Below are 57,671 nucleotides of genomic sequence, written 5' to 3'. Positions count from 1 at the left end.
GAGATCGACCAGCGCGTGCGCTGCTTCCGTCGCATAGCCCTTCTTCCAGTGCGGCTCGCCGATCCAGTAACCGAGCTCCAGCCCGCGATCGGTGGTGTTGAGGCCGGCGCAGCCGACGAAGGTGTCGGTGCCAGCCAGCGTCAGGGCATAAGCAATGCCGGCCCGACGCGATTTGGTCATGGCCAGGAACGCGCGCGCCTCGGCCTCGCCATAGGGGTGCGGCATGCGTGCCAGCATTTCGGCGACATGGCGGTTGTCGGCAAGCTCGACCAGCTGCGCGATATCGCCCTCGTGTGGCGCCCGCATCACCAGCCGCTCGGTGACCAGCACCGGGCAGTCTATCGCGTAACTTTCGTCTTCTGAGTCTTCCGCTTCGGCAACCATTTGAAAGTCCTCCAGGCACAAGAAAAAGGGGAGATGGAAACCCATCTCCCCTGATCCTTTTCCTGGCTTTGCCAGACACCGGTTCCCGAGATGGGCGCCGGTGTTCTAGTGCGGAACCGGCTACTCCGCGGCTTTGGCAATCGGGTTGACCGATACGTAGGTTCGGCCGTTGGCTTTTTTGTTGAACGTCACGGCGCCGGTCTCGAGCGCAAAAAGCGTATGGTCCGTGCCCATGCCGACATTGACGCCGGGATGCCACGTGGTGCCGCGTTGACGAATGATGATGTTGCCCGGGATGACGGCTTCGCCGCCGAACTTCTTCACGCCCAGACGCTTGGAATGCGAGTCGCGACCGTTGCGCGACGAGCCGCCAGCTTTCTTGTGTGCCATCTAACTAACTCCGTTGCGCCGCAAGGCGCCTAAAAGGCCTTATGAACGCGTTCGCGTTCCGTTTCAAGTCCGATCCGGCGACCTGGTCGCCAGAAAATTACTTCGCCGCCAATTCCTTGGCCTGCTCGCGCCAGTCCTTGATCTGGTCGGCGCTGAAGGGCATGTGCTCGTCGATCTTGGCGACATCCTTGTCGGTCAGCTTGGCGAGCTGCGCGAAGGTGATGATGCCCTGCTCGTTGAGATCCTTGGCCGCGACCGGGCCGATGCCCTTGATCACGGTCAGATCGTCCGGCTCACCCTTGGGCGCCTTGAACAGCGGCGCTGCCGCGGTCTCGGCTGCCTTTGTCTCGGCTGCCTTGGCCTTGGGCTCCTTCTTCGGCGCGGCTTCCGCCTGCACCTCGGTGGCGGCCTCGGCCTTCACCTTCTTCGGCGCCTTGACCGCTGCCGTCTTCGTCGGCTTGGCGCCACCCAGCAGGATCTCGGAGATCCGCACGGTGGTCAAAAGCTGGCGATGGCCGATCTTGCGGCGCGAATTCTGCCGGCGGCGCTTCTTGAAGGCGATGACGGTGCGGTTCTTGCCCTGCTCGACGACTTCGGCGGTGACCACCGCGCCGTCGACGAACGGCGCGCCGAACGTGACATTCTCGCCTTCGCCATGTGCGAGGACGTGGCCGATCTCGACCATATCGCCGACAGCGGCTTCGAGTTTTTCGATCTTCAGGAGATCGTTGGCGGCAACGCGATACTGCTTGCCACCCGTTTTAATGACTGCGAACATTTTTTGCCTTTCGCTGTTCGGTCGGCCTTGATGAGCCGCCTCTGGCGGTTCAGCCGTCTTTTTGTCAGTCTGCGGGTTCAAAAAACAAGCGGCGCGGAAGAACCCTCCACGCCGATTGCGCGCTGTCCCTAACCGAAGGTTGAGTGCGAGTCAAGGCAAACAGCTGTTGTCGGGACTGTTGTTGGCGGCCGAAGGATCGAGCGTGTCAGCACGACTGCACGACGTGACCATCGTCGAGGCAAGCACGCGTGACTGGTTACCAACCTACCCAGGCCTCGCCGCCGCTGAACCGTCGCGAATCCGCTGCTTGTCCGGCAAGCCAAATAACTGACGGATTGGCCTTGTAACCTGCCCGTTCAGCCGTTATCTAGTGCGCCGCGCCGGCAACGGCCGACCATGACCGCGGAGAGGTGGCAGAGTGGTCGAATGCACCGCACTCGAAATGCGGCATGGGTGCAAGCCCATCGGGGGTTCGAATCCCTCCCTCTCCGCCATTTAGCTTCCATAATAATCGTTTCCTTTCAAAAGCTTCCTTGTTGCGCTTGACCAGCGCGAAGCGAAACTTATCTTAGACTGTGTAACAAACTGTGTAACATTAGAGAAAGATAATGCGACGTTCCGCAGCGCCAAAGCCGCATAAACGTGAAGGCATCTGGTATCTCGTCCGCAGGGTGCCGAAGGAATTCGCGGCGTTTGATCGCCGCTGCCTAGTACGCATTTCCACGGGCGTCGCCGTGGCTGACGATCCCCGCGGTGTACGGGCGCGAGATGCAGTGCAAAGCCTCGGCGCGGGGCTGGAGGCGTATTGGCGTAGACTGCGGGAAGGCCAATCCGCCGAGGCGGGGCTGCGTTTCGAAGCCGCGAGGAAGCGCGCGCGGTCATTTGGATTGGCCTATCGCTCTAACGAGGAACTAGCAGCGGGGCCGCTCGACGAACTCATGGCCCGTATCAAGCTGCTCCTCGACAAAAAATCGATCGAGGACGCGCAGGACGTCTCGGCCGTCATGGGTGGGGAGAAGCGGCCAGCGGTCCGCCTGAGCGGTCTTATCAAGGAATTCGAGACGATCGAGCAACAGAACTTGCTGACCATGTCGCCTAACCAAATCAAGAAATGGCGTAACCCCAAAAAGCGCGCAGTTGCCAATCTGGTTGGAGTCATTGGCGACAAGGAGATCGCAAGCCTCACTCGGGACGACGCAATCGCGTTCCGCGAGTGGTGGCAAAAGCGGATCGTTGAGGATGGACTTGATATCGGTACGGCCAACAAGGACATCGGCCATGTTTCGAAAATGCTGCGCGTCGTCGATCTGACTCACCAGCTCAAGCTGGAGCCGGTTTTTCGAAACCTGCGTCTTTCCGGCGCCGTCCCCGGGCAACGCGCTGCGTTCACAGCGGAGTTCATTCAGGAGAAGATACTCGCTGAAGGCGCGCTCGACGGACTCAATGACGAAGCCCGCCATCTAATCTATGTGATTGCCGATACCGGACTCAGGCTTTCTGAAGCGGCAAACCTCACCACCGAAACAATCCACCTCGATCAAGAAATCCCGCATGTGCGGGTGCGCCCCAATGGCCGTCGCTTGAAGACCGGTCATTCAGCCCGTGACATTCCCTTGGTTGGCGGCGCACTTGCAGCCATCAAGCTCCATCCGGACGGCTTTCCTCGTTATCGCGACAAGGCCGCGTCACTTTCAGCGCTCGTCAACAAGGTGCTCGCCAGCAAGGAACTTCTGCCGACTTCCGAGCATAGTCTTTATAGCCTGCGACACACTTTCGAGGACCGGCTGACGGCAGTTGAGGCGCCGGAGAAGGTAATTGCTTCTCTGATGGGCCACAAATGGATCCGGCCCAAATACGGCGCGGGACCTTCGTTAGCGCAAAAGCGCGAGTGGCTTCAAAAAATCGCTTTTACCCCGCCCGGGCGAATGTGATTGCGGCGCCATCCAGGCCTTGAGAACCAACCTCACGGCTCCAGCTGTCCGAGCCATTTAGGTTGAGCGTGGCCAGCACGCGCTGCGCTCGCTCGCGATTTCCGAGCTTCCGCCGCATTTGTTCGACCTCGTATTCCAGCCTTTCGAAGGTCGGTATATAGGCATCTCCATGCCGGATGACCAAGTAGGCGGCAACAGCTAGACAGCATTCTAGCTCCGTGGCCGATGGATCGGAAAAAGGGGCGACGCCATACCAAGACGAGCAACGCCTCTCGAGGGCTTCCGAACTAGGCAAACGGCCAGCATGTGGCATGGGATAGAAACCTATGCCTGATCGACGAACCTAAAGTGCTCACGAAGCTTGACCGGTACGCGGGCCATCGGAGGGTTCTGCCTAAAACCGCCAAAAATTTTGAAACACCCATTCATCCGGCTCGAATTCAAAGGGATCGGCGATTTTTGGGTTATGGCTTGCAAGCATAGTTCAGCCCAGACAAGAACGCCTGATATCTTGTCGTTCACTGTCACCCTGCCAAATATGGTGCCGGTGACAACGGCAGTTTGGCGAGCAGAAGAATTCCCGAGACTGAGACGTTCTACGGCTTGGCCCATGTTCGCGCTCCTCCTCGATTGGAGACAGGATGGGCCATATGGAAGCGAATAAAAGGAGGTTGGTGACGAGTCTCGGTAGTGGAGTAGAAACGGGTGGAAAAGCTTGCGCTATTCGCCGTCGGCGCCGCTAAGCGCATTTGAGAGAAGGGGCAACGATCGCCAAGAGATGACGTCCGATCGCAAGCCGGCTAGAAATGCGACAGTGACGCGCCTTTTTTGGCACGACCTTAGCACCCGATCGGGCCTCAGCTGGTCGTCGTTGCGCAGCCGATCGGGTGCGATTTTTATAAAGCTCTCTTGGCTTTAGCTTTGAGAGCCCGTCATCGAGACAAATGCAAGGGAACGGTCCCGCCCCCTGGGGACATTCGACATGCCGTGGCAGCTTCCTATGGTGAGCCAGCGCATTCCGATACACGTTTTCCGCGCTCTACCGTTGCTCCAGCACCTGTGCTGAGGCTGAGCGCTTGATCAGGACCCGACCGCTGCTGTTGCGGGATGGTGACTGGGTTGAGGTCGCGAAAACCTTGACCGCGGGTACGTTGTTCATCCGGATGAGCGCTGAGCCGAGAAGCAGCCAAGAACGCTTCCCGTAATCGAATCCTACGGGAACCGCGAAACCAGCGTCCAAGGGACGCAATTCTCCGACGTCGTTCACTCAAGCTCATCTCGCAACTTGAACGCTTGCATGAAGCCGCTGCATGTGCGCCGGTGGACCGGATTGCTGCTATCCAAACCACGTGCTCAGTTTCGCCCCCGTAATAACTCTACCGTCCGAAACGGCTTTCGCGCGTCAGGTCCACCCCACATGAAAGTTCCGCGAGCAGCACGGACGGAGAGGCCGGTCACAACTCCTTCGCGTGCTCTTTTACTACCGAATCAAGTGCCAAATGGAGAGGCACTGCCTTAGAGAACAGGAAGCCCTGCGCGGTTCTGCAGCCAAGCTTGTACAGAGTTTGCCGATCTGCCTCTGTTTCAACGCCCTCGGCCATGACCTCGATCCCGAGCGTCCTACCAAGATCAATCACCGCTTTGACAAGCAGCCGATTCTCCCGGGACTTGGCTAAGCCGCGAATGAAGCCCTGATCTATTTTCACTTTCCTGATCCGACTGTCCTTGAGCGATGCCAACGTCGAAAAACCGGTGCCGAAGTCCTCGAGCGCGATAGAAATGCCAGCATGTGAAAGCTGGCCGAGCTTTTCATCCACTCTGTCCGGATCCACTGGGGCTTCTTCGGTAATCTCGATGTCGAACATCGTTGCAGGGAGGTCTTTTGCCGCCAGACCATTAAGAATCATCTCGTCAATATCGCCAGCTTCCAACTCGCGCGGTGAAACATTCATCGCCACACGAACATCACGACGGTCAGCTTTGACCAAGCCCTCGATAAGAGCGCAACAGTCGGCGAATACCGTTTGAGTTAGCAGCTGAAGCATTCCAGTTTCGCGTGCCGCTGTCATGATCTCGGGCGGAGAAATGGGACCGTGAAGCGGGTGAGACCATCTTAGCAAGGCTTCAAAACCGACGACGGCTTCAGTTTCGAGTCTTACGATTGGCTGAAACCAAGCGACCAAGCTTCTCATCGTTATCGCCGAATGAAGATCGCGTTCGATTGACTGGCGGCGTTGCAGTTCCCGGGCTAGCTCGGCACCGAACAGACAAAATTCATTCCTGCCGCGGCGCTTAGCTGTGTAAAGGGCGATGTCGGCCCGCAACAACATTTCCGTCAGTCCGGGGTTTTCAGCCAAGTAGATTCCTATAGACGCTCCAATGCGGACGGATGCGATCCCAGGATAGGGGCGAGCAAGCTTGGCTATGAGATTGGACGCGAGATTGGTGGGAGAAGGAGAATTCTTTCGCGAAGAAAAAACCAGCACGAATTCATCCCCACCGATGCGGGCGAGCGTTGAGCCCTCCGGTGCTTCTTCCTCTATTCGGCGGGCGATCCTGGCAAGCAGCTCGTCACCCGTTCTGTGACCGTAGGTACCGTTGACAGATTTGAACCCGTCCAGATCAATCAGCATGGCCACAAAGGGTCCATCGGTGTTCTCAAACTGATCGATTGCATGTTCGAGGCCCCGCCTGTTGAGGAGCGCGGTAAGATGGTCCTCCCTGGAATTGCGCTCCATTTCCGCGGCAAGCCGCTCGGCTTGATGTCTCAGGCGGCTCGCGTCACGGAAGCGCGCTTGTCCAACGAACGAGGATCGAACCAGGCCGCCCTCGAAAAGCAGGACGGCAAAAGCCCGAATGTAGTTTTCCGGGGCTCCCTTCGTCAGCAAACATGCGGCGGCAATGAGGAGTGGCGGTGTGATGAAGCATATCGCTGCCGCAGCATATGAGCTGCCGTACGTGACCGCGCCAGCTGAAATGCCCGCCAGAATTATTAGATGCAGCGATGCTTGAGACGTCGTGTATCCAGCCGTTAGGATGGCAAGGAATGACCAGGTGAATCCCGCCAGAAGAGCAAGCCTGCCAAACCAGCGAAGCCGCAGCCAAACCCGTGTCAGATCATCCTGGACTCCGGGTTCCTTCAGCTGATGACGGGCGAGTGCAAGGCGGGCGGCATTTATCGCATTAACGACCGAAAACCAGGCCGCGCCAGCAAGACCGTTCCCGGAAAGGGCCTGCACGGTCAAAATCAGCCCGGACAGCACAATGCTTATCGGCATTGAGACGAAAAGGCCTGCCCTCAGATCAGCGAGCTGGTCCTGAAGGATTCTCGCCTCCAGCGGATCTTCTTTTCCAAGGCTGGACGGGTCAGCTTGCTTACTCCTGCTTGTCCGCAGCCTATGCAGCCCCCCTGAAGGACGGGTTAATTCTTCAATCGGAGATCAGCGTCGGGGAGCAGGATTACTCCGGTGCATCATGCACTCTCTCCCATCGCTCGCCCAGCACGCGCAAAAATGCGACTGCTGGTGCAGTATCACCGCTGGAGCTCCGCCGATATCCCATGCCGGACAAGGGGAACATGTTGGGCAAAGCGAAGCCCCAGATGCCTTGCAAGCCGTGCCGCCAGGTGGTCTCTGGAGTAGAGTCCAATCAATATGTTCGTTGCATGGTAGAGCGGCGCCGCCGACAGGCGCAGCCGCCTTTCGTATATATGCAGCATGTCGGGGTCGCCAACATTGCGGCCGTCGCGGCACGCAGTCATGATTCCACGGGCGAGTTGCTTCTGGCTGCTGAGACCGATGTTGAATCCGTGAGCGGTCACCGGGTGCATGCCGATGGCAGCGTCGCCGATGAGTGCGGCGCTCGGCGCCCGGAATTTGTGCGCCCAGGTCGTGACCAGCGGATAGGTGTGGCGCTTGCTTGCCAAGGTCATTTTTCCAAGGCGCCCTCGACACCGTTTCGTCAACTCCGACAGGAACAAATCATCATCGAAGGCAAGCAGTCTATAGGCCTCGTTTGAGCGCAATGTGAGCAGCAGCGACGACATGCCCTCCGCGAGGGGCAACATCGCTATCGTCTGATGGTGATCGAACCATTCGATGGCGATCTGGTGGTGGGCGCGCTCGTGCCTCACTCGGCAAATCAGCATCGAGTGGCCAAGCCGGTTGATATCGGCGCCGATGCCTAGCAGATCACGCGTGGCGGACAAACGCGAATCCGCGGCAACAACCAGCCGAGCAGTTAAACGCGCGCCATTAGAGAGCGTTACGACTGCTCCTTCTTGGCTGTTTGTTGCATCGACGACCGAGTGGCCGCACAACAGCCGGGCGCGATCCTGCAAGCGGACGATTTTGAACAGCGCCTCGCGGATCCGGCAATTTGGAACCAAAACCCCCAGCGGTTCTCCAGAGTTGCTGGGAGGATCGAAACGAAGAGCGAATGCGCTCGAGCCGTTGAGCACGCGCGCGCCTTGAAGTGCTGATTTGTCCGAAGCCGGGATGACATCCCAGGCGCCGAGCTCGCGAAGGGTTCTGATCGAAGCGTTGGTCAGCGCGATTTCGCGACCATCGAAAGCCGGATTCGCCAGACTATCGAATGTGTTCTGTTCAACAACTGCCACCTTGAGTTCGCTTTGGGCAAGCGACGCAGCGAACGAAAGGCCGACCGGGCCGGCTCCAACGACAACGATGTCAAAATTATCGTCAGAGCCCATCAGCGTGCCGCCATCCGGTCGCCTATCCTCGTGTAACGGTGGAACTGAGCCGAGTGACATGAGCTCCGTGGCCGCCGCATTGCCTAAAGGCGCTGGGCCGGGAGATTCGCATCGATCGGCAACGAAGCACTCAAAGCGCTCAGAGGTGGATGCGGCTAACCGATCCCGCCCTTTGGCCGCGCAGCCGCGCAGATCGCCGCCAGCAAGCGAGACACTCGCGACGCTGGTCAGCCACGGCCGCGCCGCATCGATCGCCACATTCCACCTGGAACCCTTGCGCATACTACTCACGCTCCACGACGTCGAAGCGGGCTCTCTTGCGAGGGTATCGAACGTAGCGCTCTCTCTCGTCATCCCAGCCAAGGTAGCGGAAACTTTTATCCACGACCGCGCATATCTCATCAAGAACCTGCTGCATGGCTTCGATGTCGATGTCCTTGCAATTTAGTCGCCGATAGAGCAAAGCCCACGCGGCGACATAGTCGTCGAAATAGCGCGCGTCACTCGAACCAATGATCAACTTCGGACGGTTGATCGATCTCGAAAACGCACGTCCCAACCCCGATGATGCTCCGCAGCACGTTGACATCACGAGGATCTTCGGCGCTGGATGCGAGCCCTGGAACATTTCTACGAAGTCAGCCCAAAGAAGGCCACTTCGCCCACTGGACGAAGCGATCCCGTCACCATTGCCGTGCCCGGCGATGTGAAGCACGTCGCACTCCGCCTCCATCGCTCGTACTACAGCCTCACCAAATTTCGTTCGGTTCAACGCCATGTGGAGCTCCGCGCGGATGTTGACAGCCTTTAACAAGTGCTGCACGATCGGTCCCTCTTGCCTGTCGGCGAAGTAGTCATTTGCATTGTGGCAGTCGATGATGTGTACGGTGTTCATGGTACTCCAGCCGCTTGTTCGTTCATCGTCGTGACGAGCGGACACCACGCGCGCGGAACCGCGTGACGTGCGCTGGGTTCCGGTACCGTCGCATAGCCTCAAGGCGCGGGCCGGGAATCGGGATGGATCGGCAACGACGCACACAACCCATCAAAGGCGAAAGCTGTTGATCGGCCCCCGTGTCCGCGCAGCCACGCGGATGGTCAGCCAGCAAGCGAGATACACACGACGCCGGTCAGCTAATGGCTGCGCCGTAAGCACAAGGCATGGCCGACCACACGACAGAAAACCCAGAACCGTGAAGGTGCTGATAATGACGACCAATCTTTCCGTAAGTCATGCATTTCTCCGTCGAAGACTGGTCAATAGAACACACCGATGAGTATGACCCTGATCTGGATCAGCCAGACATGACCAATCGGCACTGGCGGTTCACGGTCAGGTGATCGACCGTGACGTTCCACTTTGGAACCCGTGCGCACATGGCCAAGCTCTCGTCCGGCCACGCGAGGTACTCTCGTGGCATCAGCCGCCTCATACTGGGTGCAATGGGAGGCAGTCCTTCGCACGACAGAGGCTTTTCACAAATGTAGTGTGCAGCTTAGGTCAAGATGGTCATGGAGCATGGAGCATGGACAGCTTGTTCCCGACCGAGCCGGCTCGACTGACGAGCGCGATCCGCGCATCTTATGCACAGCGGATTGAAATCAGCGTTCCGGTTTGTCGTCCCGATCAATTAGTATCCGCTCGGCGGCTCCGTCGAGATCTTCGTATTGACCGCTTCGCAATGCCCAGACGAAGCCGGACACACCCAGTGCACCCAGAAAAAGGGCCACTGGTATGAGATAGAGCAACGTCGTCACGAGGATTATGCCGAATAGCTGACTGCGGAGCGTCCGACTTTTTGAATAACTTGCAGCGTCGCATTCGCCCCGAAGCCGTGCAAGCGCAATGCGTTTCCAATAACAAGCACCGATGAGGCAGACATGGCAATCGCCGCTAACAAAGGCGTGGCGTGCCCGAGGATGGCGATTGGTACTGCCACCGCATTGTAGACGATCGCAATCGCGATGTTCTGGCGGATCAGGTGTCCCGCCTTGCGCGAGACGTCCAGCGCGAGAGGCACTGCCAGAAGGCTTTCGCGCAGGAATACGAAGTCGGCGGCATTGCGGCCAATGTCGGCGGCGGTAGCTGGAGCGATCGAGACATGCGCCGCGCTGAGCGCCGGCGTGTCGTTGAGGCCGTCGCCAACCATCAGAACCTTGTGTCCGTCTTTCGCCAGGGTCTCGATGCGCTCGACCTTGCCGGATGGCAGCAGGCACGGAACGAAGTCCTTGACACCCAGCATTTCTGCGACTTCACCGCAGGCACCCGCAGTATCGCCCGACAGCATTTCCACTGACACCCCGGCATGGCTCAATTGCCCGATCGCCGCCTTGGCGTCTGCGCGCAGCGCGTCCTCAAAATCGAAGGTCGCGACAATGAACCCGTCTTTTGTCAGCACGGTTCCGCCATGTTTGCCTTCACCACCGGTCCGGGCTCTCCATCCAGCCCATCCGCGTCGGCCTAGCCGCCAGGTGCTTCCGGCTCCAGTGGCTTCGATTCCAAACCCTGGATGCTCGGTGACGGCATCAAATTTGTACTGCCCGCCGGGATGGGCAAAACCGGCTATGGCCTTTGAAAAAGGATGGCGGGAATGCGTAGCCATGTCTCCCGCGACTGCCAGCATGGCCGGATCGATCGACGATGCATTGACCAGCCGGGGCTGGCCGAGCGTGAGCGTTCCGGTCTTGTCGAACACCGCTGTATCAATCGTCGCCAGGCGCTCCATGGCAGAACCGTCCTTTACCATGATGCCGTTCTCAAACAGGCGCCGCGCGGCGACCACCTGAACGATCGGTACGGCGAGGCCGAGCGCGCACGGGCAGGTGATGATCAGAACGGCAATGGCGATGGTTATCGCCCGGTGCCAGTCGCCGGTCACCGCCATCCAGCCAAGGAACGTCGCGAAGGCTGTGAGATGAACCACCGGGGCATAGAGCGCTGAAACGCGATCGGCGATCCGGCGATAATGCGCGCGGCCGCCCTCTGCGGCTTCCATAAGACGAACCATTTCCGCCAGAAACGAATCCTTCGCGGCGGCTGTCGCCTCAATCGTCAGCGGGCCGGTAAGATTGAGCACGCCGGCCTGAACTGCTTCGCCCGGCGCCACGTTTTTCGGCGTGCTTTCGCCTGAGGCCAGCGAGCAGTCGAGATCCGACGTTCCCTGGATGATCTTGCCGTCGACGGGGATCCTCTCACCGGCTGCGATCAACAACCGCATGCCTGGTTCGATCTCGCCGACCGGCAAATAGTCGCGCGCGCCGTCGCTGCGCAGCACCATGGCGCCATGTGCGGCCAACTGGGACAGGCCTTTCACAGCGGTCCGGGCACGTTCGCGCATCACGTGATCCAACGTGCGGCCGATCAACAGGAAGAACAGCAGCGATACCGACGCGTCAAAATAGGCGTGATCGCCATGGTTGATCGTCTCGTAGAGGCTCATGGCGTAGGCGAGCGAAACACCGACCGCGATCGGCACGTCCATATTCATGCGGCCATGGCGCAAAGCATTCCAGGCCGAACGGAAGAAGATGCCGCCGGCGAAGGCGAGGGCAGGAATGGCGATCAGCGCCGAGACCCAGTGAAACAGGTCGCGGGTAGCACCTTCGGCGCCGGACCAGACCGAGACCGAAAGCAGCATGATGTTGCCCGCCGCAAAGCCGGCAACCGCGACCGCGCGGATCAAATCCGATAACGTCCTGTCCTTGTCGCCGACCTCGGAAGGGAAGAGATGCGCCTGGTAGCCTAGCCGCCCAAGCGCGACGACGAACGGTGGGACCTCGTCACCACGCCACCGGACAGAGACCCGTTTCGTCGACAGGTTGACGCGGGCGCTCTCGACGCGATCGAGCTTTCCCAGCGCCGTCTCGATCGTCTGGATGCAGCCTGCGCAATGAACCGTCGGTACTGAAAGATCGGTCTGGTGAAGATCATCGCCAAGCGATCGGCTCGCCAGCCTGATCTCCTGGCTGGACGGCAGGACCGATCCGGTGTTGACCAGATCAAGCGCCATTTCGGCGCCCGGTGCACAACAACTCATTGCAGCGCTCCATTGGAAATCATGATCCGGCGGACGTCGCGATACGGTTTGTCCAGACCGGCGTCGGCGTCGACTTCGACAATCCAGACGCCGTCCTTCGGCATGTGCTGGGCTGCGAATTCCTGGCCCGAGGCGGGTGCGAGGGTGACCGACTTGTCCTCCTTCTCGTACGCGGGATGGCGAAACAGCACCTTGACGCCGTGCAAGGGAACCGGCTTGCCGGCGACGTCGGCGAGGCCATAGCGAACTTCGCCCCATGCGATGGTCAGCTTGCCGGTCCAGCCAAGTGCTGCCTGCGCCCGTCCTTCCTCGGCCTTCTTGTTGAATTGCTGGCTCGCCACATAGGTGTTTTCGACGACGAGGCCAGTCCAGCTTGTGCTGGCGAGCGTTGCCATGGTCAGATTGACTGCGATGACCACGCCGAAAAAGGCCAGGATGATGACCAGCATGTGCCTGCCGGTGAATTCACGAGGCTTTTGTACATTGGCAGTCATCTGAGGGGCTCCGGCGCGTTGAAGGTGGCGGTGTACTCGTTCGACTCAAAGCTGGCTCTGTCCTCGACGCGGAACTTGAAGGTCTGTGCCGGAGCGCGGATCTGGTCCGCCGGCTGGCGAACGAAGACCCTCAGCATTTTCAGGCGGTCGGGTTCGACCGGAATGGCGAAGGAACGGCCTGCGGGGATGTCGTCGCCGACGACGACCATGTCAGCGCCTTCAAGGCCCTGCATGGTTACGACGATCGTCCTCGGCTCGGGGATCATGTTGAGCAGCTTGACGGTATAGCCATTGCGGATGGATCCGTCGGTCAGCGTGACGAACTGGGGATTGCGATCATGCAATACGTTCAGTTCGAGCCGATCGCGCGTCAGCAGCGAATAGAGCAGGCCGAGGCCGATCAGCGACCACAAGCCCATGTAGACGTAGGTGCGCGGCCGAAAGATCTTGCGGATGTGAAAATGCGCCACCTTGTCGGAGAACAGGCCATCAGCGGTCCTGATCAGCGATGGATTGACTGAGCTGGACCCGCCTGCAGTCGCCAGCATCATGTTGGCGTTGTAGTCGGAGAGCGTCGCATAGGCGATCAGCCCACGCTCCTTGCCGAGCTTGTCCATGACGCCGTCACAGGCGTCGATGCAGAGCGCGCAAGTGATGCATTCGAGCTGCTGGCCGTCGCGAATGTCTATCCCCATCGGGCAGACCGCGACACAGGCATTGCAGTCGACGCAGTCGCCCACGGGCTGGCCTGCGGCCAGCACCTTCTTGGCGTGGCGCGAACGCGGTTCGCCGCGCCAGTCATTGTAGGTGACAGTGAGGGAATTTTCATCGAGCATGGCCGCCTGGATGCGGGGCCACGGGCACATATAGGTGCAGACCTGTTCGCGCATCAGACCGCCGAACGTGTAGGTGGTAGCCGTCAGGACGGCGACAGTGATGTAGGCGACGGGCGCCGCAGTGCCGATGAAGAGCTCGCCGAGCAGCGTCGGTGCATCGGCAAAGTAGAAGATCCAGGCGCCGCCAGTCGCCGCCCCTATGACCAGCCAGATGGTGTGCTTGGACACACGCAGCATGAGCTTGCGCGCGGTCCAGGGACCTGCGTCAAGTTTCATGCGGGCGTTGCGGTCCCCCTCGATCGCACGTTCGACGACGAGGAACAGATCGACCCACACCGTCTGAGGGCATGCATAGCCGCACCAGGCACGGCCGACAGTCGAGGTGATCAGGAAAAGACCGACGCCCGCCATGACCAGGAGGCCGGCCACATAGAAGAATTCCTGGGGCCATATCTCGATGAAGAAGAAGTAGAAGCGCCGGTTCGCGAGATCGAGCAGGACTGCCTGGTCCGGGGCAAATGGACCGCGAGCCCAAGGCAGCCACGCAGCCAGGTAGTAGATGCCAAGTGTGATCGTCATCACCAGCCATTTGAAGCGACGAAAGTTGCCCGAGGCGCGCTTCGGAAAGATCTTTTGACGCGCGGCATAAAGCGGCTTGCGGGTTTTGGCGGAATTGACAGTTTCTGTTTCGAGCCGTGTCAACTGCGTCTTATCACGCATGTGCAACTCCACTTTCCCAGCCAATGTCAGGGGCACCTGTCGTAAAGCCTCGCGGTAGGATAGCCTTGCCGGGTTGTGCAGATCGCATTAGGGATGGTGTCGAGGCCCGGCTCACGCCGGGCCTCGTCCGCTTGGCAGGGGGGACCGAAGAATAGGACTTCCATTCCTATTCTCCGCCGCCAAGCGAATGGACATAAACTGCAAGTTCCTTGACCTTGATCTCGCCGAGACGGCCAACCCAGGCCGGCATGACGCCCTGTTTTGGCGCACGGACCTGTGCGGCGATGGCTGTCTCACCGGATCCATAGAGCCAGATCGCATCGGTCAGGTCGGGGGCGCCGAATTCCCTGTTGCCTTTTGCATTGTCGCCGTGACAGGCGACGCAGTTCTCGGCAAAGACCTTGGCGCCGGGTTGGATCAGACTTGCATCGCGGACCTTGCCGGAAAGGCTGGCCACGTAGGCGCTGACTTGTGCGATCTGGTCGGCGGTAATGATGTCGCCGAAGGCCGGCATTTCCGACAGGCGCGTGTCCGGATCGGATGCGAAGCGGATGCCGTGCGTAATCGTCTGCTGGATCTGCTCGGCCTTGCCGCCCCATAGCCAGTCGTCGTCGTTGAGATTGGGAAAGCCCTTGGAACCTTGGGCGCCGGAGCCGTGACATTGTACGCAATTGACCTTGAAAGCGGCGCCACCGGCGGCGATTGCGAATTCGCGCAGGCCGTCGTCCGCGGAGATCTCCGAGACGCTCTTGGACTCCACCGCCGAGATATATTTGCCCTTGGCGGCCTCAGCCGCAGTCAGCTCGTTCCTGACCTCGTTGCGGCTGGAATAGCCGAGCACACCCTTCGTCGCCGAGTGCAACAGAGGCCATGCTGGATAGGCGATGGTGTAGCCTATCGCCCAGACAATGGTGACGTAAAAGGTGATAACCCACCATCTGGGAAGCGGGTTGTTCAGCTCCCGGATGCCATCCCATTCGTGGCCGGTGGTCGAGACGCCAGAGATTTCATCGATATGCTCGTCGCTCATGATCACTCGTCCTCGAGCGGAATGCGGGCCGCTTCGTCGGCCAGCCTTCGGCTGCCGGGGCGTAGGGCAAAGGCGATGCACCCCACGAAGAACAGCGCCATCGCAACCAGGCCCCAGCTGTCGGCAAACGCCCGCATCAAATTGTAGGTCATCAGCGTTCTCCTCAGCGGTAGCCGGCGGCTTCGTCGTAATTTTTGAAGTCGACCAGTGTGCCAAGCATCTGCAGGTAGGCGAGCAGGGCATCCATTTCGGTGACCTGTTGCGGGTTGCCGTCGAAGTCGCCGATCTTGGCTTTTGGGTAACGCGCCTCAAGGCCTGATGTGTCGGCATTGGGATCGGCCTGCGCCGCCAGATCCGCATTGGCGTGGACGATCATGTCATCGGTGTAAGGGACGGCTACAAGCCTGTTGGCGACCAGATGCGTTGAGAAATCCTTCACGTCGATCGGCGTGTCTTTCAGGAACCCATAGCTCGGCATGATCGATTCCGGCACCACCGAGCGCGGGTCGGTAAGATGCGCGACATGCCATGCATTCGAGTAGCGGTCGCCAACTCTGGCGAGATCCGGCCCGGTGCGCTTCGATCCCCACTGGAAGGGGTGATCGTACATGGACTCGGCAGCTAGGCTGTAGTGGCCATAGCGCTCAACTTCGTCGCGGAACGGCCTGATCATCTGGCTATGACAGAGGTAGCAGCCCTCGCGCATATAGATGTTGCGCCCGACAAGTTCGAGCGGCGAATAGGGGCGCATGCCTTCCACCTTCTCGATCGTATTGTCGAGATAGAAGAGAGGCGCGATCTCGACGATGCCGCCGACCGTCACCACGAGCAGCGAGCCAACGAGAAGAAGCGTGGCGTTCTTCTCGATGATTGCGTGTTTGTCCATCAAGCCCATTACCTGGCTCCTGATCGCGCAGGTCGGATGGCGACGGGGCTCGGCATCGGCTCCTCCTCGCGCTGGTGGCCGAGGATGGTCCTGGTGATGTTCCAGGCCATGATCAGCGCGCCGGAGAGGTACATGGCCCCACCGATGGCGCGCATGACATAGTAGGGGTGCATGGCGGCGACGGTCTCGGCGAAGGAGTAGACCAGGAAGCCCTGCTCGTCGTATTCGCGCCACATCAGGCCCTGCATGACGCCGGATACCCACATCACCGCGGCGTAGACAACGATACCAAGTGTCGCCAGCCAGAAATGCCAGGTGACCAGCCGCAACGAGTAGAGCCGTTGCCGGTTCCAGAGCTTCGGCACCATGTAGTAGATTGCGCCGAACGAGATCATGCCAACCCAGCCGAGCGCGCCCGAATGGACGTGGCCGATGGTCCAGTCGGTATAATGCGACAGCGAATTGACCGCCCGGATCGCCATGATGGGGCCTTCGAAGGTCGACATGCCATAGAAGGCGACGGCCATCACCATCATGCGTATGATCGGATCGGTGCGCAGCTTGTCCCAGGCGCCGGAGAGCGTCATCAGGCCGTTGATCATGCCGCCCCAGGACGGCATCCACAGCATGATCGAGAACACCATGCCGAGCGTCTGCGCCCAATCGGGCAAGGCGGTGTAGTGCAGGTGATGCGGCCCGGCCCAGATGTAGAGAAAGATGATCGCCCAGAAATGGACGATCGACAGCCGGTACGAATAGACTGGCCGGTTCGCCTGCTTGGGCACGAAATAATACATCATGCCGAGGAAGCCGGCGGTGAGAAAGAAGCCGACCGCGTTGTGGCCGTACCACCATTGCGTCAAGGCGTCCTGGACCCCTGAAAAGGCGGAGTAGCTCTTGGAGCCCAGGAACGAGACTGGTATGGACAGGTTGTTGACCACATGCAGCATCGCGATGGTGACGATGAACGACAGGTAGAACCAGTTGGCCACGTAGATATGCGGTTCCTTGCGCTTCAGGATCGTGCCAAGGAACAGAATGAGGTAGGCGACCCAGACGATGGTCAGCCAGACATCCACATACCATTCGGGTTCGGCGTACTCGCGGCCCTCGGTGATGCCGAGCAGGTAGCCGGTCGCGGCCATGACGATGAACAGCTGGTAGCCCCAGAAGACGAACCAGGCCAGATCACGGCCGAAGAGGCGGGCGCGGCAGGTGCGCTGCACGACATACAGAGACGTGCAAAGCAGCGCGTTGCCGCCGAAGGCGAAGACGACACCGGATGTGTGCAACGGCCGCAAACGACCGAAATTGAACCAGGGCTGGATGTTGAGATCGGGGTAGGCGAGCTGCAGCGCGATCACCACGCCGACCAGCATGCCGACGACACCCCAGAACACGGTGGCGATCGCGCCGTAGCGGATCGGACCATCCATGTAAGCGGATGGGTCAATCGGAGCTGCTGGCTTGAACTCCGTGTTGCGCAACAGGATCGCAGTGAAACCAGCCACTGCGAAGAACAACACCCACATGTGTCGGCGGAAAGGTTCATCCACGCCGAAGCCGGCGGCCACCAGGGCCGCAAAAGCGAACACGCTTAGAAGGACGATCTCTGTGCCGAATTTCATTGCAGATCCCGATCTCGAATCTGGTGGATGCCAAATCCGCAGCGCACTAATCGCGCAGCCGCCGCCCCCTCGCCCTGATCTATGTCAGGCCGCAAGATTTTGTGTCGGCGGCGCAATCAGCAGGTGGCGAATGAACGAGGAACGCAGCGCGGGCTCACCCCCCTCATGGAAGGCGTTCCCTGGGTTGGGCGGGCGCAGACGCGATCGCTGAGGCGAAAGCTGAGGCCCTGCGCGCGTTGGATGCTATTGCCGATGCCCTGCCAAACGTTGTTCGGATCCCATTGGAAACGAACGCGATCGTTCCGCCGAGCCGTGGCAGATTAAGGACCATGCTTCGCCGGTATGTGCCGAAACACACCTGGCGATTGGTCACGTTCCTATCAAAGCCCGAAAGCTGTTTGTCTCGACCGTGACGCCGCTTCGTCGAAGGCGCGGCAACATCGCATTAAAAGGCAAACACGGCCCGCCCCGGAGTCATGCGACATGGCCTCGCCGCTTAGGGCCGCTCGCGTCCGCCGCCACAGCGCTTCTCCAGACGGCTTATGCTGTCCACCGTCACATGGCGTGCGTTCTCAATCCGAATCACCCCGTCAGCCCGCAATCGCGTCAGTTGGCGGCTCACGGTCTCGTTGGTGATTCCAAGGAAATCAGACATTTCGACACGCGTCAGCGGCAGATCGAAGGACGCCGACCCGGAAGCCGCATCGAGACTGGAATCGATATTCCGGGCCATCATGAGGAGAAAAGTCGCCACCTTTTCCGGAGCTGTCTTGCGCCCCAGCGTCACCATCCACTCGCGCGCCTCATCGAGTTCATTCAGCGTCTGTTTGAGCAGGCGATGCTCGAATTCCCGTGACGCCTTCATCATCCGTTCGACGGCCGCTCGCGGAAACGAACACAGCGTGACTGCTGTTGCCGCTTCCGCATTGATCGAGCTTTCCACCTTGAAAGGACGTCCCAGAAAATCCGGTGCAAACTGGAGACCGACGATCTGCTGGCGCCCATCCGACAGGCTCTTTGATAGCTTTACAACGCCTGAAAGCACGTTGGAGTAGCTGTCGACGTTCTGTGCCTCGCCGGTCAACTCCATTCCTGACTCGATCCGGCGACGCGAGCAAGTCTTGGCGAGCCCAACCAAATTGTCTGGATCGAGCGCACCGCAGACACCGCGACGCCGTGCCTCGCAAGGGAAGCAAAGAACAGGAATGCCGGAACTATGAATGTCTTGCCGAAAGGTCATGCGTTCGCCTTACCCGATCCTAACTGCCGGCAGGATACCCATCCAGGGTAGAGAAATCCTGCGGCGGTTTGTCCATGAGCGCGGCTGATCGAGATCAGGGTCTGCTTCAGCGATGCGTGCAGTGTTCCGGCGGGCAACACGGTGAACGCGAGATGCAATCGGAAATAGCTGTCAAACTCAGCGAGAACGTCCCACGCTACACCAGCTATCCGACGGCGCCGCATTTCCATTCGGGGATCGATGCTGCCATTTACCGTGGCTGGTTGGAGACGCTGGAAAGCGGCGACGAAATCTCGCTGTACCTGCACATTCCTTACTGCGACAAGCTCTGCTGGTTCTGCGCCTGCCACACCAAGCAGACGCACCAATATGAGCCGGTGGCCGCTTATCTGCGCTCGCTGAATGCCGAAATCGTCACGATTGCCGGTCTGCTGAGCGGCAAGGCACATGTCCGTGCAATCCACTTCGGTGGCGGTTCGCCAACTATTCTGAGGCCCGATGATATGGTTGCTCTTGGAGCGGCCTTGCGGGACAGCTTCGACTTTCTCCCGGATGCTACGGTCAGCATCGAAATCGAAACCAACGACATGGACAAGGCGCGCCTTGATGCACTTGCTCAAATCGGCGTAACCCGGGCGAGCCTCGGCGTGCAGGATTTCGATCCGCAAGTGCAAAAAGCAATTAATCGTGAGCAGAGTTTTTTGCAGACCAAGGCAGTCGTCGACGGGGTTCGTTCGCGGGGCGTCGAATCGGTCAATCTGGACCTGCTCTACGGGCTCCCGAATCAGACACGCGAGACGATCTGTTCCACGGTGGCGCAGGCACTGACCTTGGAGCCAGACCGGATGGCCCTGTTCGGCTACGCACATGTGCCCTGGTTCAAGAAGCATCAGACGATGATCGACGAGGCATGGCTGCCGAGTCCCACTGAGCGTTTCGCCCAATCTCAACTCGCGGCGCGGGCAATTGTCGCCAAGGGATATGAGGCAATAGGACTCGATCATTTCGCGAAGCCCGACGATGCGCTGGCCATAGCGGCCCGCGCAGGAGTTTTGCATCGCAATTTTCAGGGCTACACTGAGGATCGCTGCCCGACACTGATCGGACTTGGCCCTTCGTCCATCGGTCGTTTTCGCCAAGGCTACGTGCAAAACATGGCTTCGACTGCCGGGTACGGGCGCATGGTTGCGGATGGCGGGTTGGCTGCCGTCCGCGGCGTTGCCCTTTCCGACGACGATCGCGTCCGTGGCTGGATCATCGAGCGGCTGATGTGTGATTTTGCCTTCTCGGCAGTCGATCTGGTGGAGCGGTTCGGCAAAGCCGGCGAGCAGCTCCTTCATCGCTCGAGGTCCATCGCACTCCACGATCCTGCCCGAGCGCTTGAATTCGATGGTGACAGTTTCCTCGTACGGACTGAAAGTCGCCCCTTCATTCGAACCATCGCGGCCAAGTTCGATACATATTTCAAAGGGGGAACGGCGAGGCACTCGGTGGCGGTCTGAGCAAAGCACAGTGCGCTCGCCGTTTGGTCGATCGGCGAACCAGCTGCGTTCGTTTTGACCGCTCATAGGCGACTACCGCATCAAATCGAAAATGCAAACTTAGGCTGTTGCGCGGTATCTCCTTCCACATCCTCTCTTGCGCATACCTACATTCCAAGGGGTTTGATCCTATGCTTCGCGAGGAGCAGGTAGGTCGCGACAGCTAGGCAATGTTCCAGCTGCCCTAGCGGAGGAGTCACGATTTTCCGGCAAGCTCCGTCGGCAGACGTTCTTTTCTGGCCCTGGCAAAGGCTCGGTCGCCTTCCAGAAACGCCGCCAGCATGAAAGGGATGAGTTCTGCCACGGTTTCAGACTGACCATAGGTCTGACGGTAAAGTGCAGCATACTCCTTGAGTGTTTGGCTCAGCTCCGCGCTGACGGTAATGGTGATCTTCGAAGCTGTTCGGTCCGGAAGTTTTCCAAGTTTCAGGTCAGCCATGATAACTCCTGCTCAACTGGCGTATGGCCGCAGCACGATGTCCTTGTGCACGATGACGCGCAGTGGCCAACCTGGGCGGACGACGATGGTGGGCTGGATATTGAGGTTTTTTTCGGTGATGCGCTGGCCGGCTCGACTGGCGTTCTGCTGGGCTGATTCCCGGATCGCCTTGACCAGATCGCTCTCGTTTTCGCCGAGGCTGAATTCTGTGCCGACACCGAGCAATGTGGCAAGCGCCACTCCCTTGATCATCTGCCAAGTGTGGAAATCGACTTTGTCTTCCAGCCCTGCGTAGCCGGCGGTGTCGCTCGCGGGCAGATTGTCGATTTCGGCCGACGAGCCGTCGGGCAGCAGAATGCGCTGCCAGACCAGCAGCGCTCGCTTTTGCCCGAACGCGACGACGCTGTCGTAGACGCCGATAAGACGTGAGCCCTGCGGAATCAGCAATATGTTGCCCGTGACCGTGTCGTGCACATTTTCGGTGACTTGCGCGACGACAAGGCCCGGCAAATCGGAATTGATGCCGGTGATCAGGCTGGCGGCAATCACGCTGCCAGCCATCAGTTGATATGGCGAGATCGGCGTCTGAAGCGCATGCGGATTGTAGATCCCGCCAGTGCTCCGCTGGCTGAGAAAATCAAGCTTTCGCTGCTGATTGTTCTGGTCGCCTTCCGCCGCCGCCACCGAGGCTGACGCGCGTCCTGCTTCGGATTGGGGAAGCGCCTCAAATGGATGCTGAGCAGTTTGCACGCTCTCTCCGACATCTGTCTGTTGAGCTCGATTTTCGACGCGGAAAAGCACCCGCGATTCACGCGCTTCGATCGCCTGCTGCGCTAGACGCTGCTCCTCGGCCGAGATGTCTTGGCCCGGCACGATGCCGAGCTGGCGCTGCCGCTCGAGGATGGGGCGGCCGAGGTCGCCCGGCAAAGGTAGCCCAAGGACGGGAGGCTTTGGCTTCATGCCGGAATAGTCATGGGGAAGCGTATCGAGTCCCTCGGCGGTTGGTTTGCGCTCAGTGTTGTAGAGATCTTCCGCCTGATCCCTGATGCGAAGGGCCGGCCCCTGGAGGGCGATCATGGTAACGCCGAAGACAGCGCCGGATCCGAGCGCTGCGATAGCGATGATCACACCGCGCCTGAACCGCACCACGCGGCGGGGAGAGGCCCGAAGCTGCAGTTCCTCGGGATCCAGTTTCGGCGGGATGCCAGAGCGGGAATTTTCGATCATGAGCCCTCACCTCGCCGGCTGCCGCGAAAGAGCGAGATCCGCCGTTGCGGTTGCCTGCCGTCAATCCTGCTGATGCGGATCACCTGCTGCCGCTTGGTGCCGAGGCGAAGTTCGGCCGCGGCGAAGAGCCGATCGACGATGTAATAGTTGCCGCGCACGCGATAGTTGACGAGCTCGCTGCTCCCATCTGCGCCGACGATGAAGAGTGGTGGCGCCTCGCCCTGATCTATGCGACGAGGGAACTCAATATAGACCTTGCTGCCGTCGTCGAAGGCTCGCGTCGGTCTCCAGGGCGGTGTGTCGCCACTGATTGAGTAGCGAAAGCGAAGGTTTTCGAGCGCGATGTTCGACGCGACCGGTGTAACTGCCTCGGCTTGAGCATTGCGCTGGCGAAGCGCGATGATCTGGTCTTGGCTGTAGGTCCAGGAGATTGCCGCCATTGCGGTCTTCTCGGTGCTTTGAAGCTGCAAATGATAGGTCCGCCGGTCCGTCGTAATGACGACATTGGTGGCAAGACCCGGCGCGAAGGGTTTTACCAGAACATGGGTGCGCTGATTGTCACCGGTGCCGCTTGCGGTATCGCCAATGACCCAGCGCACGGTGTCGCCAGCCGACACGGCGGTTAGTTTCTCGCCCGGCTGCAGAGCGATGTCGGTCACGCGCTCCGGCGCGGCATAGAGTTGATAAAGCGCGCCATCGGTGAAGGGGTAGACTTGCACTGCATTAACATACCCGTACTTGGTGGGTTGCTGGGTCGCGGCTTTGTTGGCATCAGCGACGCGTTCTTCAGGAGGGCGCTTGTCCTCGGCCTTGCCGGGCTCGGGCTGCATTTGGCCAGGCAGCGGCAGTGGTTTTGGCACCTCGACAATTCTAATCGGCCTCTCCGGCGCTTTTTCGATCGCGGCCGGTTTGAAGTCGGCAGCGTCATAGGAAATCTCAGGCGGCGGCACCTTCTTCGATGCACAAGCGGAAACGACCGCTGCCGACACCGATAGGATCAGCACGGCACGAATCGGTGACATTTTACCTTTCATTGGTGGACTCCGTCGGAGAAAGGGGGGCTGGGACGGCGCTGTCGAGCTCGCGTGACCAGTCAATGGCATTGATGAAGACGCCGAGCGGATTCTTGCGCAGCTGATCCGTATTGCTTGGCGAGCGGATCACGATCGTGAGGATCGCAGTCCAGCGCATCGTGCTGGCAAGGCTTCCGCGCTCAAACACCTGCTCGGTCCATTTGACCTGGAATGAACTTTCGGAGGCTCTGACCACGCTGGTGACCTGTACCGAAACACTGCGCGTTCCGATCTGACCGAAGGGGTCGTTCGCCTTGGCGTATTCGTTGAGGAAGAGCGCTGCGCGATCGCTAGCAAAGTCGTACGCTGCCAACCAGTTCTGCCGAACCAAAACCGGATCGGTGGAAACGGAACGGACATTCTGGATGAAGCGGCCGAGATGCCAGGCGATCTGAGCATCCGAGGGCTCATAATTCCGGACCGCCGGCGCGACGGCGCGCGTCTCGCCGAAGCCATCGACCTCGACGACATAAGGCACGACACGGCTTTGCATCGACTGCCATACGAGTCCGCCGGAAAGCCCGGTCGCCAAGGCCAGGCAGCCAAGGGCCATGATCCGCCAGTTCCTGGCCTGCAGTCGAGATGAGCCGATGCGCTCGTCCCACAGTTGGGCGGCTTTTTGATACGGCGTGACCGGTTCGGGTGTTTTGCCGTAACGGTGCACGGGTCGCTTGAAGAGCATCTAGTCATCCTTGTCGTTGAGAGAGGGGTTGGCGCTGCCTCCCGGCCGGTCTCCGTCTCGGACAGCTTGCATGGCAGCGTGGCGATTTGCCCGGGCGGTCTGTTCAGAACGTAGGCGCCTTGCCCACGTCGGCGCCGAAACAGTGGCCGAACCGGCAGAGCGTTCGGTCATTGACGCTGTCGGCGCGCCGCCGGTCGCGGTCCACGCGGCATCGCGCCCGGCATCGGCGTTGCGCCCAACACTTGCAGTGGCGGATCGCGCTATGCGTATAGCGGCGCCGCCAGCTGCACTGGTTACACCATGCATTCCAGCAGCCACACCGGAGAGGCCAGCGTCGGGCGAGGTTGCGCGCCCGATCTGCCATGACGTGGAAGCAGCCGATCCCATTGTTGTGCCGGCTCGGATGGCGGCGAGACCGCCGCTGGTTGCCATACGCGCGCCAGCAAATGCTGTGCCTCCAGCAACGAGTGATACACCCGCTGCCGCCGCGGTCGTGCCGAGGGCGGCGCCCGCCCCAAGCTGCGGTGCGCCTGAGACGAGACCCGACGCGATCCCCGGCCCAAAAATGCCAAGGCCAAGCAGTGCCAGTGCGCCCAGTACCTGGGACATGGCACCGGCAAGATCCGGCTCCTTGCCTTGCAATGCGGAAGCGAACTCCCCGAAGAGCGTGGAGCCGATACCGACAATGACGGCGAGCACCATCACCTTGATGCCTGACGAGATAACATGGCCGAGCACGCGTTCGGCCAGGAACGCTGAACGGTTCCAAAGTGCGAATGGAACCAAAACAAAACCTGCCAGCGTGGCGAGCTTGAACTCTAGGATGGTGATGAAAAGCTGGATGGAAAGGATGAAGAAGGCGATGATAACCAGGAACCAGGCCATCAGCAGCACGAAGATGGTCAGTGCGTTGCCGAAGATTTCCGGGAAGCCCAGGAGCTGACTGGCTTGGTCAAGCATTGGCCAAGCACCTTCGAAACCGGTCGCGGCAATGCGGCCCGGGCGCAAGAGATTGTCTGCCGACAGATTGCCGGCCGACGCCTTAATCCCGAGACCGGCAAAAGAACGATAAACGATATCGGCGAGGTTCTTGAAATTGTTCAGAATGAAGGCGAAGACGCCAACATAGAGCACCTTGCGGACAAGCCGGCCGAGAACGCTGGTTTCGTCGCCGAGCGCCCACGCCAGGCCGGCAAGTGTGATGTCAATGCCGATCAGAATGGTAGTGAGGAAGGCGAGGTCGCCCGATAGCAGACCGAACCCGCTGTCGATGTAGCGGATGAAGGTCTCCATGAAGCGATCGATGACGCCAAGGTCGTTCATGCCGCTGCCTTTCTCGTCGTGATGAACTCGTGATTAATTGCCGGGATAAGCCGAGCCGGTACCCAAGAACCGCTTCGTCATCTCGCGGGCGGCTTCGTCTGACTGGGCCTTGCGGGCGGCATCCTCGGCCTCAGCTCGAAACTGCGTTGCGAGCAGCGTCTGGATCTGCATCTGCTGTTTTGTCGAAAGCGCCATCAGCTGGTTGGTGGCCTGGCTTGCCTGAAGCGCACCGGCCGCCCCTTGGCTGCGGTTGACGAGATCGGCGAGCAGATCGCCGTCGGCGCGGACGTTCTCGACGATTTGCGACTGGACACCCATGGTCTGGCGGAACGCCTGCATGGCGGTTTGCCAACGCTCCCGCGCAGCACTCGCCACATCGCTGACTTTGATCGTGGCGTCGTAGCTTTCCGGATATTGGCTGCGCCACTGGTCTTGAAGCTTGCCCAGATCAAAGCTGAGGCCACTCGCCTGGTCCATCAAGCCGTCGATGCGATGGAGTGAACCGGTGAGTTGGCCAACGGAAGAGAAATCCAGACGCTGAAGATTGCGCGCCATGTTCTGCAGCATGGTCGCCTGATTCTGCAGCGACTGGATCTGGTTGTTGATCTGCTCCAATGCGCGCGCGGCCGTCAGCACGTTCTGCGCATAATTGGACGGATCGAACACGATAAGGGCGTAGGCGGGCTGCACATAGTCGGCCATAGGCTTGGCGATCAGGGAAACGGTGATCAGGCCGGAGAGAAGGCGTCGCCGCATCATGAGAATTGCTCCTTGTCTGGTTGAGGGAATTGCTTGAGAAGTTCGCCGGCCCAATCGAGGCCGCGCGCGATCAGGAACTGCGAGGCAAAGCTGCCTTGCCCGTCTTCGGACATGATCCTGTCGATCAGAGTCTGCGTGGCCGGATCGGAAGCACCGCAAAGCGCAAGAGCGATGGGGCCAAGCTCGAGCTCGAACAGACGGTTGCCGCGGCGCGATTGCAGATAATACTGACGCTTCGGCGTGGCGCGGGCGATCAATTCGATCTGCCGCTCGCTTAAACCGAAGCGCTCGTAGGCTGTGCGCGCCTGGGGTTCCACGGCACGATCATTGGGAAGGAAAATGCGCTGCGGGCAGCTTTCGATGATTGCCGGCGCTATGCCAGAGCCCGCGATATCAGCCAGCGACTGCGTAGCGAAGACAACCGACACGTTCTTCTTTCGCAGCACCTTCAGCCATTCGCGGATGCGGGCGGCGAACAGCGGATTGTCGAGATAGACCCACGCCTCGTCGAGCATGATCAGCGTGGGCCGTCCGTCGAACCGTTCCTCAAGTCGCTGGAACAGATAGGTAAGCACCGGCAGCAAAGCGCCTTGGCTGTGCATTAACTCCTCGGTCTCGAAACACTGCACATCCGACAAGGCCAGCCCATCATGATCGGCATCGAGCAGGCGGCCGAAGGGACCGTCGAGCGTGTAGGGCATCAATGCGGTCTTCAGCGCATTGGATTGAAGCAGGACCGAAAGACCGGTCAGTGTGCGTTCCTGCGCCGGCGCGGTGGCAAGGCTGGCCAGCGCTGACCAAATAGCCTCCTTCACCTCCGGCGTGACGGTGACGTTCTCGTGGGCAACAAGGCTGGCGATCCATTCGGCCGCCCAGCTTCGGCTAGCCTGGTCGTTGATGCTGCGCAGTGGCTGAAAGGCAAGGGAACCGTCCGCTCCTAGCGCGTGGTGTTCTCCACCCATGGCAAGTGTTGCAGCACGGGCCGAATTGCCTTTGTCGAAGACATAAACCTGGGCGCCGGCATAGCGCCTGAACTGCAGAGCAATCAGAGCAAGCAGAACCGACTTGCCGGCGCCGGTCGGACCAACAACCAGCATGTGGCCGACATCTTCGACGTGGGTGGAAAGCCGAAACGGTGTCGACCCACTGGTCTCGGCAACGAAAAGCGGTGGCGCTTCGGTTTGGGTGACTTTCGCGAGATGCTCGTTTGTCGCAGGACCGGCCCAAACCGACGACAGCGGCATGAGATGGGCAAGGTTCAATGTATGAACGAGCGGTTGGCGAACGTTAGCGTAGACATGGCCAGGCAATGAGCCGAGCCAAGCCTCGACCGCATTGACGCCTTCTCGGATCGTGGTGAAGCCGAGCCCATTGATGATGCGCTCGACCGCGCGAAGCTTCTCTGCAGCGGCTTGGCGATCCTCGCCCCACACGGTCACGGTGGTGGTGAGATAGCCGAAACTCACATGATCACCGCCCAATGCCTGAAGGGCTTCGTCGGCATCGAGCGCCTTGTTGTCGGCATCGTTATCGACAAGCGGGACCGGCTCGTTGGTAATGACCTCGCGTAGGATTGCCACGATCGATTTGCGCTTGGCAAACCACTGCCGGCGCAATCGCGTCAGCGTCTTCGTGGCTTCCGTTTTCTCGAGCGGAATGAAGCGCGTCATCCAGCGATAGGCGAAATCCTGATGATTGAGGGTATCGAGGATTCCGGGCCGGGTGAGGTTCGGAAAGCCGAGGATGGTCAGTGTGCGAAGATGCTGCTCACCCAGCATCGGCTCCAGGCCACCGGTAAGCGGCGCATCGACCAGGATTGCATCCAGATATATCGGCGTTTCCGGGGCCATGATAGGATGGCGACGAGGCGAAATCGTGCCGTGGAGGTAGGTCAACGTCTGAGCATCATCGAGGACGCGTACTTCGGACATGAAACCCGAGAAGAGATCGAGCACGCGGTTGGTCTCGTCACGGAACCTCGCCAGATCCTGGCGCCAGTCTCTTTCTCCTCGGGAATAATGAGAGTCGACGAGCGCGCTTTCTGCGCGCGCCTGGGCGTCCGGCGGTGGCATAAACACCAAGGTCAGATGATAGCGGCTCTCGTAGTGCGCTACCTTCCCCTCGAAAGCAGCGCGGCGTTCTTCGTCGACCAGCCACGACGCGGCGTCAGGAAAATGCGAGTTCGGATAGCCCAGCGCTTCTGTGCGCTCGGCCTCAAAGAACAATGCCCAGCCAGAGCCAAGGCGTCTGAGAGCATTGTTCGCCCGGGCGCAAATGCCGACGAGTTCAGCCTCCGTCGCACTTTCGAGATCCGGGCCGCGGAACCGCAACGTCCGCTGAAAGCTGCCGTCCTTGTTGAGCACGATGCCGGGCGCCACCAAGGCAGCCCAGGGTAGATGGTCGGCAAGCCGGTCGGCTTTGCTTCGATATTCCGAAAGGTTCAGCATGCAAGCCACCCCTTCAGACGTAGGTGGCGCACAAGCACGCTGGCGAAGTCCGGATCGCGTCTTGCGGCAAACACCGCTAACGAGTGGCCTGCGATCCAAAGCACCAGACCAGCAATCCATTGCTGCAAGCCGAAGCCAATGGCCGCGGCCACTGTACCGTTGAGGATCGCCACCGCGCGCGGAGCCCCGCCGAGCAGGATCGGCTCGGTCAGCGCCCGGTGGACCGGTACTGCGAAGCCCTCGATATGCTGCTCCCCGGCGGCCATCAGACGAGCGCCCCACCACCGAAGGAGAAGAAGGAGAGGAAGAAGCTCGATGCCGCGAAGGCGATTGACAGACCGAAGACGATCTGAATCAGGCGCCGAAAACCACCGGCGGTGTCGCCGAAGGCAAGCGTCAGGCCGGTGGTGATAATGATGATCACCGCAACGATCTTGGCGACCGGTCCCTGCACGGACTCCAGGATCTGCTGCAGCGGCTGCTCCCACGGCATGCCGGAGCCGGCGGCATAAACCGGGGCCGTGTTAAGAAACGCGAGCGCTGTGGACGAAAGAAAGCGAAGCTTCTTGCGCATGAGGAAGGCCTTTCAAAGCTGCTGGAGTTGCGAAAGCGTGAGCGGGGCAACGGCGTAATCGCCGCTGCCGTCGAGACCGGTGACCTCGGCGATTGCGTCGATGTGGCGCGACGAGCCGCGTCCCGCTATGAAGACGATCAGATCTATCGCCTCAGCGATGAGCCGGCGGGGAACGGTGACCACCGCTTCCTGGGCGAGTTGCTCAATGCGATAGAGAGCCGAGCGCGCGGAATTGGCGTGTACGGTAGCGATGCCGCCTGGGTGCCCGGTGTTCCATGCCTTCAGCATGTCGAGCGCTTCCGCGCCCCTCACCTCGCCCACGATGATGCGGTCCGGCCTGAGCCTCAGCGTCGAGCGCACGAGATCGGCAAGGGTGACCGAGCCCCGCCTTGTTCTCAGGGCAACGCAGTCCCTGGCCGCGCACTGCAGTTCGCGTGTGTCCTCGATCAGGATCACCCGATCGTCGCATTCGGCGACTTCAGCAAGCAGAGCGTTGGCGAGTGTTGTCTTCCCCGAGGAAGTGCCGCCGGCGATCAGCATGTTGCGCCGCTCGCGGACGGCCTTTTTCAGCGCATCGGCCTGCAGCGGCAGCATGATGCGTTCGGCAACATAGTCGGCCAGGGTGTAGACTTTCGCGGCGGGCTTGCGGATGGCAAAACATGGCGCCAACACCACAGGTGGCAGCAGGCCTTCGAAGCGTTCGCCAGACGGCAATTCGGCACTGACGATCGGGTTGTCGGCGTGCGCCTCGGCGCGCACGTGCGAAGCAACCAGGCGGATGATACGTTCTGCCTCGGACGGGTGCATGTGAACGTCGGTATCGACCCGACCTTCGCCTAACCGGTCGAGTCGCAGCGCGCCGTCGGGATTGACCATCACCTCGATGACGGACGGATCGGCCAGGGCTTCGGTGATTGCCGGACCCATGGCGGTGCGCAGCATGACACGCCGCCGGTGGTCGGCCTCGGGATGAGAGCTCATCCTTCCCCTCCCCCACCATTGTCTTTGCTAAGCGACTTTTTGCCGGAAGCGATCTGGCGGCCGACCTTCTCAACGAATTTCTCGAAACGCTCTTGGGCAATAGCCTGCGTTGCCCGATCCGGGACCGGCGTGTGGGCGTGAAGGGTGATCGAAAAGCGGATGAAGAGCGCCAGGCTCTCCAGGATCACCTCGGAATCGCGCCTGACGTGGGCAAGATCGCGGGAGAGCCGGTCAAGCCTTACGCCGTAGCGCCGATCGAACTCGCTCTCGCCACGCCGCTCGATGAACGCCTCGATCGCCTTCGCCACGATCGCTGATTTGGTCGTTGACGGATCGCGACTGAGGTTGTCCAGTTTCTCGCTGAGCTCCGGCTCAAGCAGAAACTGATGGCGAATGCGGTGCGGCTTCATGCGGCTCGTTCCGACGGCCCGGCGTTGCGCCGGCGACGGGAGAAGCATCGGCCAGACGCTCAAAATTGCTTATGGCCGTTATCTACGCTGAGGTGCGCTCTGCAACTCAGCGGACTTCAGAAGCCGGGAATGACATCGTCGCCCCTGCCCTCGTTGATACCGTAGGCGCGGGCCGCAGTGGAAATCCGATCCATGACACGCTTGTCCGCGAGCGCTTCGCTGTCATCGTCTGCGGGCTTGTACAGATCGGCCTGATCGGGCTCTTGAGAGACAACAACGTCTTCTTCGGGCAGGCTTGGATGGCGTTGCTGCTGAACGCCTCCCTCGTCTTCAACTGGCGCGTCGGCGCTTTCCTCGTCCGCAGCAAGTCGGCTATCGACGCTGCACACTTGTCCAGTCCAGCCGTCCGGGCGTGATGCAGGGCAGTCCGCATAGGGTCCGTCGTGCAGCACCGGCGCAGGCAGCACCCGATCTGTGAAATTCTGATCCTGATAATAGCGCAGCTTCTTGGCGCGGATCGGCGGCAACCCAGAAACCAGGACCAATTCGTCTGACGGCGGCAATTGCATCACCTCGCCTGGCGTCAGGAGCGGGCGCGCGGTTTCCTGGCGGCTCACCATGACATGTGAAAGCCAGGGCGCAAGCCGATGGCCCGCATAGTTGCGCATCGACCTAAGTTCGGTTGCGGTGCCGAGGGCATCCGAGATGCGCTTGGCCGTGCGTTCGTCATTGGAGGAAAAGGCAATTCGCACGTGGCAATTGTCGAGAATAGCATTGTTCTCGCCATAGGCCTTTGAAACCTGGTTCAAAGATTGTGCGATCAGATAGGAGCGAATGCCATAACCTGCCATGAAGGCGAGCGCCGTTTCGAAGAAGTCGAGGCGACCGAGCGCCGGAAACTCGTCCAGCATCATGAGCAGCTGATGCTTACGGCTCTTCTTCGGGTCCCCCTCCAGACGCTCCGTCAACCGCCTGCCGATCTGGTTCAAGATCAGTCGCACCAAAGGCTTGGTGCGCGAGATATCCGAAGGCGGCACGACCAGATAGAGCGACAGCGGTCGCTCTCCATCCACTAGGTCAGCGATGCGCCAGTCGCAGGACGAAGTGGCCGCCGCGACCGTTGGATCACGATAAAGCCCAAGAAAGGACATGGCGGTCGAGAGGACGCCTGAGCGCTCGTTTTCCGACTTGTTCAGGAGTTCGCGAGCCGCCGAGGCCACTACGGGATGGACCTGAGGGTTATGCCCCGTCCCGAGATGGTTTGTCGTCATCATCCGCCGTAGCGTTGCGGCAAACGAGCGTTGCGGGTCCGACAGGAAGGTGGCGACGCGGGCTAGCGTCTTGTCCTCTTCAGCGTAGAGCACGTGCAAAATGGCGCCAACTAGGAGTGAATGGCTGGTCTTCTCCCAGTGGTTCCGTCGCTCCAGCGCGCCCTCGGGATCGACGAGGATGTCGGCGATGTTTTGAACGTCCCGGATCTCATCTGGGCCTTTGCGCACCTCCAGCAGCGGGTTGTAGCGTGCCGATCTCGGGTCGGTCGGATTGAACAGAAGGCAGTACGAGAATTTCGACCGCCAGCCGGAGGTCAACTGCCAATTTTCGCCTTTTATATCATGAATGATGGCAGACCCGGTCCAGGAAAGTAGCGTTGGAACAACCAGCCCCACGCCCTTGCCCGAACGCGTCGGCGCAAATGCCATGACGTGCTCCGGGCCGTCATGGCGCAGATAGCGATCGTTCAGCCTACCGAGGAAAACGCCCGCCGGCCGTAACAACCCTGCCGTCTCGACCTCATGAGTCGTGGCCCACCGTGAAGACCCATAGGTCGTAACCGACCCGCGCTGTCGCGCGCGCAAAAGCGAGCCTGCGATTGCGGCGGCACAGCCCAGGAATCCGCTGGCGCCTGCAAGCGTACCGGCTTTGTCGAAGACCTCCGGCGCATAAGCATCGAAGTGGAACCACCATTCAAACAGCTTCCACGGCTTGTAGATTGGCCAGCCGGCGAAGAGAAACCATGGTGCGCCGAGAGGCGTCTGGTAGGTCAGCATTTGAGCGCACCATTGGGTTGCCGTCCATACGCCGATAATGACAATTGCGCACACAACGGCGATCTGCCCGATCAGTAGCTTCGTAGGTGTCATCGGCTTGGCCCGCTGAACAACGCGACCTAGCATCGCGCGGTGCAGCCGGGACAGGAATGTTCCTCACATACGATTTGGGAGCAATGAACGACTTCCTACTATGCAGGTCGGTCAGCACGCGTGTTGCGCCTTCACGCGACACCATCCTCTCCATTCACCCTGAGGCCCGGCGCCGCCGACAGTTGCGTGACCGCTCCTCCGCAAAGTTATCTTCTGCGTTCAGGGAGCCAGGGCGCCTGGGCTGGCTGATGAACACCGTCCGCTCGCGCATGTGGGGTCGAATTGATTTGTGCCCAAGTGGAGGCAGGCTCATCATTCAACAGTTGCCGCAGTTCCCCTGGCTCGAACGCCATCATTGGTGGGGAGGCAGGCTCGTCTTCCAACAGTTGCCGCAGTTCCCCAGGCTCGAACGCCATCATCGGTGGGGAAGCGGGTTCATCCTCCAACAGTTGCCGCAGTTCCCCTGGCTCGAACGCCATCATCGATGGGGAAGCGGGTTCATCCTCCAACAGCTGCCGCAGTTCCCCTGGCTCGAACGCCATCATCGATGGGGAAGCGGGTTCATCCTCCAACAGCTGCCGCAGTTCCCCTGGCTCGAACGCCATCATTGGTGGGGAGGCAGGCTCGTCTTCCAACAGTTGCCGCAGTTCCCCTGACTCGAACGCCATCATTGGTGGGGAGTCAGGCTCGTCTTCCAACAGTTGCCGCAGTTCCCCTGGCTCGAATGCCATCATCGGTGGGGAGGCGGGTTCATCCTCCAGCAGCTGCCGCGGCTCTTCCTCGTGCGGCAAGCGCCTCCTTAGCCGGTCTTGCAGCGCCTGCCGATCGGCAACGAGGTTGTCGAGGGGCAGCGGCTCGTGGTCTGGCCGCTGCCCTTTCACCAATCGTTCAACCAGCGCCCACGTGCCCTCCAGGACAAATACGCCGCAATCATAATGGTTCGTCTGTCTGGCCATGGGGGCTGGCGCCAAGGTAGCATTCAGCAGTCCTGCGAGCTGTTTTGCAGGCACGTCGTTATATCCCTCTCGCTGGAGGGAGTCGTAGTGATAGGCGAACCGCCTTTCGGGGTCGCGGCGATCAACGAGCAGCAGCGACCAATGGGTGCCGGGGCTAGTAGCCGTGCCATTATTCACTGGCAAGAACAGGAAGTCGGCTGTGGCGTTGTTTTGATTATAGATGGACTGCAATATGCCTCGAGCGTCTTGCGGCGACGTGTGTCGCAGTAGATGGGATACGGAAGGATCCACCAGCCGAGTCCGGGCAGCGAGCGCCGGATTGATCCCCTGCAGTTGCCGCTCCAGCAAATTGTAATCTCTCTGGACATGGGCGTCGCTCAGCCATTCGGCGGCGCCGAGCACCCGCCCCGTTGCAACGTTGGACGGGGCTGTCGGATCGAGCGCCCCGATCTGAGCCCCAGAGGAACTGGTCGTCAGTGTGGTCACATCAACCAGTGGAAGGCCGCGGTAGGTGCCTGGCAGCTTAGCGGTTGCTGGCGAGGCGGGTTGGGGAGCTCTTGCCGGTGCCGCTGGCCCAGCTTCAGCAGCGGCCCCAACGCGCCTGGTGACTGCGTCTGCCGGATGAGCAGCAAGGACAGTTTCGCGCCCGAGCACAATGCGCGGCAGGATATCCCGGAGGTGAGCCAATGCAGAACCGATACTTAGTCTATTACCATAGGAGACAGCCTTGAAGCTCTCAACATCTTTATCCAGCGATTTGTCGTGAATCCGAGCGGCAATCCCAGGCTTGTTATTTTGACGCAGATACTGGCTAAAATGTCTAAGAAAATTTGTATAGCCGCCCACGGTATCTGGATTCCGTCCGGTCGCAGGCGCTGCCAGGTACTCCTTGGTCGAAGCGGCTCTGTAATCTCTAATGAGCTCGGCATCGTCAGGATAGGGGATCACGAGAGGGCGACCCATAATCGGGGCTCCGCTTGTCGACTTCTTGAGGTAACGCAGTGCGCCAGCCACGGTGGAGGAACCACCCGTACTCTCATACTCTTTGAGATCCTGATCCAGCGACGAATGGTAAAGCCGAGCAGCAAACCCTGGCTTGTTGTTTTGAAGGAGCCACCGACTAAAGCCGAAAAGAGAATTTACATTGAAAGTGACCGTGTTCGCGCTGGCCTTACCCGCGTGGAATGCTGCCCTCAGCCCTTCGATAGCGGTCGCATCGTTGGAATAGACAGGACGCTTGTCGGAACCGTTGGGGACTACAATTGGACGATCCGGCTGCACTGTCGAGGGCATCGAACCACCAGCTCCGGGATGCGGTGCTGGGGTGGATTCGTGTTCATCCCTCTGCCTGACGAGCTGCGCCTCAGATTCCGGTGTAGCCACCTTATGAGGATCCTGCATCGGTTCGATCCCCTCCATCTCCTGCTGCAACCAAGCCAAAGCTTGGCGAGCGGCGGCTTCATCAACCGCGGAGGATGTCTCCACACCTCTGGCGGACGCCGGCAGAGCCTGCTCCGCCCGCCGTCGAAAGAGCTCTGGCGAGGCGGATTTCTCCGCCCACAATCTGGGCTGCGTAGCGAGTCCCCGTCCAGATTTATGTGGCACCGCCTCGCTTGGCAGCGGGCTGCTCCTGTCCCGTGCAGCTACCAGCCCCTCCGGGGCGCCCTGGTCGCCGTGGCGCCAGTTCAAGTGAGGGACGGCCTCTCCAAAGTCGGGTGCTTGGTGTTGGTGCGCGGTTGGGGCGAGAGACAATGGTAGATCGGTGCCCTCCTTATAACCTACCGGCAGGAGCTCCTCTGGCCAATCGAATCCCTGCTGTGGTGCGGTATGCTGAGCAGCGTCGCCACGGGGACGAGCCTCCATGCTGACCGCGTTTTCCAGATGACTCCCGAGTATAACGCGCGGCGGGTGCTTGCGGATATAAACCAGTGCAGATTCGATCGGAGCTCCACGAGTAGAGGAGGCGGCCTTGTAGCTCTCAACATCTTTATCCAGCGATTCATCGTAAATCCGGCCCGCAATCCCGAGCTTGTCATTTTGACGTAGGTAATGACTGAAATGGTTAAGAGCAGTTGCGTAGCCGCTCGCGGATCTGAAATGTCTAGTGAGCGCGGCGTCGTCAGGATGGGGGTTCAGGACAGCGCGACCCACAATCGGGGCGGCTCCGCCTATCGGCTTCATCAGTTGACGCAGTGCGCCAGCCACTGTGGAGGAACCACCCCTACTCTCGTACTCCTCGAGATCCTGGCTCAGCGACGGATGGTAAAGCCGAGCAGCAAACCCTGGCTTTTTGTTTTGAAAGAGCCAACGACTAAAGCCGAAAAGAGAATTTGCGCTGCGAGTGACCGTGTCCGGCCTGGCTTTACCCGCAAGGAGTGCAGACTTCAGCCCTTCGATGGCGGTGGCATCGTTGGAATAAACAGGACGCTTGTCGGCACCGTCGGGGGCCACAATTGGACGATCCGGCTGCACTGTCGAGGGCATCGACCCATCGAGATGCGGCGCTGGGGTGTATTCGTGCTCATCCCCCTGCATCGCGAGCTGCGCCTCCCGTTCCGATGTACCCACCTGATGGGCAGGGAGTTGCATCATCGCGCGAGCGCCTGAGTCACCAACCTGACCTGGTTGCCGCTCAGTGACAGCATGCTGCAGATTGCTTTGGATCCTCTGCCTCTTCGTTGGTCTCAACTCACCTTTGCCATGCGAGCCATTGACGAGGACATCCTCGCCTGGTGCACTCATCAACTCATCCGCCGCCTGCAATTCGCCCAAGTGCTGCTCAAAACCGGCTTGGCCGGCTTGTCCGCTTGCTCGTGCGGTACGGCGTGCTGCACCTGCAGCCAAGCTGCTACGATGAATGTCCAGTTTGTACGGGTGCACGCTAGCCTCACTTCCACAGATCACATGAGCAACCTACTCAGGCAAGCTTTCGAAAGGCTGACGAGGTCCGCCGCCGCGGAAGGCGAAGGCTGGTTTTCTGCTCAGCGGTTGACGGCCTAGCGTGTTGCGGCCGCGCCGGGTATCACGCCAATCAATCTGAATAGTCGATGCGTCAAACGAACCAGGATAGGATTTTCGTAGCGGGGCTGCTCTACTCACTCTTGTCCTGAGGTAGAATTCAACCATATCGCCGAGCAACTGGATGCCGATTGGATACCCGATCCGGAAAGCTTCAGCTCATATGTGACGCGAGGATGAGAATCGTGGCAGCTCCAGACCGACGGGCTGCCACCCACAGCGGCGATGACCGACGAGGGTCTTCTATTGCCAAGGTAATCGTCCGTTCGGGGACCTATGTGTTCCTATGCTCGTCGAGCGGATCGGGTGGGCCGCACCGCCGTAGCGTTACGGCGAGCGGAAGCGGCGTTGGGTGCGGCTTTTCCCCTGAACGCTTCACACCAGGCTGATAGGGGATCTTGCAATCGCACACACGCGGTCTGCAGGCGTGCCTATCAAGCAGTTTGCTCAGACCAACGTCGCGGCGAGCCTATCCTCAATACGCAGCGCAAGTCCTAGACTCCACGATCGTCCTTCGGTGCAGATTTGCTCGCGCCTCGCCCTGATTACAGCCGATAAGGCGAGCTAACAATTGCAAGAGCCACAAGCTACTCCAGCTCGATCGGTTTGCTGTTCCAGTCGGGCGGGGTCTGACCGAGAATGTTGCGAACGAAGAAGTCTAGGAGTTTGCGCTCGGTGTAGGTGCCTAGAGTATGGTGATTGGCACCAGGAACGTAGACCATGTCAAAATCTTTTCCTGCCTTGATGAGTCGATCGGCAAGCTGGAACGAGCAAAACGGATCGACATTATCATCCATTTCGCCGACCGCGATCATCAGCTTGCCCTGCAGCCTGTGAGCATTGTCAACGGCGGAGGATTGCGAATATTCAATGCCGACCGGCCACCCCATCCACAGTTCATTCCACCAGGTCTTGTCTATCCTGTTGTCGAAGCAGCCGTTTTTGGCGACGGCGACCTTGTAGAAATCGGGGTGAAAGAGCAGCGCGCTGACTGCACTCTGGCCGCCGGCGGATGCGCCAAAAATGCCGACGTTGGATATGTCGTACCATGGATATTGCGCGGCCGCCGCCTTGTGCCACAGAATGCGATCGGGAAATCCTGCGTCCTTCAGATTCTTCCAAGCAACATCATGGAAGGCGCGGGAGCGGTTGTTGGTGCCCATGCCGTCGATCTGAGCAACGACGAAGCCCAGCTGCGTGAGCGGCTCTGTCCACCGCGAGAAGGATTTTGGGACGAAGGAGCCGTGGGGTCCAGCATAGATATTCTCCACAACCGGGTATTTCTTCGTCGGGTCGAAGTTGGCTGGCAGGTGGAGCACGCCCCAGATGTCAGTTTTGCCGTCGCGCCCCTTGGAATGGAAACTGAGCGGCGGCTGCCAGCCTGCGGCGACGAGCTCGGAAATGTCGGCCGTCTCGATCTGCTGGAGCTTGGCATTGTCGCTGGCGCGGTAGAGTGCCATGCGCGGGGGCAGATCGATGCGTGACCAGAGATCGACATAATAGCGCCTGTCAGGCGAGAACTCGATATGGTGGTTGGCCGGTTCGGGCGTCAGTGCAGTCAGTCCCTTGCCGTCAAAGCCGATGCGGTAAGCATGGACCCAATAGGGGTCCTCCTGCGAGTTCATCCCGCTCGCCTCGAACCAGATCTGACGCTTCACCGGATCGACATGGTTGACCCTCCGGACGACCCACTCACCTCGGGTGATCTGGTTTTCGAGCGCGCCTGTCCGGCCGTTGAAAAGATACAAATGCTCATACCCGTCGCGCTCTGATGCCCAGATGATCTCCTTCCCGTCATCGACATCGTAACGGAAGATTTTTCCGGCATCCTCCTGGCCATGCCCCAGCGGCAAATAATCCACGAATGTCTCGCTGGTCTCATCGATCAGGGAGCGCCCGCGGCCCGAGGCGGCGTCTACCTCGACCAAGCGATAGAGCTGATGCCCGCGCTGGTTATATTCGAAAGTGAAGCCGCGGCTGTCCGCCCACCACCGGAGAGGGGAAAGTTCGAAGACGTTCGAGAAGAGGGCACCGTCAATCACGATCTGGCGCCGGCCGGCAATGTCGAACAGGACTGGCTGGGGCAGCGGAAGGACATCGCCCGGCCTGGGATAGAATATTGTTGAATATTCCCGCTCCAACTGGTCCGTCGATGAATTGAGGTAGCGGACCTCTCGCCTATAGCCGGGGCGAACAAGGTAAGCGGCGAGGTGGCGCGAGTCCGGCGACCAGCTCAGCGTCGAAAAGACGTAGCAATTGCCTTCGGCTCCGTCCCGGCTCAGAGGAACATCCTGCAATCCGTCCTCGCTGCGCAGGAAAACGTTGCAGTTCTTGATATAGGCGATCCATTTGCCGTCGGGCGACGCGTTGCTCTTGTCGGGGTTGTTCTCCGCTGGCGGCGTGTAGCGGTGGCTGAGCTCCCTACGGTCCCCTTTCCTTGCATCGAATGTGGTGCTGGTACAGTCATAGCTTGCAAGGTCGCAGCTCCACCGGGTGTCTTCAATCTGGAAGTCGAGCCTGCGACCATCCTCACTCAGTTCGAAACGGTCGAACGGAAGATTGCCGGCTTGATAGCTCTCATGGCTCACCTTGTTTAGCGCTGCCGCCAGACGCGCCTGATCGAAAGCGGGCCGCTTGAAACCCGTGGCAGCATCGACCTGCATGAACTGCTGCTCGCCGTGGCTAGTCCGGCGGTAGACGAAGGCTTCACCCCCGGTCAGCCAGAAAGGCATTTTGGGGACATTGACAGTGAGCCCGCCATATCGATCGTTGATCGTAAGTGCGCGCTTGAAATCGGCCGGCGCTAGCGTCGGGTGTAAACTTTTCGAACCCTTGGCCAGCGTCTGAGTTGCCGATCGCCATGCCGCGCGCGTCAAAGCGCCGATCCTGGACATACCTGTTCACTTCTTTCGGTTTTCGGAATGCTAATTTTGAAGTTGGGTTCTCGTCGCCGGTCTGCAGCAGCGCCGAGCGTCGCCTTGGAGGAGAGCCAGCACGCGGGTGCAGCCAGGCACGCGCAACAGGGGCGCTCCTTGGACATCCAGGCACTGGTTCGGGTGCCGATTGAAGAGTTGGCGTCCGTCGCCGAAACAACCAGGAAAGAGCGTCCATGCAGCCCTGACGCGACTATTTCCCCGCGAGTATGGCCGCTTGCTTTTCTGCATCATCTGAAAGGTCCTGCTCTAGTCGGGCCGGATGTCACCCCGGCAGATTGTGCTATTTCGACAATCTCCGAGCGATTGCCGCCGGCCCATGACGAGGTTTACCGATAGGGCGCAATATGCGTGCCAAAGGAAAAGCGGTTTAATACACGGCAATCCGCCTATGTCGCATCCCCAACATCGTCGCACACCGGACAATGCCGGACGATATTGTCCCGGGGCGTCAAATTGGTTTGATGGTGACCCAACAACTGGCGGATGACGATCTCGAAATGCGCGACAACGGCCTCGGTGGACACTGTCGCCGCGCCCAGCACGCTGGCCGCCTGCCCGGCGATGTCCGCGCCCAGGCGGATGGCCTTGGCCACGTCGACGCCATCGCGGATCCCGCCCGACGCGATCAGCTTCACCGTTGGCAGCGCCCGACGCACCGCCTGCACGCTGGTCAGGGTGGGAATCCCCCAATTGGCGAATGACATCGCCACTGCACGGTCGGCGGCATTGCGGGCGCGCTCGCCCTCCACTGCGGCCCAACTGGTGCCGCCGGCGCCGGCGACATCGATTACCGCCACGCCCGCCTCGACGAGCGCACAGGCCACCGAGGCGGACAGGCCGCCCCCACTTCCTTGGCCACGATCGGCACGCCCACGATGCGCGCGGCGCCAGCGATCAGCGCCAGGACGCCGCGCCAGTCGCGGTCGCCCTCCCGGCTGTACCGCTTCCTGCAGCGGATTGAGATGGACGATGAGCCCATCGGCCTCCAGCGCGTCCACCGCGCGACGCGCCAGGTCCAGGCCGTCGGCCTCCCGCAGTTGCGCGGCGCCGATATTGGCCAGCAAGGGAATGTCTGGCGCCAGGCGGCGCAGCGCGCGCGTTAGCCCCTGGGAGTTACGGGATTGCAGGCTCACACGCTGCGAACCGCACATGGCGATCTGCAAGGCTTGCGCTGCCTCGCTCAAATGCCGGTTGATGGCCTCGGCCCGTGGCATGCCGCCGGCCATAGAGCTGATCAGCAGCGGCGCGCGCATAGCCTTGCCCAGCAGCGAGGCGCGCAGGTCGATCTGCGTCAGGTCCAACTCGGGCAGTGCGCAGTGTTCGAAATGGATGTACTCCCAGCCAGCGGCCACCGTGGCCGGCGCCGTTCGCCGATCCAGCACCAGCGAAGCGCGCAGCTGAGCGCAGCCCTCGAATCCGGAGAGAACGCACGGTACGCCGTGCCCCAGCGCCTGCTCCACGGCGGCGAGCTGCTCCGGCGCGATCAGGCCAACGTCGTTGCAATCGTCTAGCCAGAACAGCAGCGCCAGTTCGCGATAGAACGCCACGATCAGCGTTTTTTCGGGCGCTGGTGTCGCGCAGGCTCGGGTGAATGCGTTGCAGGATTGGGGGACGCGTGACGCAGTCAAAGCTCCCCTTGCCAAGCACGGAGCAGGCGAGTGAGAGAGCAGATGAATAGGCGTGTCGCCAATATTTTCGCATTGCTCTAATCGATTATAGTTGTGAGGAGCAATTTGAGACCATTTACTTGCGGCTCAAGTCACCCATAAAAGAAGGCAAGCACCGATTCGGTAGCTTATCCCCTGTCTTTCGCGTACTCGCGGCCGTGGCGCCGGGTGAACGATTGAAGACCGCCGGTCTCACTCGCAGGTGGGCGCCAGGGCGTGGGACGGTTGGCAAGCCACAGGAGTAGGACAATGTCGAAGGATTCGGGTAAGGGCGATAATCACGGCGGCGGGCCGGGCAAGATCGAGATCACGATGGTGGTGAACGGCCAGCCCACGCAGGTCGAAGCCAATCCCAACCAGCCGCTTCACGTCATTCGTACCAAAGCCCTTGAGAACACGCAGAATGTCGCCCAACCAGCCGAGAATTGGGAATTGAAGGATGAGGCCGGCAACTTGCTCGACGTCGACAAGAAGCTTGGCGATTTCGGTTTCCCGAATACTGTGACCCTGTTCCTCAGCCTGAAGGCGGGCGTCGCAGGTGCCTAAACCCCAAAGTGTGGATCCGGAGGTCTCCCGAGCGAAGTTTGATCGGGAGATCGGCCGGTTCCGGCCATATGCTGATGTCTATCGGGCTCAGGGCTGCTTCTTGATCGAGGCGACCTTTCCGCGCGCTTTCTTCATTTTCGCAAGCCTCAAGTTAAAACCACGGGTGATCAGCGCAGCGAGCGAGGTCGACTTCACCGACTACGACTTAAGACCACCGTCCGTGGTCTTCGTCGATCCGTTTACGCGTCATCCGATTGCCCGGAAAGATCTATACCTGAAAATGCTTAGACGTCCGCCGCTGCCCGGAACGCCGCCGGAGATGATAGGAGCTCTCATCCAGCAGAACGCCGTGCCGCTGACGGACTTCATCCAGGCCAACAGTCCCGAGGACGAACCATTCCTGTGCATGGCGGGCGTCCGGGAATACCACGACAATCCAGCCCATTCAGGTGATCCATGGCTACTTCATCGGGGTTCTGGCGAAGGCTGTTTGGCCTTCATCCTGGACAAGATCATCAAGTACGGAATCATTCCTATAGAGCAGTTGCAGATTCAACTCCCACCGGCAATCGTAGGAATGGTGGTATCCCCTCAGGCGATACAAGAATGACTGGTTTGAGAGATGTAACGATCGTGACTCTCCCGCGCGGCTGCATCTCGACCACGCATGGGCATCTGCGCTCAGTTGGTCGCGAAGGCAATGAGGGGATGGCGCTCTGGGTCGGCGTTCAGCAAGACCGGCACTTTGCCGTAACAGAGACGGTTATCCCGGCGCAGCGTCACATTCGGACAAACGATGGCGTTTGCGTGATCGTTGCGGCCGAAGAACTGCACCGGCTCAATGTCTGGCTCTACAAAAGCGGCCTGAAACTCTTGGCCCAGATTCACAGCCATCCGGGCCGCGCCTACCATTCGACGACGGACGACGCTTATGCGGTTGCTACCACGGTTGGGTGTCTGTCGCTGGTAGTGCCGAATTTCGCCCGCGAGCCTTTCGATTTTGCTCGGGTCGCCGCCTATCGGCTTGACGAAAAGGCCAAATGGAATGCGCTCCCTCCCGCGGCACTGTCGCGAATGATCATGATATCGAGTTGAACAATGGCATTCGCTAACTTCATCGATCGTGCCGCCACGGCGGCATCTCAGGTCCTGGCCGATTTTCATCTGGGAGACTTCAAAGCAGCTCTTGAAAAGCAGGTCGTGGCAGTCGCCTTCGACCATCAGGCCGCTTCCTGCGCCGAAGGCCAGGCGACACTAGATCTTGCGGTGAGATTGCTCGCTAGGCTCTACCCGGTTCTGGCGATACTCCCGCTGGACAGCGCGGCGAGCTCTCAAGCCCAAGCGCTGGAGCGCTTGGCAAAGTCGATCAATCCAAAAGTCGGCATCCGGCGTTCCGGCAAGTCTGCCACCGTCTGCGTCGTTGCAGGGGTAACGCGCCCATCACTCCGGTGCCCGATCTTTTTCGTGGGATCGGACGGTTGGGCGGCAAAGCTGTCGCGTACGGACCCGGTGGGCTCTGGCCCAAGTCTGCTGCCTTTTGGAGCTGGCGCCGCCAGTTGCTTCGGCGCCGCCAACGTCTTTCGAACTATCTTCGCCGCCCAGTTGACCGGCGCCGAGTTGGACGAAACCATCGACCTCTCGCTATGCAGCTACGACAAGACCAAAGCCGGGGAGGCTGGCCCGATCGACTTCCCAGTCGACCTTGGCGAAACCCACCTCGTTGGGCTCGGTGCGATAGGCCATGGCTCGCTTTGGGCGCTAGCGAGACAACCCGATCTCAAGGGTCGTCTGCATGTAATCGATCACGAAGCGATCGAACTCTCAAACCTGCAGCGCTACGCATTGGCCGGCCAGGCGGAGATTGGTATGTCCAAGGCGGTTCTTGCAGCCACCGCCCTTAGATCGACTGGCCTTGAGGTCGAGGCGCACCCTCTGACGTGGGCAGAATATGTTGCGCGCCGGGGCAATTGGGTCTTAGACCAAGTGGGTGTGGCGCTTGACACCGCCGCCGACCGTCTGGCTGTCCAAGGTGCACTGCCGCGATGGATCGCAAACGCTTGGACGCAGGAGCACGATCTCGGTATCTCCCGGCATGGTTTCGATGACGGCCAGGCTTGCCTTTGTTGCATGTACCTGCCATCCGGAAAATCCAAGGACGAGCACCAGCTGATTGCCGAGGAACTCGGAATACCGGAAGCACACGAGCAGGTGAAAACGCTCCTGCAGACAAATGCCGGAGTTCCCAACGACTTTGTAGTTCGCGTGGCTACAGCGATGGCTGTGCCGTTTGAACCGCTAGCCCCGTTTGTCGGCCAGCCCCTGCGCTCCTTTTATCAGCAGGCTATCTGCGGCGGTCTGGTGTTCCAGCTTAGCGAAGGAAGTCGCCGCGTTCGAACTGTGGTTCCGATGGCCTTTCAGTCGGTGCTTGCCGGGATTATGCTTGCCGCGGATTTGGTCAAGCATAGTGCGGGGTTTCCCATGAGCCCGACGACGAGCACTCGGGTGAATCTTCTGCGCCCCCTTGGCTCTCACTTGCACGATCCGAAGGCCAAGGACTCCAGCGGCCGCTGCATCTGTAGCGACGACGATTTCATTGCCGCTTACAGGCGCAAATACGGAGCGCGTTGATCAGGTAAGCGATGTCTCGGCCGCCTAAGCAGACGCGCACCTCTCCGTAGACGCAGGGGGCGCGGCTTGTGGGCGTGACCATGGGCGCCATTATGACACGCTTGGCCCGCTCCTTTGCCGGCCTATCGTCCTCCGCGCATGATCCCGTGCCGACGTGATGATCCAGCACCAGCCGCCATGGCACCAGAGGCTGGTCAAACCTCCGTTGTTGGCCGGTTTGGACAGTGCTGCATCAGGTCTCGACCGACGTCTCGACAGTCAGGGCTGCTTCGACGGGTGTGAAGATGTCAACATCGACCCCAGGCGCCCGAATCGTCACAATCAGGGCGTACCGAGCCAGAGCGTCGACGCGTTCCAGGTAAGGCTTCTCCTTCCACCAGCCCCCGACCGGGAACACGCCGATCGCGTCACGCTCGGCGAGATCGGCGGCGCTGCCCGACCAGAAATCGGCGTGCAACGAGCCGCGATCGCGGAAGGTGCCGAGCAGCCACTCTTCTCCGCCTCCAGCAGGCGCCCCTTCCTCCTCGTCCCGAGCGGCCTGATTGATGCGGGCTCGGAATTCGTCGACTGTCTCGGTCGCTGACTTTACTCTGAACCGAAGACCATGGGACGCGTAACGATGCCGGCGGGTCCATCCGCGTTCACCGGGGTTGGGTTCGATGAAATAGGACAGCGTGACGCGGAGCTCGACCTGGGCAGCGCCGAGCGCCGCGAGCTGCTCCTTCGGCCAAGGCAGGCGATGCAGCTTCATGTCACGCGTTTTGGCAGCCGCGCCGCCCTCGCGCTGGAAAGGCTGAAGCTCATCTTCAACGATAAGCGTGAGGTCGTTCACCGTTGACAGAAGCGCGCGCCCAAGATCTGGCACGCCGTAACCATAGCGCCGCACGAGCGCCTGGATCTCGCCCTTCGCTCCGTTGCACGCATCGATGCGTGCGCGCATCGCCGGAGTCCATTCGGCCGAGTGGACGATCAGGGCGCGAACCGATTCAGGCCACAGCTCGGGGCGCGCTGATAGAATTAGTCCCGCCATCCGTGCGGCATGGGCCGTTGCCGCGCTCGTATCTCCGAGGGTGGTGGAGTGGCGCAGTTCGGGTCGACAGAAAGTGGTCAATATCTGCAGATCGTCGATCGGCTCGCCGGGCAACACACCGTCATGGGCGAGATTGCCGCCTTCGAAGACGACCTCGGGCTTCACCGGCCACTGCCTGTCCCAAACGACCGAAGTGCGACTGCGCGGCGAGAGCTCGCCGACCGGCGCGATCGGAGCGTAGCCCGAAAAGTCGGTGTCAATGATATCGACCTTTTCTGTGAAAGCGCCGACCGTCAGCGCATTCCAGGCCTGAGAAGGATCATCGACTGCTTCCAGATCGTTGCGCGTCAAATGCTCGGCCGGCATGAGGTCATCGCCGATGTTGCCGGCAGAGAGAACGATCAAGCGTCGCTGTTCCTCTTCGAAACAGAGTTGGTCGATAGCGGCAGACCACGATGTGGGCCTTCCACGCGCCGGACTGGCGCTTGTCACAGCCATTGCGATCGCGCGGCGGCGCTCCGGCGCCTGCACCTCGGCGCGGGCGATCGCTTCCGCGGTGATCGCGCCATAGAGTTCTGGATCGTTTGCCTCGTCTTCTGGCGGAAGGATACGAACACTCTCCAGCCGCAAGGGCAATGGAACTGGATCGCCTCCGACCAGGAGCGGGACCAGATCACCGTACAGGCCGACACCTGCCATTCGCGTCCCGTGGCCGCTCCACGCAGGTGTGTCGTCGCTGCCCCATGCCGGTTTGACGGTGTGCCAGTCTTCAACGGCAAGTGCGGGTTCGATCAACGGGTGGGTGCGACGCACGCCGCTGTCGAGAATGCAGACCGCAATATCGGATTGAGGCGGTCTGACGCGCCCGAGAAGCTCGTCGCTCCAGTCCCTTTGCTCCGCGCCGCCAAGGCCCAGGAAGAAGGACGGCGTATCCTTCGCGCGCCGCAGCTCGGCGACGACATCGCTGTGCGCAATCATGCGGTCGAGCATTGCCGTGCTGGCGAGGGCCAGCATGACCACCCGCTCCGGAAACCTGACCGCATGCGTGCGCAAAGTGATGTTCAGGGCTTCGGCAATGTGCTCGAAGTTCTCGCGGCGACCGTCGCGCAGCCAGACTTCCCACCACACCTGCTCGTCAGCGGCCTGGGGGAAGAGGTCGTCGTGGTCGGTAAACAACGATCGTGCAGTCGCCAGCCTGACTGTCTCCATGCGGGAGACGAGCGGCTCGTTGCGCGGTCTGCCGCGGTCAGTATCAACGTCTCGATACGCCTCGACTTTCCGCAAATAATAGGCTTGCGCGCTTTGCGGCAGGAACACCGACGCTGTGATGGCGAAGGTGGATATGGGCGCGGTCGCGCGGAAAATCGTCTGCCATTATGATCTGTGCTGTCGCTACTCAAACAGCGACGCCTGCCGGCGTTCCTTCAGAGCGTCGATGAGCGCTTCCGAGGTGATCCGCTTCCCCCCCCGCAATATGATGGTTTTTGCAGCGTCGTCGGCCGCGCGCGTGATCTCGGCCTGCGACAGTCTCTCTGCCTGAGAGATCGCCTCGTTCCAGGCAAGCCCTCTGGTGTCGAAGCGGTCGAGTCGAGCCCGAAGCAGCGCCTCTATAATCGGCCGATCGGGCACGGCGTATTCGATGACATCGTCGAAACGGCGGAACAAAGCTCTGTCGAGCAGCTCGGGATGATTTGTTGCCGCAATAATCAGGCTGTGGCTGTCGTCTTGCTCGAGAAACTGCAGAAACGAATTCAGCACGCGCCGAATCTCGCCAACATCCTGGCGTTCGCCTCGACGCGCGCCGATGGCATCGAATTCGTCAAAGAAGTAGACGCCCCGCGTCGCCTGCATTGCATCAAAAACAAGCCGCAGCTTTCCGGCAGTCTCTCCCATGAACTTGGTGATCAAACCATCGAGGACGATCGTGAAAAGGGGCAGATGAAGCTCCCCGGCCAATGCCGATGCGGTCATCGTCTTGCCTGATCCTGGCGGGCCGACCAGAAGCAGTTTGCGACGGGGAACAAGCCCGTGCTCGCGCAAGCTTGCTTGTTGGCGCTGCTCTCCCAGCACGCGGTGCAGGCGCGAGCGCAGACTGTCCGGCAAAATCATGTCGGTCAGTCGCAGGTCCGGATAGCGCACATGCAGGAGCCCTGCGAGCTCGCCCTTTGGCTGAAAAAGGGGAACCGGCCGACTGCTCTTGACAATCCGGGCGTCCCTGCTCTTGGCTGCGTCGACCAGATCCTTGAGCTCCTGAGCAAGCTTACCATGGCCTTGACGTGCCTCATGCGCAGCAAGCTGCATCGCGATAGAGAGGAAACGATCCTCGTCGCCGGCAATGTGGCTTTTAAGCAGCGTCACGATATGGCGGGCCGTGGTCATGGCTCTCTTCTGGGGTATCCGTTTACTTGGCGAAGCGCATGCAACCTAAACGCTTTCAACGGCGATTTGTATCGCGCAATGGTGTTTTTTCTCTTGTCGATGTTCGCCCGTGGCAACTTCAGCGGTGAACTGTTGCGCCGCGGTCATAGGCCAGCCGGAATAACGCCGGCCAGCAGACAACAGTCCGCCATCTTCGAGCGCTCGAAGTCTGGCCACTCACGCAGCGTGTCGGGTCCGAACGCTCCAAAGCCGCCCCGCCTGGCAGGTCCATGCGACCGATTGCGGGCTGCGGCCATAAGGTCTACGCGGGGTCGCATGGCTGCCCGCGCCGCTGGCTAAAAAGCTGTACACCATCTCACGAAACACCAGGTCCGCTCCTTTGCCGGCCGACGGTCCATGAAATCCCCTCCCCACTCACGACACCGGAGACCTCCTTGCCCACATGGCGCTCAAGCACCGGCCGCCATGGCACCAGCGTGAATTCGCGCGACTTCTCAACGACGGCACATTTTCCGCTGGCAAGCTCGACGGAGCGGCGGAGCGTACCCTCTACTCGTCCTCCGGATCGCGCTTCGGCATAGGGCAGGCCAAGTTCCTCCGACAGTTGGCCAGCAACACGGTTCAGTTCTCGCTGGCGCAGGATCGAAAGCATGTTGGCTCGATAGACGATCCCATCCTGTTCTTCATGCGCGAGGCCTTGCGCGATCAGCCACTGCCGCCGGCGAGCTTGCGCCTCTCTCACGTCGCGGCCGAAGCCGGATCCGTGCAAAGGCTCGGGTCTATCGGCAACCAGCTCCCGGTCGAGCCAGGTGGCGCCGTTGAAGCTGACCTGTCGCTCCAGCGCCATTGAGGAGAGCTTGTCGGCAACGACAGGCTCGGCCCTGGCCCGCTGGCCCTCATAATTCGCGACGCGATCGAGATGGTCCGGCGCGATGAGCCAGGTGCCGTTCGGCTCTCGCTCGACGCCGCCGGTCGCGCGGCGGATCGCCTCCAGCCGCCGCACATGCGTTCGCGCAAAGCTCTCGGTGGCGGATGGGTCATGCTTCAGGTGCATATCGACGTCGTAGCGGCCGCCATGCGCGGCGGCGATTTCGGCGATGGTACGATCGACCTGCCTCGGCTCGGTGTTCCTTGGCGCGACACGCACGATGCAGCCATTAGGCATCGTTTCCATCGCCTCGCCTCTACCGATGTCGATCCAATGGCTCTTACCGTCGACGGCGTCCACGATCATGTAATGGCGGTCATTGATCTCGTCGGCCAGTCCACGCGCGACAACCCGACCGACGAGAGACTGGACGGGCTCGCCGGCTCGATCGTGGATCACCCAGTCGGCGGCACTGCGGGCAAGCCCCTTGCCGGCCAGTTCGCGGTGCATGGTCTTGATGATGTCGCCGCGTTCGCCGGTGCGGCGCAGCGTGGCTTCGAGCTCATCGTCGAGGCGCCAGGAACCAGCGCCGACCTCCGCGGCCAGACCCATCCGCTCGAGCTTGCGCAGCCGTCCCTGGTGCAGCGTCTGACGAATGGCGTCGGGACCGTCCGGCGAGACCAGGCCGTCATCATCACGCATGCTGAGCAGCCGACGGTCGATGCTGGTGAAGCGTTCCTGCTCCATTTCCCGGCGCAGGCGAAGCTCAATCTCGCGGTCGGTTCGCGGACCGAGATCGAGGCTGACCAGCTCGGCCGCCCGCTCGCGGATGCCAGATGAGATATATTCGCGCGCGATGACCAGGTTCTCGCCACGGTCGTCCCTGCCTCGGACGATGATGTGGCTATGGGGATGGCCGGTATTGAAGTGATCAACCGCGACCCAGTCGAGCTTCGTGCCGAGGTCTTCCTGCATCTGCGCCATGAGCCGCCGCGTCAGCGGCTTCAGGTCTTCATACTCGATGCCGTCTTCGGCAGCGACGATGAAGCGGAATTGGTGGCGGTCGCCGTCCGCGCGATCGATGAACGCCTTGCCGTCGACGCGGTCGCTGTCGGCGCCGTAGAGCTCGCCAGGCGCACCTTCTCGGGTGACGCCGTCGCGCTGAAGATAGCGTAGATGGGCACGCGCCCCGTCCGCGCCCTTGCCGGCGAGCTTGACGATCCGCGCCTTGACGATCACCCGGCGCTGGCGGAAGGCGGCATACCGGTCGCGCGATTTCAGCAGCTCCGCAGCCGCCCCGCCACGCCCTGTCCGGCTGCCCGTGAAGCGACCGCCGGGCTGGGGCTGGCCGCCGGCTCGGTTGACGGCTGCCCGGACTTGACCGGCATAGCGTTTGCCTGCCTTCGAGCCGCGCGACCCGATTTTGCCGAGCTTCGGCCTGAACTCGTCATCTGCCATGCGACCTCCCAGACATATCAAGCAAAATCAGACACTTACACGTCAAACCCTCTTGGCACCGGCGGCAGCCTCCTGGAAAAACGATGTGCAGACAAAGACTTAGCCGCCTCCTGGAGGCGGTGCCTTTATCTTGCCTTACGCGCCCAGCCCCCCAGCCCCGGTAAGCGTCCGGTCCCTGCACATATCTGAGGTAGTGCAATCTCGCGTCATGTCGGGTTCCTTCTTGTCGAGGAGGATGATCTGCGATGGCGCCCCGCCGCTCCTGGGACAAGGCTGACAACCCCTACTGGCGCACGCATGTCGGCAGCTGGTTTCGCAGCTCTCTGGAGGCGGAGGAATATTGCCGCCGGCACAAGCTTTCGACGGTGACCTTCGAGCGTTGGGCGCGCCACCTGCTGACGCCGAAAGACCTGCGTAAACGTGCGGAATATCTGCGGGAATTGTACGCGGAGAAGCAGAAGAAGCGCGCCAGGAATGCGCCTCGGCGGAAGCAAAACGCGCCACCTCGCCGCCGCTACGGCGCGCGCACGGACCGCGGTCCGCTTGCGCTGCATGCGTTCTGGGGAATGCATGTGGAGGCGATGAATTGGAGCGGCATGGGGCTCGCCGAGTATGCGGCGGCGCTCGATCTTTCGCCGCACGCGCTGCGCAGATGGCGCGATCGGTTCGAGGAATCCGGCACTGAAATGGACTGGCGGTCGCTTCTTCATCCGAGTACCCGGGCCCAATTAAGCAGCGCTGCTAATTGCGTACGGCGCAAATACCGCTTGACGCCTGGGGCTGCGGACGGTCGCTCGAACCGGCGCACCTTCACCAACGAGCAGAAGCGGGCGATCGTCGCGGAGACCGAGAGGCTGGCGTCGCCGTGGCGCAGGTCTGTCGCCGCCACGGCATTGCCACCAGCATGGCCTTCCGCTGGCGCGAAGAGTTCGGCCTGACTGCCCGCAAGGCGCCGCAACTGGCGATGGTCGCGCTCGCCGACGGCGCGGCGAACGAGTTGCCGGCACTCGCGGCGTTGCGCGATCTCGTGCAGCCGCCGGACGGAATGGTGGCAATGGAACTGGATATGGACGGCGCGTGTTCGCGCCGGCGGGCGCGACCACGGCCGCCGTGAAGCGGCAGCTCACTGGTAAGGAGAAGGCGTCATGATTGTCGTTCCGGCCGGCGTGAAAGTGCATCTGGCCTTGGGTCACACCGACATGCGAAAGGGCCTCGATGGCCTCGCGACGCTGATCCAGGAACACCTGAAGAAGGATCCGTTCTCGGGACATCTGTTCGTCTTCCGCGGCAAGAATGCCTCGCTTTTGAAAATCCTTTTTTGGGATGAAACGGGGCTGTGCCTGTTCACCAAGCGCATGGACCGCGGACAGTTCATGTGGCCGCGCCTGGCTGAGCCAGGCGGCTCGGTGACACTGTCGCCAGCGCAACTGGCGATGCTCATCGAGGGGATCGACTGGCGCACGCCGGAACGCTTCTGGCGACCGATGCTGGCGGGCTGAAATCGCCTCGTCGATTGTCGCGGAAAAGCCCGGAAAGCTTGGGTTTTTAGGCTGTTTATGATAGATTCGATCATGTTGATCGATCTCGAAAATCTGCCTTCCGACCCGCAGCTTTTGCAGCGTCTCGTGCGCGACATGGCGGCTGCGGTCGAGAGCCGCGACGGGGAGATTGAGCGACTTCAGTCGATCATCAAAAAGCTCCAGCGAGCGCAGTTCGGCCGCAGTTCCGAGCAGCTTGCCCCCGACCAGCTTGTGCTCGCGCTGGAAGACCTCGACGCCGATGTTGCTCGCATCCAGGAGAGCCGTCCGTTCGAAGTCAAACCGTCGGCGGAGCGGTCGTCCCATCGCAGATCGCTGCCTGATCATCTGCCGCGCGAGGACGTCCTGCTTGATGTCGGCGGCACAGTCTGCACGTGTTGCGGCGGCACCCTGCATGCCATTGGCAAAAACGTGAGTGAGATGCTGGATTGGGTGCCAGCGCAGCTTCGCGTGATCCGCACCACGCGTCCGAAATATGCTTGCCGGACCTGCGAGACGGTGGTGCAAGCGCCGGCACCGGAGCGGCTGATCGGCGGCGGCCTGGCCACGCCAGCGCTGCTCGCGCAGGTGCTGGTGAGCAAGTACTGCGATCATACGCCGCTCTATCGGCAGTCGCAGATCTTCGCCCGCAATGGTGTCGATCTTCCGCGCTCGACGCTCGCTGGATGGGTTGGCGGCGCCTGCTGGTGGCTCGAAGCCCTGCACGAACGCCTCGCCAAGAGCGTGTTCGCTTCCAACCATCTCTTTGCCGACGATACGCCGGTGCCGGTGCTCGATCCCGGTCGTGGGCGCACCAAGACGGGGCGGCTGTGGGTCTACGCCCGCGAGCAACGCGCCTGGGCTGGACCGGAGCCGCCGGCGGCGATCTATATGTTTGCGCCGGACCGCAAGGCAGAACGCCCGGCCTCGCATCTCGAGCACTTCAAGGGCGTGCTGCATGTCGATGGCTATGCCGGTTTCGAGCAACTCACCGGCAAGGGAGACATCGTTCTTGCTGCCTGTTGGGCGCATACCCGGCGCAAATTCTATGACGTGGCTCAGGCGACCAACGGACCGATCGCGGTGGAGGCCTTGCGCCGGATCGGCCAACTCTATGCCGTCGAAGCCGACGTTCGCGGTCAGTCGCCCCCGCATCGGTTGGCATCTCGGCGCATCCGTTCGAAACCAATCGTCGATGCCATGCGGGTCTGGCTCGAAGCGCAGCTTCCGCTCTTGCCAGGGCGCAGCACGCTCGCCGAAGCGATCCGTTACGCGCTGTCGCGCTGGGAGGGGCTGACGCGCTTCCTGCACGACGGTCGCACCGAGCTCGACACCAATCCGGTCGAGCGCGCGATCCGGCCGGTCAGTCTTGGCCGCAAGAACCACCTCTTCGCGGGTAGCGACGGCGGCGGTCATCGATGGGCGGTGCTGTGCTCGCTGGTCGAAACCTGCAAGCTCAATGGCGTCGAACCCTACGCCTATCTTCATGATGTGCTCTCGCGCATGGTTGACGGACCCCCATCAACCGCCTCGACGAATTGCTGCCGTGGAACTGGAAAGCGGCAAATCCTGTCAAGAGCTGAGCGACGTGCAAGAACCGGACGCTTACCAGCCCCGCCAGACGCGCCCCGTCCGCCCATGGCTAACGCACCGGCTCCCTCGGCTGCGCGCCGTCCTTGCCGAGCGGCACGAAGAGATCGCCGTTTACGCCGGCGTGAACACCGTCATGGATGAAGAACAGCGACCGTCCGAGAGGAGCGATTTGCGCCTTTGGAGCGACAGGTTTGCTTTCGAACGTCTCGATGTCGGCCGCCGAAACTCCGGCCGCCTTGAGTTGGTCGAGGTACTCAACGGTCTCTTCTGGCAGCGGTTTGCCACGCTTCAAATGCTCGTCGTAGCGCTCGGGACCGGCATTGTAGGCGCCAAACAGGCCAGGAAATCCGAAGCGGTCATACATGGCGCTGAGATAGGCCGTGCCGGCCAGGATATTGTCGCGCGGATCGTGCGGGTTAGGCCCAAGGCCGTGTTCGACCCGCATCTCCTCATAGGTGCCGGGCATCACCTGCATGAGGCCCATGGCGCCAGCGGGGGAGGTGATGGGGCGGCCGTCGCGCATCGTCTTGCCGCCGCTTTCGGCAGCCATGACGGCATAGATCCAGGCTTGGGGAATATGGAAGCGCCGGCTTGCTTCCGATACCAACGTCTGCCACTTTCGCAGCTGCGGACTTTGGGAAATGGCGACCGTCTCAGCGCCGGTCGAGGCGGAACAGGCGCATGGCGCAATGGCGATCATGCCCAACAAGAGGAGGGTCACTCGGTCCATAGTGGTACGAGCCTCCCGATGACATTTTGAGTGGGAACAGGCCCGAAATAGCGGCTGTCGAAGGAGCGGTTTTTGTCGCTGCCGAGCAGGAAAACCTCGTTGTCGCCGAGCGCTCGGCAGCCGTTCCACCATGGCAAAGGTCGGCCTTCGGCATCGATTTTGAGCCGGCGCGCGACGATGTCGCCGCCGATGATGATGGCGTCATTGAAGGCGCAGACATTATCGTCCGGCAGCGCTGCAAGACGTTTTGCCAGCGGCACATTGCGAGGCAGATAGCTGCGCTCGGCGGCGAGATACGCCGCGTATTCAGGCGGGCGCACGAGCACGAGATCGCCACGCGCCAGCGCTCCCGCAGCGATGCGGTAAAGGCCGATCGGCGCGCTGGCCGAGGCGTTCCAGACCAGCCAAGGGGTGGGTTTTGCCAGCGCCGTGAAGCCCAAAAGACCGAGACCGGCCGCGGCCAAGGCGACCGTCTTACGGGCTCGAACACGCCGCAGGCGGCTGCCGATCAGATGGATGGAAGGGCGCCGGCTCATGAACGGCCTCCCTTGCCGCCCTGGCCGGAACCGGCCTCGCCATCGCCGGCAGTGGAGTGCTGCGGGTGTCCTTTCGACCAATGGTCGAGTTCATCTATGTGATAGCGGACATATCGGCCGTGCTTGCGGAATTTCGGGCCGCCGCCCTTGAGCCGCATCTTTTCGAGCGTGCGCTGGGAGAGCCCGATATAGAAGGCGGCTTGGGCTGTGCTGAGAAACGGGCTGCCCTTTTTCGCGCGGGCCGCGCGTTCGTTTTCGTCTTCCATGATGATCCTCGTTTCGCTTCGGACAAGCGAGGGCGAGGATGGGCGAGGGAGATCGTCTCGGGGACGGGCGAAGAGTCGGGGGAGAGTTTTCGCCGCCCTTTAGGGCGGACGGGGTTTGGGTGGAACTCCTGGGAATGAGCCCCGCGCCGGGCTGCGGCGCGAGGCTCTATGTCGGCCGATCAGTCGGCCGGGTTCCAGATGATGGCGTAGGTGTCGTCATCGTCCTGGCCGGCGGCGCGGCCAAGATTGGCGTAGAGCTTGCGCGGTCCGAACTCCGGCGCTGCAATCGACAGGCTCACATAATCCTTGCCAGAAGTCTCGCCGGTGCGGATCCAGCCGGCGCCAACTTCGACCCCTTGCGTCAGCACCCGGAAGTCGGGATGGTTATCGGCGCTCTTGGCCTGGTTGGGGACGATATCGATGTCGGCGCGGACGCTGAGCGTCTTGAGCTGGCCCTTGTAGGCGCCGTTTTCCTGCTTGTTGACGTAACCGATCGCGGTCATTTCGAAGTCTCCTTTTGTGGTTTCGCCGGGGACCATCCCCTGCGATGGCGCACCGTAATGGGCGCGTCAGGGCCGCCTGAATCCGACAGGGCCGCAGCGACAGTGAATGACCCGAGCGGGCAGCTTTTTTGTGAGCGAAGCGGCGCGAGGAAGCCGCCGCAGGCGGCGGGGAAAAAAGCTGATGGCGCGAGGGTTTCGGGCGGCCGGACCCGCCCATAGGTCGACAAGCCAGCCGCAGGGATGGTCCTTGGAGAGAGCATGGAGACCGCTCGCCAAGTGCGGTCTGTCAGCCAAGCAGGACGCCGGGATGAAACGGCCTGCAAAGATGCTGCGCCCTTATGCCGGATCGAGATCGGGCCAGCGGGTCGGGCGCCAGAGCAGACATCCGGCATGGTGCGATCTATGAAAGCAGGGCTCGCCAGCGGGAATTTGATACGCGAAGGGGCCAAAGTAAGGCTGGATGAGAAGCCGGTGCTACCTGCAGGTCCAGTGTCATGTGGCGGCGCTCGGGAAACCGCTACGCAATGTGACGCGCTCTTATGAGGCGAACAGACCGGCCCCAAAACCGATCGACCGGTGGTCGGCGCGAAACGCGTCATGCCTGTCCGAAAGCTGACAGTGGCAGAAGACGCATGTCGGGTTCCGCACAATTGACCATGCTGGATTTGTGAGGTTTTCAGGGAGAGCCATGCGTTCACTTCCCAGTGAGCTTTGGCACCGCATTTGCTCTTGAGATGTGGCAACACGGATCGAAGGTTGACTGCATGCACAAGCGCGAGATGAGCAATGCTCTCCTTTCCTGGAGGCTTGGCAGCAGATTCGATTGTGACGTTGCGAGGAGCTTCAGCCACTCGCGGCGGAAGTGATCTCAAATCTGAAGGGACCGTTGGGGCCGCAGCTATCAAACCCATCTTTCTCTTTTTCGCAGCTCGTCTTCAACGCGATGCGGACTTCTTCTGGAGAAGGGCTCGACTTGCAAAAAGGAGTTGTCAATGACGTCTTACGTTCGCACCAACAGCCCGGCGCAGGTGCGCTCACTGTCCACCTTTGGCAAGCATCTGCAAAGGAGCGTGCTGACGGCGACGCTGCTTGCCGCGGCTTCGACGGGAAGTGAAGCGCAGCCCTATGTTCGTGCTGACGGCAGCACGACTGACGACTTGGAAGCGGCGCGAGCAAGTTGGCGTCATGACGCCGAATTCAATGGAAATGTGGGGCTCGCAGCCATCAACGCGGATGCCGCGTATGCGTTGGGTTCCACCGGGGAGGGGGCCAGAGCTCCTCGCCTGCCCTCGTCCGTCTTGACGAGTGCCCGCTTACAGCCTACCTCACTATCGCGTTAGCACTCGTCCATCGCGAGTGCTAACAAAAACCCCTCAACATCCGCACCAGGGAAAAATCCGAAAATGGCAAAGTCGAAGTTCCGCCCGCTGCATGACCGCGTGGTCGTTCGCCGGGTCGAATCCGAATCCAAGACCGCTGGCGGGATCATCATCCCGGATACGGCAAAGGAAAAGCCGCAGGAAGGCGAGATCATCGCCGTCGGCTCCGGCGCCCGCGACGAAGCTGGCAAGCTCGTCCCACTGGACGTCAAGGCCGGCGACCGCATCCTGTTCGGCAAGTGGTCGGGCACCGAAGTCAAGCTCAATGGCGAAGACCTTCTGATCATGAAGGAATCCGACATCATGGGCATCATCGGCTCATATCAGGCCCTTTCGTCAACTGAATTCCCGGGCTCGATTGAAGCCCCTGCCAGGAGCTAAAAATGGCTGCCAAAGACGTAAAATTCTCCCGCGATGCCCGCGAGCGCATGCTGCGCGGCGTCAACATTCTCGCCGACGCGGTGAAGGTCACGCTCGGCCCCAAGGGCCGCAACGTGGTCATCGACAAGTCGTTCGGCGCCCCGCGCATCACCAAGGACGGCGTCACCGTCGCCAAGGAAATTGAGCTTGAGGACAAGTTCGAGAACATGGGCGCGCAGATGGTCCGCGAAGTTGCTTCGAAGACCAACGACATCGCTGGCGACGGCACCACGACCGCAACCGTTCTGGCACAGTCGATCGTCCAGGAAGGCCACAAGGCGGTTGCCGCCGGCATGAACCCGATGGACCTGAAGCGCGGCATCGACCTCGCGGTAACCGACGTCGTTGCGACCCTGATCAAGAACGCCAAGAAGATCAAGACCTCCGAAGAGGTTGCCCAGGTCGGCACCATCGCCGGCAACGGCGACGAGTCGGTCGGCAAGATGATCGCCGAAGCGATGCAGAAGGTCGGCAACGAAGGCGTCATCACGGTTGAAGAAGCCAAGACCGCCGAGACCGAACTCGAAGTCGTCGAAGGCATGCAGTTCGACCGCGGCTATCTCTCGCCCTACTTCGTCA

At 60.9% G+C, this 57,671-nt stretch carries 46 protein-coding genes, 1 tRNA gene and 4 pseudogenes (1 of these 51 running past the window's edge); 13 read left to right on the top strand and 38 right to left on the bottom strand.

The features are described 5' to 3' along the window. The 3 genes from P3C39_RS21595 to P3C39_RS21585 all read right to left on the bottom strand — a co-directional run. Positions 1-384, bottom strand: the 5' portion of a protein-coding gene (locus tag P3C39_RS21595; RefSeq protein ID WP_024502874.1) for a GNAT family protein. The gene continues 204 nt to the left of window position 1, outside the view; the window shows 384 of its 588 coding nt (coding positions 1-384); it begins with the start codon at positions 382-384; its stop codon lies beyond the left edge, outside the window. A 120-nt stretch (positions 385-504) separates the two neighbouring features. After that, positions 505-774, bottom strand: coding sequence for a 50S ribosomal protein L27 (gene rpmA / locus P3C39_RS21590; protein WP_013529063.1), 270 nt, complete (start codon positions 772-774; stop codon positions 505-507). 97 nt (positions 775-871) lie between these two features. Next, positions 872-1,552: a 50S ribosomal protein L21 gene (locus tag P3C39_RS21585; protein ID WP_013529062.1), complete on the bottom strand. Its 681-nt coding sequence runs from the start codon at positions 1,550-1,552 to the stop codon at positions 872-874. Positions 1,553-1,956: 404 nt separating this feature from the next. Between P3C39_RS21585 and P3C39_RS21580 the strand changes: the two genes are divergently transcribed. Continuing rightward, positions 1,957-2,046, top strand: a tRNA-Ser gene (locus P3C39_RS21580). A 114-nt stretch (positions 2,047-2,160) separates the two neighbouring features. Next, positions 2,161-3,483: an integrase gene (locus tag P3C39_RS21575; protein WP_126057794.1), complete on the top strand. Its 1,323-nt coding sequence runs from the start codon at positions 2,161-2,163 to the stop codon at positions 3,481-3,483. A gap of 1,454 nt (positions 3,484-4,937) precedes the next feature. Here P3C39_RS21575 and P3C39_RS21570 read toward each other — a convergent pair. The 12 genes from P3C39_RS21570 to P3C39_RS21515 all read right to left on the bottom strand — a co-directional run bounded on the left by P3C39_RS21570 (position 4,938) and on the right by P3C39_RS21515 (position 19,065). Continuing rightward, the gene (locus tag P3C39_RS21570) at positions 4,938-6,761 is read right to left on the bottom strand and encodes an EAL domain-containing protein (protein ID WP_245463523.1); all 1,824 of its coding nucleotides are present in this window, start codon (positions 6,759-6,761) and stop codon (positions 4,938-4,940) included. Between the two features lie 254 nt (positions 6,762-7,015). Further along, on the bottom strand, positions 7,016-8,197 hold the full coding sequence (gene ubiM, locus P3C39_RS21565; RefSeq protein WP_185928959.1) for a 5-demethoxyubiquinol-8 5-hydroxylase UbiM: 1,182 nt from the start codon (positions 8,195-8,197) through the stop codon (positions 7,016-7,018). A 280-nt stretch (positions 8,198-8,477) separates the two neighbouring features. After that, a complete protein-coding gene (locus P3C39_RS21560) occupies positions 8,478-9,089 on the bottom strand; it encodes a hypothetical protein (protein WP_127317709.1) in 612 nt (203 codons plus the stop codon). Positions 9,090-9,796: 707 nt separating this feature from the next. Continuing rightward, positions 9,797-9,952, bottom strand: coding sequence for a cbb3-type cytochrome oxidase assembly protein CcoS (gene ccoS / locus P3C39_RS21555; RefSeq protein WP_081714250.1), 156 nt, complete (start codon positions 9,950-9,952; stop codon positions 9,797-9,799). 5 nt (positions 9,953-9,957) lie between these two features. Then, a complete protein-coding gene (locus P3C39_RS21550) occupies positions 9,958-12,231 on the bottom strand; it encodes a cation-translocating P-type ATPase (RefSeq protein ID WP_126059322.1) in 2,274 nt (757 codons plus the stop codon). Next, positions 12,228-12,725 (bottom strand): FixH family protein, encoded by a 498-nt coding sequence (locus tag P3C39_RS21545; RefSeq protein ID WP_126057792.1) that lies wholly within the window; start codon positions 12,723-12,725, stop codon positions 12,228-12,230. Before P3C39_RS21545 ends, P3C39_RS21550 begins: the two co-directional genes overlap by 4 nt. Then, entirely contained in the window at positions 12,722-14,281 is a 1,560-nt protein-coding gene (ccoG, locus tag P3C39_RS21540; RefSeq protein WP_127317707.1) for a cytochrome c oxidase accessory protein CcoG, read from the bottom strand. Before ccoG ends, P3C39_RS21545 begins: the two co-directional genes overlap by 4 nt. Positions 14,282-14,447: 166 nt before the next feature. Further along, complete coding sequence (gene ccoP, locus P3C39_RS21535; RefSeq protein WP_126057790.1) at positions 14,448-15,311, bottom strand: cytochrome-c oxidase, cbb3-type subunit III; 864 nt, start codon at positions 15,309-15,311, stop codon at positions 14,448-14,450. A gap of 2 nt (positions 15,312-15,313) precedes the next feature. Then, positions 15,314-15,463, bottom strand: a complete 150-nt coding sequence (locus tag P3C39_RS21530; protein WP_024502864.1) for a cbb3-type cytochrome c oxidase subunit 3 — start codon at positions 15,461-15,463, stop codon at positions 15,314-15,316. Positions 15,464-15,474: 11 nt separating this feature from the next. After that, positions 15,475-16,206, bottom strand: a complete 732-nt coding sequence (gene ccoO / locus P3C39_RS21525) for a cytochrome-c oxidase, cbb3-type subunit II (protein ID WP_126057789.1) — start codon at positions 16,204-16,206, stop codon at positions 15,475-15,477. Beyond that, a complete protein-coding gene (gene ccoN, locus P3C39_RS21520) occupies positions 16,206-17,825 on the bottom strand; it encodes a cytochrome-c oxidase, cbb3-type subunit I (RefSeq protein ID WP_126057788.1) in 1,620 nt (539 codons plus the stop codon). The genes ccoO and ccoN overlap by 1 nt, the downstream gene beginning before the upstream one ends. A 496-nt stretch (positions 17,826-18,321) precedes the next feature. Next, positions 18,322-19,065, bottom strand: a complete 744-nt coding sequence (locus P3C39_RS21515) for a Crp/Fnr family transcriptional regulator (RefSeq protein ID WP_126057787.1) — start codon at positions 19,063-19,065, stop codon at positions 18,322-18,324. A gap of 152 nt (positions 19,066-19,217) precedes the next feature. On the opposite strand from P3C39_RS21515, the gene hemN reads away from it, so the two are divergent. Then, on the top strand, positions 19,218-20,567 hold the full coding sequence (hemN, locus tag P3C39_RS21510) for an oxygen-independent coproporphyrinogen III oxidase (RefSeq protein WP_126059321.1): 1,350 nt from the start codon (positions 19,218-19,220) through the stop codon (positions 20,565-20,567). A 235-nt stretch (positions 20,568-20,802) separates the two neighbouring features. Here the strand turns inward: hemN and P3C39_RS21505 are convergent, their stop codons facing one another. From P3C39_RS21505 to P3C39_RS21430, 16 genes and pseudogenes are all read right to left on the bottom strand, one after another. After that, positions 20,803-21,045: a DUF2274 domain-containing protein gene (locus P3C39_RS21505; protein WP_126057786.1), complete on the bottom strand. Its 243-nt coding sequence runs from the start codon at positions 21,043-21,045 to the stop codon at positions 20,803-20,805. A gap of 12 nt (positions 21,046-21,057) precedes the next feature. Beyond that, the gene (locus tag P3C39_RS21500; protein WP_126057785.1) at positions 21,058-22,272 is read right to left on the bottom strand and encodes a TrbI/VirB10 family protein; all 1,215 of its coding nucleotides are present in this window, start codon (positions 22,270-22,272) and stop codon (positions 21,058-21,060) included. Beyond that, the gene (trbG, locus tag P3C39_RS21495; protein WP_127232321.1) at positions 22,269-23,294 is read right to left on the bottom strand and encodes a P-type conjugative transfer protein TrbG; all 1,026 of its coding nucleotides are present in this window, start codon (positions 23,292-23,294) and stop codon (positions 22,269-22,271) included. The genes P3C39_RS21500 and trbG overlap by 4 nt, the downstream gene beginning before the upstream one ends. A gap of 1 nt (position 23,295) precedes the next feature. After that, entirely contained in the window at positions 23,296-24,027 is a 732-nt protein-coding gene (gene trbF / locus P3C39_RS21490) for a conjugal transfer protein TrbF (RefSeq protein WP_126063930.1), read from the bottom strand. Next, positions 24,028-25,350, bottom strand: a complete 1,323-nt coding sequence (gene trbL / locus P3C39_RS21485; protein ID WP_127317705.1) for a P-type conjugative transfer protein TrbL — start codon at positions 25,348-25,350, stop codon at positions 24,028-24,030. A 33-nt stretch (positions 25,351-25,383) separates the two neighbouring features. After that, the gene (gene trbJ / locus P3C39_RS21480; protein ID WP_024502854.1) at positions 25,384-26,109 is read right to left on the bottom strand and encodes a P-type conjugative transfer protein TrbJ; all 726 of its coding nucleotides are present in this window, start codon (positions 26,107-26,109) and stop codon (positions 25,384-25,386) included. Further along, the gene (gene trbE / locus P3C39_RS21475) at positions 26,106-28,556 is read right to left on the bottom strand and encodes a conjugal transfer protein TrbE (protein ID WP_126057782.1); all 2,451 of its coding nucleotides are present in this window, start codon (positions 28,554-28,556) and stop codon (positions 26,106-26,108) included. Before trbE ends, trbJ begins: the two co-directional genes overlap by 4 nt. Continuing rightward, on the bottom strand, positions 28,550-28,822 hold the full coding sequence (locus P3C39_RS21470; protein WP_024502852.1) for a VirB3 family type IV secretion system protein: 273 nt from the start codon (positions 28,820-28,822) through the stop codon (positions 28,550-28,552). Before P3C39_RS21470 ends, trbE begins: the two co-directional genes overlap by 7 nt. Next, positions 28,822-29,130, bottom strand: coding sequence for a TrbC/VirB2 family protein (locus tag P3C39_RS21465; RefSeq protein WP_126057781.1), 309 nt, complete (start codon positions 29,128-29,130; stop codon positions 28,822-28,824). The genes P3C39_RS21470 and P3C39_RS21465 overlap by 1 nt, the downstream gene beginning before the upstream one ends. 12 nt (positions 29,131-29,142) lie before the next feature. Continuing rightward, positions 29,143-30,111: a P-type conjugative transfer ATPase TrbB gene (gene trbB, locus P3C39_RS21460; RefSeq protein ID WP_024502850.1), complete on the bottom strand. Its 969-nt coding sequence runs from the start codon at positions 30,109-30,111 to the stop codon at positions 29,143-29,145. After that, positions 30,108-30,521, bottom strand: coding sequence for a CopG family transcriptional regulator (locus tag P3C39_RS21455; protein WP_095488561.1), 414 nt, complete (start codon positions 30,519-30,521; stop codon positions 30,108-30,110). The genes trbB and P3C39_RS21455 overlap by 4 nt, the downstream gene beginning before the upstream one ends. Positions 30,522-30,637: 116 nt before the next feature. Beyond that, positions 30,638-32,662: a conjugal transfer protein TraG gene (locus tag P3C39_RS21450; RefSeq protein ID WP_024502848.1), complete on the bottom strand. Its 2,025-nt coding sequence runs from the start codon at positions 32,660-32,662 to the stop codon at positions 30,638-30,640. Between the two features lie 206 nt (positions 32,663-32,868). Next, positions 32,869-36,390, bottom strand: coding sequence for a Ulp1 family isopeptidase (locus P3C39_RS21445; protein ID WP_245463522.1), 3,522 nt, complete (start codon positions 36,388-36,390; stop codon positions 32,869-32,871). Between the two features lie 833 nt (positions 36,391-37,223). Continuing rightward, positions 37,224-39,530, bottom strand: a complete 2,307-nt coding sequence (locus tag P3C39_RS21440) for a S9 family peptidase (protein WP_275954413.1) — start codon at positions 39,528-39,530, stop codon at positions 37,224-37,226. Between the two features lie 515 nt (positions 39,531-40,045). Next, a pseudogene (gene fni / locus P3C39_RS21435) lies at positions 40,046-40,969 on the bottom strand (type 2 isopentenyl-diphosphate Delta-isomerase); the annotation flags it as partial. Further along, a pseudogene (locus tag P3C39_RS21430) lies at positions 40,958-41,177 on the bottom strand (hypothetical protein); the annotation flags it as partial. The pseudogenes fni and P3C39_RS21430, both read right to left, overlap by 12 nt. A 311-nt stretch (positions 41,178-41,488) precedes the next feature. Here P3C39_RS21430 and P3C39_RS21425 point away from each other — a divergent pair. Genes P3C39_RS21425 through P3C39_RS21410 form a run of 4 tightly spaced genes read left to right on the top strand, consistent with a single transcriptional unit; the run spans position 41,489 to position 44,413 of the window. Continuing rightward, positions 41,489-41,785 carry a DUF2604 domain-containing protein gene (locus P3C39_RS21425; protein ID WP_126057779.1) on the top strand — a complete coding sequence of 99 codons (297 nt, stop codon included), beginning with the start codon at positions 41,489-41,491 and terminating at the stop codon, positions 41,783-41,785. After that, the gene (locus P3C39_RS21420; protein ID WP_126057778.1) at positions 41,778-42,395 is read left to right on the top strand and encodes a putative metal-binding protein; all 618 of its coding nucleotides are present in this window, start codon (positions 41,778-41,780) and stop codon (positions 42,393-42,395) included. The genes P3C39_RS21425 and P3C39_RS21420 overlap by 8 nt, the downstream gene beginning before the upstream one ends. Continuing rightward, a complete protein-coding gene (locus P3C39_RS21415; protein ID WP_126057777.1) occupies positions 42,392-42,880 on the top strand; it encodes a Mov34/MPN/PAD-1 family protein in 489 nt (162 codons plus the stop codon). Before P3C39_RS21420 ends, P3C39_RS21415 begins: the two co-directional genes overlap by 4 nt. Before the next feature lie 3 nt (positions 42,881-42,883). After that, positions 42,884-44,413, top strand: a complete 1,530-nt coding sequence (locus P3C39_RS21410; protein ID WP_127320520.1) for an E2 ligase fold family C protein — start codon at positions 42,884-42,886, stop codon at positions 44,411-44,413. 232 nt (positions 44,414-44,645) lie between these two features. Here the strand turns inward: P3C39_RS21410 and P3C39_RS21405 are convergent, their stop codons facing one another. The 3 genes from P3C39_RS21405 to rlxS all read right to left on the bottom strand — a co-directional run bounded on the left by P3C39_RS21405 (position 44,646) and on the right by rlxS (position 50,148). Next, positions 44,646-46,760 (bottom strand): S8 family peptidase, encoded by a 2,115-nt coding sequence (locus tag P3C39_RS21405; protein ID WP_275955452.1) that lies wholly within the window; start codon positions 46,758-46,760, stop codon positions 44,646-44,648. A gap of 75 nt (positions 46,761-46,835) precedes the next feature. Next, positions 46,836-47,822, bottom strand: coding sequence for an ATP-binding protein (locus P3C39_RS21400; protein ID WP_126057775.1), 987 nt, complete (start codon positions 47,820-47,822; stop codon positions 46,836-46,838). 355 nt (positions 47,823-48,177) lie between these two features. Beyond that, complete coding sequence (gene rlxS / locus P3C39_RS21395; protein WP_127327579.1) at positions 48,178-50,148, bottom strand: relaxase/mobilization nuclease RlxS; 1,971 nt, start codon at positions 50,146-50,148, stop codon at positions 48,178-48,180. Between the two features lie 245 nt (positions 50,149-50,393). Between rlxS and P3C39_RS21390 the strand changes: the two genes are divergently transcribed. The 4 genes and pseudogenes from P3C39_RS21390 (at position 50,394) to P3C39_RS21375 (ending at position 53,248) form a co-directional block, all read left to right on the top strand. Further along, complete coding sequence (locus P3C39_RS21390) at positions 50,394-51,086, top strand: hypothetical protein (RefSeq protein ID WP_164762578.1); 693 nt, start codon at positions 50,394-50,396, stop codon at positions 51,084-51,086. Beyond that, entirely contained in the window at positions 51,053-51,262 is a 210-nt protein-coding gene (locus tag P3C39_RS21385) for a hypothetical protein (protein ID WP_346016453.1), read from the top strand. The genes P3C39_RS21390 and P3C39_RS21385 overlap by 34 nt, the downstream gene beginning before the upstream one ends. Before the next feature lie 31 nt (positions 51,263-51,293). Then, the gene (gene tnpB, locus P3C39_RS21380) at positions 51,294-51,647 is read left to right on the top strand and encodes an IS66 family insertion sequence element accessory protein TnpB (RefSeq protein ID WP_127318491.1); all 354 of its coding nucleotides are present in this window, start codon (positions 51,294-51,296) and stop codon (positions 51,645-51,647) included. Between the two features lie 72 nt (positions 51,648-51,719). Beyond that, a pseudogene (locus P3C39_RS21375) lies at positions 51,720-53,248 on the top strand (IS66 family transposase). A gap of 59 nt (positions 53,249-53,307) precedes the next feature. On the opposite strand, the gene P3C39_RS21370 reads toward P3C39_RS21375, so the two are convergent. The 4 genes from P3C39_RS21370 to P3C39_RS21355 all read right to left on the bottom strand — a co-directional run bounded on the left by P3C39_RS21370 (position 53,308) and on the right by P3C39_RS21355 (position 55,293). Beyond that, positions 53,308-53,988: a transglycosylase SLT domain-containing protein gene (locus P3C39_RS21370; RefSeq protein WP_127318493.1), complete on the bottom strand. Its 681-nt coding sequence runs from the start codon at positions 53,986-53,988 to the stop codon at positions 53,308-53,310. Next, positions 53,976-54,524 carry a S26 family signal peptidase gene (locus P3C39_RS21365; protein WP_127318495.1) on the bottom strand — a complete coding sequence of 183 codons (549 nt, stop codon included), beginning with the start codon at positions 54,522-54,524 and terminating at the stop codon, positions 53,976-53,978. Before P3C39_RS21365 ends, P3C39_RS21370 begins: the two co-directional genes overlap by 13 nt. Beyond that, the gene (locus P3C39_RS21360; protein ID WP_127318497.1) at positions 54,521-54,790 is read right to left on the bottom strand and encodes a helix-turn-helix domain-containing protein; all 270 of its coding nucleotides are present in this window, start codon (positions 54,788-54,790) and stop codon (positions 54,521-54,523) included. Before P3C39_RS21360 ends, P3C39_RS21365 begins: the two co-directional genes overlap by 4 nt. A 179-nt stretch (positions 54,791-54,969) precedes the next feature. Then, the gene (locus tag P3C39_RS21355) at positions 54,970-55,293 is read right to left on the bottom strand and encodes a DUF736 domain-containing protein (RefSeq protein WP_008871905.1); all 324 of its coding nucleotides are present in this window, start codon (positions 55,291-55,293) and stop codon (positions 54,970-54,972) included. A gap of 1,403 nt (positions 55,294-56,696) precedes the next feature. Between P3C39_RS21355 and groES the strand changes: the two are divergent. Further along, positions 56,697-56,990, top strand: a pseudogene (groES, locus tag P3C39_RS21350) (co-chaperone GroES); the annotation flags it as partial. A gap of 65 nt (positions 56,991-57,055) precedes the next feature. Continuing rightward, the coding region (locus P3C39_RS21345) for a TCP-1/cpn60 chaperonin family protein (protein WP_275954415.1) at positions 57,056-57,671 on the top strand (616 nt) is incomplete at its 3' end.

It is taken from the genome of Mesorhizobium sp. XAP4 (assembly GCF_029269325.1).
GTDB lineage: Bacteria > Pseudomonadota > Alphaproteobacteria > Rhizobiales > Rhizobiaceae > Mesorhizobium > Mesorhizobium ciceri.
This window is presented reverse-complemented; position numbering and strand designations above follow the sequence as displayed.

Bases quoted from the DNA above. Each gene is read 5' to 3' on its own strand.
- rpmA (WP_013529063.1), bottom strand. From the start codon at position 774: ATGGCACACAAGAAAGCTGGCGGCTCGTCGCGCAACGGTCGCGACTCG.
- P3C39_RS21585 (WP_013529062.1), bottom strand. From the start codon at position 1,552: ATGTTCGCAGTCATTAAAACGGGTGGCAAGCAGTATCGCGTTGCCGCC.
- P3C39_RS21575 (WP_126057794.1), top strand. From the start codon at position 2,161: ATGCGACGTTCCGCAGCGCCAAAGCCGCATAAACGTGAAGGCATCTGG.
- P3C39_RS21570 (WP_245463523.1), bottom strand. From the start codon at position 6,761: ATGCCGATAAGCATTGTGCTGTCCGGGCTGATTTTGACCGTGCAGGCC.
- P3C39_RS21560 (WP_127317709.1), bottom strand. From the start codon at position 9,089: ATGAACACCGTACACATCATCGACTGCCACAATGCAAATGACTACTTC.
- P3C39_RS21550 (WP_126059322.1), bottom strand. From the start codon at position 12,231: ATGAGTTGTTGTGCACCGGGCGCCGAAATGGCGCTTGATCTGGTCAAC.
- P3C39_RS21545 (WP_126057792.1), bottom strand. From the start codon at position 12,725: ATGACTGCCAATGTACAAAAGCCTCGTGAATTCACCGGCAGGCACATG.
- ccoG (WP_127317707.1), bottom strand. From the start codon at position 14,281: ATGCGTGATAAGACGCAGTTGACACGGCTCGAAACAGAAACTGTCAAT.
- ccoP (WP_126057790.1), bottom strand. From the start codon at position 15,311: ATGAGCGACGAGCATATCGATGAAATCTCTGGCGTCTCGACCACCGGC.
- P3C39_RS21530 (WP_024502864.1), bottom strand. From the start codon at position 15,463: ATGACCTACAATTTGATGCGGGCGTTTGCCGACAGCTGGGGCCTGGTT.
- ccoO (WP_126057789.1), bottom strand. From the start codon at position 16,206: ATGGGCTTGATGGACAAACACGCAATCATCGAGAAGAACGCCACGCTT.
- ccoN (WP_126057788.1), bottom strand. From the start codon at position 17,825: ATGAAATTCGGCACAGAGATCGTCCTTCTAAGCGTGTTCGCTTTTGCG.
- P3C39_RS21515 (WP_126057787.1), bottom strand. From the start codon at position 19,065: ATGACCTTTCGGCAAGACATTCATAGTTCCGGCATTCCTGTTCTTTGC.
- hemN (WP_126059321.1), top strand. From the start codon at position 19,218: ATGCAATCGGAAATAGCTGTCAAACTCAGCGAGAACGTCCCACGCTAC.
- P3C39_RS21505 (WP_126057786.1), bottom strand. From the start codon at position 21,045: ATGGCTGACCTGAAACTTGGAAAACTTCCGGACCGAACAGCTTCGAAG.
- P3C39_RS21500 (WP_126057785.1), bottom strand. From the start codon at position 22,272: ATGATCGAAAATTCCCGCTCTGGCATCCCGCCGAAACTGGATCCCGAG.
- trbG (WP_127232321.1), bottom strand. From the start codon at position 23,294: ATGTCACCGATTCGTGCCGTGCTGATCCTATCGGTGTCGGCAGCGGTC.
- trbF (WP_126063930.1), bottom strand. From the start codon at position 24,027: ATGCTCTTCAAGCGACCCGTGCACCGTTACGGCAAAACACCCGAACCG.
- trbL (WP_127317705.1), bottom strand. From the start codon at position 25,350: ATGAACGACCTTGGCGTCATCGATCGCTTCATGGAGACCTTCATCCGC.
- trbJ (WP_024502854.1), bottom strand. From the start codon at position 26,109: ATGATGCGGCGACGCCTTCTCTCCGGCCTGATCACCGTTTCCCTGATC.
- trbE (WP_126057782.1), bottom strand. From the start codon at position 28,556: ATGCTGAACCTTTCGGAATATCGAAGCAAAGCCGACCGGCTTGCCGAC.
- P3C39_RS21470 (WP_024502852.1), bottom strand. From the start codon at position 28,822: ATGGCCGCCGGGGAGCAGCATATCGAGGGCTTCGCAGTACCGGTCCAC.
- P3C39_RS21465 (WP_126057781.1), bottom strand. From the start codon at position 29,130: ATGCGCAAGAAGCTTCGCTTTCTTTCGTCCACAGCGCTCGCGTTTCTT.
- trbB (WP_024502850.1), bottom strand. From the start codon at position 30,111: ATGAGCTCTCATCCCGAGGCCGACCACCGGCGGCGTGTCATGCTGCGC.
- P3C39_RS21455 (WP_095488561.1), bottom strand. From the start codon at position 30,521: ATGAAGCCGCACCGCATTCGCCATCAGTTTCTGCTTGAGCCGGAGCTC.
- P3C39_RS21450 (WP_024502848.1), bottom strand. From the start codon at position 32,662: ATGACACCTACGAAGCTACTGATCGGGCAGATCGCCGTTGTGTGCGCA.
- P3C39_RS21440 (WP_275954413.1), bottom strand. From the start codon at position 39,530: ATGTCCAGGATCGGCGCTTTGACGCGCGCGGCATGGCGATCGGCAACT.
- P3C39_RS21425 (WP_126057779.1), top strand. From the start codon at position 41,489: ATGTCGAAGGATTCGGGTAAGGGCGATAATCACGGCGGCGGGCCGGGC.
- P3C39_RS21415 (WP_126057777.1), top strand. From the start codon at position 42,392: ATGACTGGTTTGAGAGATGTAACGATCGTGACTCTCCCGCGCGGCTGC.
- P3C39_RS21410 (WP_127320520.1), top strand. From the start codon at position 42,884: ATGGCATTCGCTAACTTCATCGATCGTGCCGCCACGGCGGCATCTCAG.
- P3C39_RS21400 (WP_126057775.1), bottom strand. From the start codon at position 47,822: ATGACCACGGCCCGCCATATCGTGACGCTGCTTAAAAGCCACATTGCC.
- rlxS (WP_127327579.1), bottom strand. From the start codon at position 50,148: ATGGCAGATGACGAGTTCAGGCCGAAGCTCGGCAAAATCGGGTCGCGC.
- P3C39_RS21390 (WP_164762578.1), top strand. From the start codon at position 50,394: ATGGCGCCCCGCCGCTCCTGGGACAAGGCTGACAACCCCTACTGGCGC.
- P3C39_RS21385 (WP_346016453.1), top strand. From the start codon at position 51,053: ATGGCCTTCCGCTGGCGCGAAGAGTTCGGCCTGACTGCCCGCAAGGCG.
- tnpB (WP_127318491.1), top strand. From the start codon at position 51,294: ATGATTGTCGTTCCGGCCGGCGTGAAAGTGCATCTGGCCTTGGGTCAC.
- P3C39_RS21370 (WP_127318493.1), bottom strand. From the start codon at position 53,988: ATGGACCGAGTGACCCTCCTCTTGTTGGGCATGATCGCCATTGCGCCA.
- P3C39_RS21365 (WP_127318495.1), bottom strand. From the start codon at position 54,524: ATGAGCCGGCGCCCTTCCATCCATCTGATCGGCAGCCGCCTGCGGCGT.
- P3C39_RS21360 (WP_127318497.1), bottom strand. From the start codon at position 54,790: ATGGAAGACGAAAACGAACGCGCGGCCCGCGCGAAAAAGGGCAGCCCG.
- P3C39_RS21355 (WP_008871905.1), bottom strand. From the start codon at position 55,293: ATGACCGCGATCGGTTACGTCAACAAGCAGGAAAACGGCGCCTACAAG.